Below are 57,322 nucleotides of genomic sequence, written 5' to 3' on the forward strand. Positions count from 1 at the left end.
TGCTCTACCAACTGAGCTATTCCCGCAAATGGCGTCCCCTAGGGGACTCGAACCCCTGTTACCGCCGTGAAAGGGCGGTGTCCTAGGCCACTAGACGAAGGGGACACACAACTGAAACACATGGTGTGTATTTCAGTGTCCAGAGGTTAGATCCGAAGATCATGCCCTGGTTTCACTCAGTGCCGCCCGAGAGCCACACTGCTTAAACTTGGAGCGGGAAACGAGACTCGAACTCGCGACCCCGACCTTGGCAAGGTCGTGCTCTACCAACTGAGCTATTCCCGCATATTGGCGTCCCCTAGGGGACTCGAACCCCTGTTACCGCCGTGAAAGGGCGGTGTCCTAGGCCACTAGACGAAGGGGACACACGTACAACATTCACTACTTAGCTGCGTTTCGCTGTGTGCTTTACGCGTTAAGTGGCGCGCATTCTATGGATGGATTGAAAGGTCGTCAACCCCCAAGGATAAATTTATTAAAATCAATGACTTCGACCTGCTTTCAGGGCCTGAAGGCGAATTGTGCGTGTCCGGGCTTTGACGCCTATATTCTGGCGCCCGACAAGACGCTATAGTTCGCTCCAGCAAATGATGGCAATGTGCATCCATGCAGGGAGCGCCTATCTATATATAGAAGCAAACTACCCGGGCAACTGGTCGATCAGTCCTATCCGCCGGATGGCCCAGTCACTACACTCCACTGTAAACCCTATAAAGAGGTCACACCGGTGACACCACTCATGATCACCCTGCTGGTAATAGCCGGGATCGTAATACTGATCGCCATTGGCTACATGAACCACGTGGTGGAAAACAACAAGCTGGAAAAGAAGCGCACCGAGATCGAGCTTAACGATCGCCTGCGTCGCTGCGGTGAAATCACCGAGACCTTCCCCGGCCAGTTGATGACCCCGGCGCTCAAACTGTTGATGACCCGCCTGGAACTCAACGTCAACCAGCGCCTGTTGAACCTCAACAAAGGCAGCGCACCGCTCAAGGCTCGCATCGCCGAGCTGAATACGCTGGTGGCCCAAGGCGAATCGATCCCGGTGAACAATCCGCCCGCGCCGATCCAGACCGAAGCCAAGGCAAAGGATGTGCGCTTCCTGCTCGAAGCCCTGCACGGCCAGGTCACACGCGCCGCCCAGGACGGTTTCCTGCCGGCCAACGAGGCCAAGCACTGGATCCGGGAAATCCGCCATATCCTGGTGTTGCTGCACATCGAGTTCTTCAACAACCTCGGCCAGCACGCCTTGCAACAAGGCCAGCCGGGCCAGGCACGCCTGGCGTTCGAGCGTGGCGTGCAATACCTGCGTAAACAGCCGGAGCCAGTGATCTACAGCGCACAGCTGCAACAACTGGAAGCCCAGCTTGCCCGCGCCAACTCCACGGTGCTGACCAACAGCAAGCCCGCCGAAGACGAGGTCAACGAACTGACCGAAGGCCTCAAAGTGGTGGATGCCGACGCCGAGTGGAAGAAGAAAGTCATCTACGACTGATTGCGCGGTAGTTGGGCGGGCCTGTGGTGAGCGGGCTTGCTCCGCGCTGGGCTGCGCAGCGGCCCTAAAACCTAACCCCCCGATCTGTCTGCCAGAACGAGGGGTTTTTATTGGGGCTGCTACGCAGCCCAGTGCGGGGCAAGCCCGCTCACTACAAGACCAGGTCTGTACAAACAACCTACCGCTTCACAAGATGCCATCACTTTGCATCTATCCCCCCGCCCCCGACTAGCGTAAAAAAGTGCCCCTTACTCCGTGAAGTCAGAGGCCTGTTATGCCTGTCGCCGTCATTGATGGACAACCGCTGCACTACTTGGACCAGGGCACCGGCCCGGTCGTACTGCTGGGCTCAAGCTACCTGTGGGACGCCGACATGTGGGCGCCGCAGATCGAAGCGCTGTCGCAACAATACCGTGTGATCGTGCCCGAGCTGTGGGGCCATGGTGAATCCGGTGCATTGCCCGCGCAAACCCATTCCCTGGACGACCTCGCGCGCCAAGCCCTGGCCCTGCTCGACCAGCTGGATATCCCAGCGATCAACCTGGTGGGGCTCTCGGTCGGCGGGATGTGGGGCGCACGCCTGGCACTGCTGGCGCCCGAGCGGATCAACAGCTTGGTGCTGATGGACACCTACCTGGGCGCCGAGCCCGAGGCCACGCGCCAGTATTACTTCTCGCTGTTCAAGATGATTGAAGACGCCGGTGCCATCCCCGAGCCGTTGCTGGATGTGGTCGCGCCGATCTTCTTCCGTCCGGGTATCGACCGCGAATCAGCGCTGTACCAGGATTTCCGCCGGCAACTGCAGGGTTACTCGAAAGAACGTCTGTTGCAGAGCATCGTGCCCTTGGGTCGATTGATCTTCAGTCGCGAAAACGTACTGAAGCAACTGCCGCGACTGGACGCCGACACCACGTTGCTGATGTGCGGCGAGCAGGACAAACCGCGCCCTCCCGCCGAGTCCAAGGAGATGGCGGGCCTGATCGGTTGCAGCCTGATCCTGATTCCCGAAGCCGGCCATATCAGCGCCAGGGAAAACCCGGACTTCGTCAACGAAGCCCTGCTGACCTTCCTCGCCAACAACGCCTGACCACCCTCCCCTGTGGTCGTTGCCAACGCGCGGCGATCACAGGCGGAAGTGCCCCACCATGCCCTTGAGTTCCGCGCCTAACTGCGCCAGTTGAATGCTCGACGCGGCGTTGCCTTGCATGCTCAGCGCCGACTGATCGGCACTGGCGCGGATGCTGGTGACGCTGCGATTGATCTCTTCGGCCACCGAACTTTGCTCCTCGGCCGCCGCGGCAATCTGCTGGTTCATCTGCTGGATCAGCGACACTGCCACTGCGATGCTGCCCAAGGCACTTTCGGTTTCCAGGGCATCGCTTACCGCCAGCTTCACCAACTCCCCGCTTTGCTGGATCTGCTGCACAGATGATTGCGCAGCGCTGCGCAAGGTGCTGACCAGTCGTTCGATCTCCTCGGTGGATTGCTGGGTACGCTTGGCCAAGGCCCGTACTTCATCGGCGACCACCGCAAAACCTCGGCCCTGCTCGCCGGCGCGGGCGGCTTCGATGGCGGCGTTAAGGGCCAGCAGGTTGGTCTGTTCGGCCACGCTTTTGATCACACTCAACACGGTGCCGATATTTTGAATTTCAGCGCTCAGGCTCTCGATGCTGGCGCTGGCAGAGGTGCTGGATGTGGCCAGCAATTCAATGCGCTGCAAACTCTGGCGCACCACCTGTTGGCCGCTGTCGACTTTATCATCTGCCGTCTGTGCGGCTTGCGCGGCCTCTTCGGCGTTGCGAGCCACGTCGTGCACGGTGGCAGTCATCTGGTTCATCGCCGTGGCGACCTGTTCGGTTTCTTCTTTCTGGCTGCTGACCTCGACGTTGGTCTGCTCGGTGACACTGGACAATGAATGCGCCGAACTGGCCAGTTGCTCGATACCGGCTTGCAGGCCTCTGACCATTTGGCTCAGGCCATTACCCATCTGTTGCATCGCCTGCATCAACTGGCCGATTTCATCACGACGGCTGACCTCCATGCGCCCGCTCAAATCGCCGGCGGCAATCTGCTGGGCCACGGCAATCACGCTGCGCAGCGGCGCGACGATCAAGCGGGTGATCACCCAGGCCGCAATCAAACCCACCAACAACGCCAAGGCCGAAGAGCCGATGATCAGCATTGCGCTTTTCTTCAACTGCGCCTGCATCGACTGGTCTTCGGCGTCGTAGGCCTGGTTGACCCGGCTGACGACCTGTTCCGCCCTATCATGCAGCTGCTTGTAGACCACCTTTTCCTGGGCCAGCAGCCCGGTGTACTCGCCGAGTTTTTCACTGAACGCGGCGATATGCCCGGAAACTTCATTGAGCACGGTCTGGTAGCCGGAGTCCTTGACTGAGGTCTTCAGTTGCTCGACCTGGGCAAGAGCCTGGTCAGCCTGCTCGATCTTGCCCTGCTCTGCGTCGTCTTGATCGGCCTTGCGGCTCTGGTCGAGCCGCACATGGGCTTCATTCATTGCTTGCAGCATCAGGCGCGACACCTGGCTGACCTGCCCCGCCTGCTCGATAAACTCAGCGCCTTCCTTGCCCTGGCTTTCCTTCAAGCCATAGGCACCGTCGTCCGCCAGCCCGGCCTGCAACACGTCGAGGTTATTGGCCACACTGGACACCGACCAACTGGCCATTTCCAACGCCAGGTCTTTGGTCTGGGTCAATTCGACAAACTCATCGAACGCCTTGCGGTAGGCCTCCAAGGCCTGTTCGACATCGGTCATCACCGGCACGTTGGCCGCCGACTGGGACTTGAGACTGGTCGCGAGAGCCGCCAGGGCATCGACGCTTTCGTGCAGGGCGTCAACGGCCTTGGGGTCGGCATGCAACGCGTAGTCCTGCTCGATCAGGCGCACCTTGAGCAAGCCGCTGTTAAGCGACGACATGGCCTTGAGCCCTTCGAAACGCTGGCCAACGGTTTGCAGGGACCACACACCGATCGCCGCGACCAAGGCCGTCAGCAGCAATACCAGGGTGAAACCCAAGCCCAGTTTTTTCGCCATACCGAGGTTGGCGAATTGTCGTTGCACGGCCGAAATCATTGCACTTGAATCCTCTTGCAATGGCGGTTGCCATCAAGCCCGGTTTACACAGGCGAGATTCGCAACCACAAGGCACTGAACACAAGTCGTTGGCGCCACAATAATGGCAAAAAGCTACACGCCCGTCGTTTTCAGAATGGTCGAGGTCGATCTGGCGGGCCCCATGGCGCGGAACAACGCCAAGGCCCGTTGATCATCGGCATAGGCCACGTTGATGCGCAACCACTCACTGGGCTCGCTGGTTGGACTGAATAGCGCTCCCGACGACAACAAAACCCCGAGCCTGCGGGCACATGCCTGCAACCGCGATGGATCGCCTGCCCTTGGTCGCGCCCACAAAAACATGCCGCCAGCAGGTGCGGCGAACACCTCCCACTCCTCGTCCTCCAGCACCTGCAGCGTAGCCGTCATTTGCGTATTCAGCCGCTTGCGCAAGCGCTGTACCCATTTGCGATAAGTGCCATTAGCCAGCAGCGTGGCCACCACCGATTCGGCGAAGCGTGAGGTGCCAAAACCGGTCAGGGTCTTGAGGCTGGCCAACTGCGCGATGATCGCGGCGCTGGCACTCAGGTAACCCACGCGCAAGGCACTGCTCAAGGTCTTGGAAAAGCTGGCGACGTAGATCACCCGATCATCATGGGGTAACGCCGAAAGGCGCGTACAACTGGGGTGCTGCAGGTCGCCGAGGACATCCTCTTCGATGATCAGGAAGTTGTCGCGCTGCGCCAGCGCCAGCAAACGCTCGCCCACGGTACGACTCAAGCTGGAGCCGGTGGGATTGTGATACAGGCTGTTGACGAATAGGCACTTGGGCCGATGCTGCTGCAGCAGCGCTTCCAGCGCCGGAATGTCAGGGCCACCAGGCGTTCGCGGCACTTGCAGCAATTGCACGCCGTGGAAGCCTAATTGCCAATAGAGGTTGCCGTACCCGGGTGTTTCGACCACCACGCAGTCGCCGGCCTTGAGCAACGTGCGTATCAGCAGGTCCTGGGCATGGCTCGCGCCCGCTGTGATGAGGATACGGTCCTGGTGGGCGGCAATGTGGATTCGACTCAGACGCTTGAACACTTGCTCGCGCAGCGCCGGCAACCCCAATGGCGTGCTGTAATTGAACAGGCCGGCGGTGTCGGTTCGAGTGACTTCACGAATCGCGTAACTGATGTCATCGCTTTCACGCCAGGCATCGGGCAACCAACCGCAGCCCAGCTTCAACTCGCCCAGCGGACTATCGACGAAGGCGCCCCACTCCCGCTCCGCGCCTTCATACCACTGGCCCTCATACAACGTTGACGGCTGGGCCACGCTGAAACCCGAACCGTGCTTGGAAACCAGCAATCCCTGGGCGACCATCCGCTCGAACGCCTCGATCACGCTGGATTGGCTGAGCAGGTTATCGAGGGCCACCTGTCGAACGGACGGTAAGCGTGTGCCGGGGCTCACCCCACTCATGCGAATCCATTGCGCCACAGCGCTGATAATTTGCTGCACCACCGGTACAAGGGCTTGTCGATCGATCCCTAAATCCATGCGCCACTCACTTCAACTGACTGATATTCAACCCAGAACAGTTAAGCACAGAAGCGCATTTCGACCGCGCGCCAAGTCTTATTAAAGTATTGATTTTATTGAATTATTTACCTATTGATACACATTCTGACAGGGCACGGTGCCAGCTATGGAAACGCCCCACACCCCCCCAAACCTTTTCGAATGAAGGGCGGCGTGAGGTCCTAGATAGCGGTCGCACCACCGTCCACCGCCAAAGCTTGGCCTGTGGTAAATGCGGCGCCATCACTGCACAGGTATAGGACCGCGCTGGCGATTTCCTCGACCTTGCCGATGCGCCCGACCGGGTGCATGGCGGCGGCAAATTCAGCCTTGCGTGGGTCGGCCTCATAGGCGCGCCGGAACATATCGGTATCGATCACCGCCGGGCAGACTGCGTTGACGCGGATTTTCTTCTTCGCATACTCGATGGCCGCCGATTTGGTCAGGCCGATCACCGCATGTTTGGAGGCCGCATAAATGCTCATCTTCGGCGCAGCCCCCAGGCCCGCGACCGAGGCGGTGTTGACAATGGCGCCGCCGCCCTGGGCCAACAACAGCGGCAACTGGTGCTTCATGCACAACCACACGCCTTTGACGTTAACGCCCATGATTGCGTCGAACTCATCCAGGCTGCCATCGGCCAGCTTGCCCTTTTCGATCTCGATCCCGGCGTTATTAAATGCATAGTCCAGGCGACCATAGGCGGCGATGGTCTGGGCCATCAATTGCTGCACTTGCGCCTCCAGCGTGACGTTGCAACGCACAAACAGCGCTTCGCCACCCGCCTGGTGGATCAGGGCGACGGTGCCTTCGCCGCCCACCGCGTCCAAGTCGGCAACCACGACCTTCAAGCCTTCGGCGGCGAACGCCAACGCGGTGGCGCGGCCAATACCGGCAGCGGCGCCGGTCACCAGGGCGACCTGGCCGGAAAACGTCATGCTCATAGAAGATGTCCTGTGGGAGAAAATAGCCGTGGGTCGAGTCTAGCCAACGTCGCCTTGGACGCGTCAGCACTATCAAACCGCCGGTTGGCGCTGCATGGATCGCAGTGATAAGAGACATAGGTCAACTATCAACACCACCTATCGACCGGCATTCGCGCTCTCGGTGAACCTTGCTCCCTACCCGTTGAAGGTCTATCACTTCAGGTTCATTTCCAGAAGAGTCGCTGCCATGACCGCCCAGACCAACCGCCAGTTCCTGCTCGCCAAGCGCCCGGTCGGCGCAGCCACCCGGGACACCTTCACTTATCAGGAAGTCCCGGTGGGCACGCCCCAGGAGGGCCAGGTGCTGGTGCGCAACGAATACCTGTCCCTCGACCCAGCCATGCGCGGCTGGATGAATGAAGGCAAGTCCTACATTCCGCCTGTCGGCATCGGTGAGGTAATGCGCGCACTGGGTGTGGGAGAGGTGATTGCGTCAAACAACCCGAAATTCTCTGTCGGCGACTACGTCAACGGCGCCCTTGGCGTGCAGGATTATTTCCTGGGCGAGCCACGTGGCTTCTACAAGGTTGATCCGAAACTGGCGCCTTTGCCGCGCTATCTGTCCGCGCTGGGCATGACCGGCATGACCGCCTACTTTGCGCTGCTGGAAACGGGTGCGCCCAAGGCCGGCGAAACCGTGGTGATCTCCGGCGCGGCGGGCGCCGTGGGCAGCATTGCCGGGCAGATCGCCAAGCTCAAGGGTTGCCGCGTGGTGGGCATTGCCGGCGGCGCCGACAAGTGCAAGTTCCTGATAGATGAATTGGGCTTCGACGCCGCCATCGACTACAAAAGCGAAGACGTGCCCGCTGCCCTCAAGCGCGAGTGCCCCAAGGGCGTGGACGTGTATTTCGATAACGTCGGCGGCGATATTCTCGACGCCGTCCTCAGCCGCCTGGCACTGAAGGCCCGCGTGGTCATCTGTGGCGCCATCAGCCAGTACAACAACAAGGAAGCCGTGAAAGGTCCGGCCAACTACTTGTCACTGCTGGTCAATCGCGCGCGCATGGAAGGGTTCGTAGTGATGGACCACGCCGCAGGCTTCGCCGCTGCCGGGCAGGAAATGGCCGGCTGGATGGCCCAAGGCAAACTCAAGAGCAAAGAAGATATCGTGGAGGGGCTGGAGACGTTCCCAGAGACGTTGATGAAGCTGTTCAACGGCGAGAATTTCGGCAAGTTGGTGCTGAAGGTCAACTGACCCCCAGCTTATGTAGGAGCCGGCTTGCCGGCGATGAGGCCCTTGAGCATTGATCTCAAGGCCGCTATCGCCGGCACGCCGGCTCCTACAGGGGGTGTTGTTCAGGCGATCTCGGCAACGACTGCCGCCAACGCTTTGGCCGGATCGGCCGCCTGGCTGATCGGACGGCCAATCACCAGGTAATCGGAACCCGCGTCCAGCGCCTGTCGCGGCGTCAGGATACGGCGCTGGTCATCCTGGGCACTGCCCGCCGGACGAATCCCCGGGGTCACCAGTTGCAGCGACGGGTGCGCGGTTTTCAAGGCCTGGGCTTCCAGCGCCGAGCACACCAGGCCGTCGAGACCGGCTTTCTGCGCCAGGGCCGCCAGTCGCAGCACCTGCTCCTGAGGCTCGATGTCCAAACCGATGCCGGCCAGGTCTTCACGTTCCATGCTGGTGAGCACAGTCACGCCGATCAACAAAGGCTTGGGACCGCTGCGCTGTTCCAGCACCTCACGGCACGCGCTCATCATGCGCAGGCCACCGGAGCAGTGCACGTTGACCATCCACACGCCCATTTCGGCAGCGGCCTTGACCGCCATGGCGGTGGTGTTCGGGATATCGTGGAATTTCAGGTCGAGGAACACCTCGAAACCTTTATCACGCAGGGTGCCGACGATTTCTGCGGCGCAACTGGTGAACAGTTCCTTGCCGACCTTGACCCGGCAAAGCTTCGGGTCCAACTGGTCAGCCAGCTTCAGTGCGGCGTCACGAGTGGGGTAATCCAGGGCGACGATGATAGGAGTCTGGCAGACGGACATTGGAATGGGCTCTCAGGCAAGTCGAAATCGGCGCGGATTGTAGCGCAAGCGGCGGCGTTGCGGGATCCGATGATCGGTAAATACTGACCAAGCGCTATCGGGCAGGCATTTACGGGCAATTATTTCAAAGCTGATACATTCACGACATGCCCCCAACACGCCCCACCGCTAGCCTCGCTCGCACGACCCACCGACCAGCACTTCCAGCCATGGGGCTGGACGCCTATGCTGACCGCAACGACCAGGCAGATGATCGCATTATGCAGACCCCTTCCGTCTCTGTGAACGACGAGCAAAAAGGCACAGTGATCGCCGATGACAAGCGCTGGAACACCCGCGCGCTGATCGTTGACGACGATGTACCGATCCGCGAACTGCTGATCGACTACCTCGCCCGTTTTGGCATCCTGGCGCATGGCGTCACCGACGGCACCGCCATGCGCCAGGCCATGCAGGCTGAAACCTTCGATGTGGTGGTGCTCGACCTGATGCTGCCCGGTGAAGACGGCCTTTCGCTGTGCCGCTGGCTGCGCGCGGAGTCGGACATTCCGATCCTGATGCTCACCGCCCGCTGCGAGCCGACGGACCGCATCATCGGCCTGGAACTGGGCGCCGACGACTATATGTCCAAGCCGTTCGAGCCGCGTGAGCTGGTAGCGCGGATCCAGACCATCCTGCGCCGTGTGCGCGATGACCGCACCGAACAGCGCGCCAACATCCGCTTCGACAATTGGCGTCTCAACAGCGTATTGCGCCAACTGGTGGCCGACGATGGCCTGGTGGTGCCGCTGTCCAACGCGGAATTCCGCCTACTGTGGGTCTTCATCGAGCGCCCGCGCCGGGTGTTGAGCCGCGAACAATTGTTGGATGCCGCCCGTGGCCGCTCCATTGAAGCCTTTGATCGCAGCATCGACTTGCTGGTGTCGCGCCTGCGGCAAAAACTCGGGGACGACCCCAAGGCCCCGCAACTGATCAAGACCGTGCGCGGCGAAGGCTACCTGTTCGATGCGCGGGATATCGGTTGATGCGCAACGCCTTCAACACGCTGTTCGGTCGACTGTTTGGCGTGTTGCTGGTGGCGATTGTGCTGGCCCACGTGCTGGCGATCTCCTGGTTTCGCTATTACGGCCCGCCCCCGCCGCCGCCACAGGAAACCTTTGTCGAACAGCCTGACGGCACGATGAAGCCCCTGCCCAAGCACAAGCGACCGTGGTTTGGCGGCCCGGTGGTGCCGCTGACGTTCCAGTTCATCTCGTTGATCATCGCCGCCTGGTACGGCGCCAAGCTGCTGAGCCGGCCGATTCAGCGCCTGAGCGAAGCCGCCGAGCGCTTGAGCCTGGACCTCGACAGCCCGCCCCTCGACGAGTCGGGACCGCGTGAAGCACAGCAAGCCGCGTCGACCTTCAACCTGATGCAACGGCGCATCCGCGAACAGGTCAGCCAACGCGCGCGCATGCTCGGCGCGGTCTCCCATGACCTGCGCACGCCGCTGTCACGCTTGAAACTGCGCCTGGAACAGATCGAAGACACCCGGTTGCAAAGCCAGATGCGCCAGGACCTGGACGACATGATCGGCATGCTCGACGCCACCCTGAGCTACCTGCACGAACAACGCACCAGCGAAACCCGACACTGGCTGGACGTGCAAGCGTTGGTCGAGTCCATGAGCGAAAACGCCCAGGACCAAGGCTCCGACGTACAATTCGCCGGCACCTGCGCGCCGCTGCAGGTGCAGCCGATGGCCTTACGTTCGTGCCTCAACAACCTGATCGACAATGCCCTGCGCTATGCCGGTACGGCGCGCATCGAGCTGACGGACAGCCGCGAGGCCTTGGTGATCCGCGTGATCGACCACGGCCCCGGCATCGCCGCCGACAAGCGTGAGGCGGTGTTCGAGCCGTTCTATCGGCTGGAAGGCTCACGCAATCGCAACTCTGGCGGGGTCGGCCTGGGCATGACGATTTCCAAGGAAGCGGCCGAACGCCTCGGGGGTCGGCTGCACCTGGAAGAAACCCCCGGCGGTGGCTTGACCGCCGTGATGTGGTTGCCCAGGGCTTAAAGCGGTTTGTCTTCCCGTCGCCCCTGGGCCTGGGTCGCGCTCCAATCCATCAACAGGCTGTAGGCCACCGCCAGCAGGGTCGGGCCGATAAACAGGCCGATGAACCCAAAGGCGATCAAGCCGCCAAACACCCCAAGCAGCACGATCACCAGCGGCAGGTTGCCGCCACGGCTGATCAGGTAGGGCTTGAGCACGTTGTCCACGCCGCTGATGATGAACGTGCCCCATACGCCGAGGAACACCGCGTAGGTGTAGTCGCCCTTCCAGGCCAGCCAGGCCGTGGCCGGGATCCACACCAGCGGCGGGCCCATAGGGATCAGGCTGAGCAGGAAGGTGACGATGCCCAGCACCAACGCACCCGGCACGCCGGCGATCCAGAAGCCGATCAACGCCAGCAGGGCTTGCGCGGCGGCGGTGCCGATCACGCCATTGACCACCCGTTGCACCGTGCCGGCCACCAGTTCGATGTAGTAGCCGGCGCGATCGCCGATCAAGCGTTCCAGCAGACGGTGCACGAACATCGCCAGGCGCGGCCCGTCCCGATAGAAAAAGAACACGAATACCAGGCTCAGGGTCAGTTCCAGAATCCCCCCACCGATTTGCGCACTGCGCGCCAGCAACCAATTGCCGACCTGCCCCAGGTACGGCTTGATGCTGACCATCAACGCTGCCCCCTGCTGATCAATGCTGTCCCACATGCCCACCAGCCGCTCGCCGACAAAGGGGATCGAGCCGAGCCAGGTAGGCGCTTCCGGCAAGCCGTCGACCTGGATATCCTTGATCAATGCGGTTGCATCGCGCACATGGTCCGCAAGGTTGAAGCCCAGCCACACCAGCGGCAGCGCCACCAGCAGCATCCAACCCAACGTCAGGATGCCGGCAGCCAAGGATTCCCGGCCACCCAGCCAGCGGGTCAGCAGGACCATCAGCGGCCAACTGGCAAACGCCAGCACCGCACCCCAGAACAGCGCCGACCAGAACGGCGCCATCACCCAGAAGCTGGCACCGAACAGCACCAGCAGCAGGATTTGCACCAGTAGGCGATCGTTATTGAGCATGTAGGATCTCGAAAGGAAGACTGTAGGAAGACAGCTTAGGCGAACGGCGCGGGTCCGTTCGCCCTGTTACGCCTAGCGTATCAGATGCAGGTGCAGGCCCTTGGCGTCACCCGTGCCGGTTTCCATGCGTGCGGCGCGCACGCCTTTGTCGACCAGCGCCTGGCGCCAGGCTTCGGCGGTCGGGCCGGTCAGGCTGACGCGCAACGTGGCATCCAGGTTCAGGCCACGAGAAATCAGGGTCAGCCAGGTGTCGTCAGGCTCGCCACCCAGGGCGGGAAAATCCAGTTCGCCGGTGCTTTTCAATTCACGCAGCAGGGTTGCCGAGGTGGGTAGCAGGTCGGCCAGCGGCGCGTTGGCATCCAATTGCTCCACATGCAAATAGGCGCGGCGGTTGCCACGGGTGATGCCGTACAGCGCCACCAGGGAGTTTTCCTGCGGCGCCGCGAGGCGCAGCAGCAGGTATTCCTGCTGGCCGTCGGCGCCGACCAGCTTGGCGTTGCCGAACACTTCATTGGCCCACAGGCTGCTTTCACCGCAATCCCGTGCCTGGCACCAGAACAACAACTGCGCGCCCTTCTCCTGCAAGGCTTCACGCGTGGCCTTGAACGCGGCGTTGGAGCTGTGTTCGGCGGGCAGTTCATAGGTGACGGCGGTGGTCTGGCCGCGGGCGATGGCCTGGCCTTCATAACGCAGTTGGCCGCTGATCTTGCGGATCGCACCCATGGGGTAGATACGTTCTTTTTCTTCGGCGGGACGGTAGTCGACGATTTGCGAGTCGACCTGACGGGCCACGGTGGGCAAGTCCTGGCTGCCCGGTACGTCGGCGGCGAATACCAGTGGGCTCAAAAGGCTCAAGCCCAGGATACGGATACATCCTTTACGCACGCTCATAAGATCAACGAGCCCTGGCCATCGGAGGTCGCAGCGGTGTTGAGTTTGTTCATGGTTGACTCCCTTTCAATCCGCCCAGCCTCGGCAGTTGACCGCCCCAAGTCAAGGCGCGGAGAAGAACCGATTGAAACAGTCTGCAACAAGGACCGCGCCGGACTCATCATTCAGGTGTAAATGGTGGCCGCCTGGCAGCGTGGTTACGGTAAAGGGTAACAGGGAAAGCAATTCGGAATGTTTCGCCAGCATGCCGTCGGCAGCGACCACCAACTGGGTAGGGCAACTCACGCGTCGCACGAAAGCCATCGCCTGTTCCTCAGTCAGGCGAACCGGTGAGGCCAGGGTCAAACGGCTGTCGCTACGCCAAGTGTAACCACCCGGCACCGGCATCAAACCGCGCTGCGCCAGCAGTTCGGCGGCTTCGCGACTGACAGCCACCACGCCTTTCATGCGTGCCTCGACCGCGCGATCCAGGGTGCTGTAGACCGGCTTGCGCTTGTCCTGCAGGTTCAATTGCGCCTGCAAGGCCATGCCCAGCCGCTCGGCGGCATTCTCACCGCTGGCGGTCGGCGGGATCACACCGTCGATCAATCCCAGGTGCGTCACACGCTCCGGCAACGCGCCGGCCAACACCAAGGACACGATGGCACCGAGGGAATGGCCAAGTAATGCAAAACGTTTCCAACCCAGTTGTTCAGCGACTTGCAGCACGTCAAAGACGTAATCCCACAAGGCATAACCGGCACCGGTAGGACGATGCGCCGAATGCCCGTGCCCAGCCATATCCAGCGCAACGATGCGCAACCCCTGAAGTTTTGGCGCCAGCCGCGCAAAGCTGTTGGCGTTGTCCAGCCAGCCATGAAGGGCGATCACCGGCAAACCGTCCTCGGGCCCGAATAAATGGGCCGCCAGTTCGATATGGGGCAGGCTCAGGCGCACCTCTTCAACCGGGGTGCTCATGCGCAGTTGCGCTCGCGGGCTTCCCAGCGGGAGAACAGGTTCTTGATCAGCGTCGCGGTGTCTTGGGGCCGTTCAAGAGGAAACATGTGGCCGCCGGGCATGGTGAGCATTTCGCCCATGGGCAGGCGCCCGACGCCGCTGGCGTGGTGACGCATCACCACCCTGCTCTGCCGGCCGCGCACCACCGCCAGTGGCACCTTCAACTGGCGCACTTGGCCGGGGCTGGTGTGGGGCACGCCACGGTAGATGCTGATTTCGGTGGCCGGATCGAAACGCAGCCGCAGGCGATCACCCACTTGCAGCAGGCCGTGTTGCAGGTAGGCGTCAAAGCATTCGGGGTCAAAGCCACGGAACAGGGTTTTGCCGGAGAAATAGCTGCGCGCGGCGTCCAGGTCGCTGAATTCTTCCCGACGGCCCAAGGTGCGCCCGGCCGGGGTCAGCCGGTCGATAAACCCGAAGCGTTTGGCCGCGCGAATCACCCAACGGTCGGCGCGGGTCAGCACTGGCGAGTCCAGCATGACCACGCCACGGTACAACTGCGGGCAGCGCATGGCCGCGTGCAGGTGCAACACGCCGCCGAGAGAATGGCCCACGCCCCACACCGGTTCCGGTTGCTGCTCCAGGTGGTGGATCAGCTCGTCCACCAGGTTCTGCCAGTTATCGTCCACCGGAAACCGGGGGTCGTGACCGTGCTGTGGCAGATGAGCCACCGCGTACTCCGGAGCCAGGGCGGCGAACAACTTGCCGTAGGTGGCCGAGGGGAAACCATTGGCGTGGGCAAAAAACACGTGCTGCGACATACCGGATCCATCTACAAAAACAGAGATTGATTGTCACCATGCCCGGCCGGCACAGCAATGACTGTAACTGCCAGGAATGATGACACTCACGCCACACCTATCGTGCCGGCGGGTTCTCGCCCAGCGGCACCACAGCCATGGTCAGGCGCGACACGCAACTGGCCTTGCCCTCATCGTTGGTCAGGCGGATGTCCCAGACCTGGGTAGTGCGGCCAATATGGACGGCCTTGGCCACCGCTGTCACCCGCCCGCTGCGCACACCGCGCAGGTGGTTGGCGTTGACCTCCAGGCCCACGCAATAAAACTTGCTCGGGTCGATACACAGATAGGCCGCCATGGAGCCGACGCTCTCGGCCAACACCACCGAAGCGCCGCCATGCAGCAAGCCGTAGGGCTGATGGGTGCGATGGTCGACCACCATGCTCGCGGTCAGGGATTCGTCGTCGAAGCTTTCAAAACGGATGTCCAGCAGTTCACCGATGGTGTTTTTCTGGATTGCGTTGAGTTGCTCGATATTCGGTTGGGTGCGCCACAGGCTCATGGAGAGTGTCCTTATTGGTTTTATTACGGCCCTAATCCTGCCACAGAACGGTTTCGGAACGCTCGCTCCATGTCTGGAAATATTCGCCGTAACTCGATTCGATCACGTTGCGCTTGATCTTCAAGGTCGGCGTCAGGAAGCCGTTCTCTACCGCCCAACTGTCTTTGACCACCACCAATTGGCGTAGGCGCTCATGCTTATCCAGCGCCCGGTTGACCTGTTCCAGCCAGCGCTCCAGGCTGGCACGCAGGGTTGGCAAGTCCTCACTCACTGCCGATAACACGCACAAGCCTATCGGCGCGATCAATCCATCACCCACCACGCACACCTGCTCGATACGCGGATGCTCGGCCAAGCGGTTTTCAATCGGCGCCGGCGCCACGTATTTGCCTTTGCTGGTCTTGAAGATTTCCTTGAGCCGTCCGGTCAGGCGCAAACGCCCCTCGGCGTCCTGCTCGCCTTTGTCGCCCGTGCGCAGGAAACCCTCGGCGGTGATGGTTTCGGCGGTTTTCTGCGGGTCCTTGTAGTAGCCGAGCATGGTCGCGCCGCTGCGGACCTGGACTTCGCCTGTCGGGTCGATACGCACTTCCACCCCGGGGCACGGCAAGCCGATCCAACCGAGGGTCTGCTGGCCGGGGCGGCAGACATGGGAGTAGCCGCAACTCTCGGTCATGCCATACACCTCAAGCACATCCAGGCCCAGGCGTTGATACCAGCGCAGCAACGCCTCAGGCACAGGCGCCGCTCCCGAAAGCGCGATACGCAACGCGTCCAGGCCCAAGCCGGCGAGTACCTTGTGGCCCACACGCTTACCGATGAAGGGCAGGCGCAACAAGGTGTCCAGGCGCTTTGCGGGAATCTTGGCGTAGACGCCCATCTGGAATTTGGTCCAGATACGCGGCACGCCAAACAGTGCGGTCGGACGTGCCCTACGCAGGTCCGTCAGAAACGTCTCCAGGCTTTCGGCGAAAAACACGGTTTGCCCGGTATAGATCGAGGCCATCTCGACAAACATCCGCTCCGCCACATGGCACAGCGGCAGGTAGGACAACAACCGGTCGCCCTCACCCAAGCCAAACAACTCCGTACCACGGGTGGCGGCAAACCCCAACGCGCCGAAGGTGTGCATCACGCCCTTCGGCAGGCCAGTAGTGCCGGAGGTATAAATGATGGTGGCCAGGTCCGAGGCCGCAGGTGCCGGCTCATCCTGGATCGGCGAGCAGGCTTGCAGATCGGCCCAACTGAAATCGAATTCGCCCGCTGGGCACAACGGCAGGCTGATGGTCGGCACATCCGCAGGCACGCCGGGCGCCATGGCTGGCCAATCATCAAGCTTGCCGATAATCACCAGCGCCGCCTCGGAATGGGTCAGCACATGGGCGACAGAATCAGCGGTGAGATTGGGATACAGCGGCACCGAGACATGCCCGGCCATCCAGATCGCCAGGTCGGCAATGATCCAGTGGGCGCAGTTTTTCGAAATCAGCGCAATGTGCGAGCGGGGAGGCAACTCCCGGGCGCGCAGCCAGTGCGCGGCGCAGCGGGCCTGGTGGCCGACGTCGTCCCAGGTGAGGCTTTGCACGTCGCCACCACCGACCGGCTGCACCAGAAAGGTTTGGCGCGGATGTCGCGCTTCACGTTCGAAGAAGACCTGCAACGGCAAACGAAAAGCGACGGGCATGGGACGCGCTCCTTTGTGGTCCGACGATAGCCAACCAAGCACTTGCTTGGTTGACTATATAGCACACACAAAGCCGCGATAAAGCCTACGGGTTCTTCACACTGACCAGGCTCATCAGCCCCGCCAGCGGGAAATCCCCTTCCAGTTCCGCCAGGCTGGCGGTGTGCATCGGCTGCGGCTGGCGCTGGTGGCCGTGCTGCAGAAAGCTGATCAGGCTGCCCACCAACGGTTGATGGCTGACCAGCAGCACATTGTCATCAGTGTCGAGCTTTTCCAGCACCTGCGACGGATTACCCTCGGGCGTCAGCCACGGCACTGTGCGAATCTCAGGCTCAAAGCCCAAGGCCTCACGCACCAGCTGCGCGGTCTGCTGCGCCCGCACATAGGGGCTGGCAATGATCGCGCTGAGGGGCTGGCCGATCAGTTGCGCAGCACTGCGCAACACTTCGGCGCGGCCATGCTCGGTGAGGTTGCGCTCGGCATCGGTGCGCGCATGCCCTTCGGCCTCACCGTGGCGCAGGATCCACAGCTTCACAGTTTCGGCTCTTCATCGCGCACCGGGTGTGGCGCCGGCGGCACGCTGTGGGCGGCTTCGCCCTCGGGTGCGCGCGGGGTCGGCCAGTCGGCGAACGGCCACGGCTTCTGGTCGGTGTGGAAGCTGCCGAAGCGGCCGATCTGCGCCAGGAACTGGCTGAGGCTGTCGCCAAAGTTCATCAGGCCCAGGTTCGGGGCGCCGTAGACCAGGCGGTAGATCAACTGCACCACCACCAGCGCGCCGAGCAGGAACTGCGCCACTTGCCACACCAGGGCAAACACCAGCATCCACAGAATGCGCAGGCCAATGGATTCGTACTTGGGAGCTGCTTTCGGATCGTTCATGACGCGTTCCTCAGTTGAAACCACTGGTGGAAATAAAGTCGACATCGGTTTTCGGCTCGGCACGCATCAGCAACTCGATGACCTGGTCCAAGGTGCGCCCTTCAAACAGGATCGCGTGCAACCCGGCGACCAGCGGCATATACACACCGACTTCCTGGGCCTTGGCCTTGAGCACCTTGAGCGTGTTGACCCCTTCGGCGACTTCGCCCAGGCGCGTGACCGCGTCTTCCAGGCTCAGGCCCTGGCCAAGGGCGAAACCCACCTGGTAGTTGCGGCTTTTCGGTGAGGAGCAGGTGACGATCAAGTCGCCCACGCCTGCCAGACCCAGGAAGGTCATTGGGTTGGCGCCCTGGTTCACCGCAAAGCGGGTCATCTCGGCCAGGGCGCGGGTGATCAACATGCTCTTGGTGTTTTCGCCCATGCCCAGCGCGACGGCCATGCCGGCGATGATCGCGTAGACGTTTTTCAGTGCACCGCCGAGCTCGACGCCAAAACGGTCGCTGCTGGCATAGACGCGGAAAGTGCGCCCATGCAACACGGCCTGGACACGTTCGCAGAGTTCTTCGTCTTCACTGGCGACTACGGTGGCGGTCAACGCGTGTTCGGCCACTTCCCGTGCCAGGTTCGGCCCGGACAGCACGCCAATGCGCGCTTGGGGAGCGATTTCCTCGAGGATTTCGCTCATCAACTTGAAGGTCTGTGCCTCGATGCCCTTGGTCAGGCTGACCAGCAACTTGCCGGCCAGACGCTCGGCGTGGGGCGCCAGCACCGAGCGCAAGGCGCTGGAGGGCAGCGCGACGAAGCACAGGTCGCACGCCGTGAGGGTTTCGAGCAGGTCGGTGACCGGCTCGACCGCCGGATGAATCTTGATGCCTTTGAGGTAACGCGGATTTTCCCGGTGCACCCGAATGGCCTCGGCCTGTTCGGGGTCGCGCATCCACTGGCGCACAGCGTGGCCGTTCTCGGCCAGCAGGTTTGCCACGGCGGTACCAAAACTTCCGCCTCCCAGGACCGCAATAGGGCGCTGTTCAGTCATATGCAATCCGTTAATCCATACCAGTGGCGATGGCGGCATTATACGGGCCGACCCGCTGGCGGCCAGCCCCCGTATCAATTCGCGCGTTTGTCGGAAAATGCCACATTTACATGGAGTAATTGCAAGTCCGGCGACTGGCAAAAGGCCCCACCTCAGTTAACATGGGCGGCTATCCGCAATTATCAAGGCCGTGCCGTGTATTTGGGCCCTCCTCCCCGTTCATCTCTGTGGCTGATGCTGTTGTGCTGCACGCCTGCCATGGCCGACGACCTGTTCCTCGACAGCCAGCCGCTGCCCCAGGTATTGACGGCCACGCGCCTCAAGCAATCGGCCGCCGCCGTGCCCGGCAGCATGACCGTGATCGACAGCGAGCTGATCAAAGCCAGTGGCGCGCGGGATATCAGTGAGTTGCTGCGCCTTGTGCCGGGGATGATGGTCGGCTACACCAGCGGCAATCAGGCGGCGGTGAACTACCACGGCACCAGTGCCAGCGATGCGCGGCGCATGCAGGTGTTGATCGACGGCCGCTCGGTGTACCGCGCGGGCCTGGCCACCGTGGACTGGAGCGACATTCCGGTGGCCATGGAGGATATCGAGCGCATCGAAGTATTCCGTGGCCCCAATACCGTCAGCTACGGCGCCAATGCCTTGATGGCGGTGGTGAACATTCTTACGCGCTCGCCGGCCAACAGCCACGGCACGCGGGTAAAAGTGGTGCGTGGCGAACGCGGCATCAATGATTTCTATGCCAGCCAGGGCGCAGGCTGGGAAACCGGTGACTTGCGCCTGTCCCTGTCCGGGCAGCAAGACGACGGTTTCGACAGCGATGCATCCGGGGCCGACCGTCGTGACAGCCGCCGCCTCAGCCGCTTCAGCCTGGCGATCAGCCAGACGCTGAACACGCAGCAAAGCATCGACTTGCAACTGGATGCGAAAGAAGGCACAAACCAGCGACCGTATACCTACAGCCCGGTCTTCGCCGGGATTACCGAGGGCGGTAACAATTCCGACGTCACCGCCAAGGATTATGCCGGCTCCCTGCGCTGGAACTTCGACTTCAACCCGGATCACAGTCTGTATATCCAGGGCTCCGCCCAGCAGTGGGACCGCCAGCAAATCTGGAAGGCGTGTGACGCCAAGGTCTCGTTCAGCCCCGAGCTGACCCAGTTGTGGCAGATGAATCCCAACTACGCCGAACTGCTGGCCCGGCACATGGACACCTACAGCCAGGGCAGCGCACCACCGGGCAGCGCAGCCGAGCAGGCGTTGGCCAACCAAGTGCTGCAACAGTGGCGCGACGGTGCCAGTCAAAGCGTGTGCGGCGACATCGACCAGAGCACCCGCGAAAGCCGCTACGACCTGGAGATTCAAGACACCCTCAGCCTGTCCGACAGCCTGCGCCTGGTCAGCGGCATGAACTACCGCTATGACCGCGCCGACTCCGACACTTACTTCAACGGCACGTTGGACGACACCACCTGGCGCCTGTTCGGCCAGTTGGAATGGCGCGCCAGCGAGCATTGGCTGCTGCAAGGCGGCGCCATGTATGAAGACACTCACCTGAGCGGCAACTCGCTGACGCCACGGGTGGCGGTCAACTACCTGATCAACCCGCGCCACGGCCTGCGTGCGGTGTACTCCGAGGCGATCCGCTCGCCGGACATGTTCGAGAACAACGTCAACTGGAGCTACCGCGTCACCAACCTCAGCTCCCCGGCCTACGGGCAGACCACCGGGCAATACTTCGTAAAGACCCGGGGCCCAGGTAACCTCGATAAAGAGATGATGAAGTCACGGGAACTGGGGTACAACGGCTTCTTTGCCGACATCGGGCTGAACATGGACGTGAAACTGTTCTACGACGAGATCACCGACATGATCAGCTCGCCGCTGCGCAATAACCAGTACATTGCCAGCAACGCCAACAGCGCCCGGTTTACCGGCGCAGAGTCCCAATTCGACTGGCGTGTGAGCAACGCCGACCGCCTGCGGCTCACCTATGCTTACGTCGACGCCAGCACCAGCAACCCGCTGGACAAAGCCCAGACCGCGCGCAACAGTGGCTCCGCCGGCTGGTTGCGTGAGTGGGGCCAGGGTTGGTCCAGCGCGCTGTTCTACTATGGCGATGACGCACTCAACCAATATCGCTTCGAACGGGTCGACCTGCGGGTCGCCAAGCGCATTGCCCTGGGCAAAGCCAACGTGGAGCTGGCCGGCATGTTGCAAGAACGCCTCGACAACCAGCCCACCACCTGGGCCGACAACAATTATGACCATCGCCACGTGCTCTACTTCAGTGCCGAGCTAGAGTTCTGACATGGGCGACTCGTCACGGATGACTGGCGTGTTGATCACTCGGCTTTGGCGGCGTGCCGTGCTGCTCGCCTGCCTGCTGCTGGCCGCGCCGGCGTGGAGTGCCGATATCCTGCTGACCGCCGCTGAAGACGGCGCCGGTGTGCAAGCCTTTGCCCAGGCCCTGGCACAGCAACGCCCCGAAGACCGTGTCACCTTTACAGCCCTCAAAGACTTGCCGGCACCCGGCCGCCTGCCGGCAACCACGCGCTTGATCCTGCTGGACCTGCCCGGCCTCGACTGGCGCCTGCAAGAGCCTCAGGGCCCACCGACCCTGGTGCTGCGCATCAGCCGCCTGCAAGCCCATCAGCGCCTGGGCAGCATGCCGCACCCACGCATTAGCCTGCTGTGGAGCGACCCGCCGCTGGATCGCCAATTGCGCCTGATCGCGGGCATCCTGCCGCAGGCGCGGCGTATCGGCGTGCTTTATGGCGCCGACAGCGAATTCCTGCTGCCCGAGCTGAAACAGCACTCCACCTCGCTAGGCCTGGAGATCGTGCCCCAGCTCTGGGACAACATTAATGACAGTCGACCGCTCCAAATCCTGTTCCGCAACAGTGATGTGCTGCTCGGCCTCGACGACCCGCAGTTGTACAACCCGAAAACCGCGAAGAACCTGTTGCTGAGCAGTTACGCCCAGCAATTGCCGCTGATAGGCCCGAACGCGGGCTTCGTACGAGCCGGCAGCCTGGCCAGCACCTACAGCGACCAGGCTGACTGGCTGGCCGTGCTTGACCGTCTACTCGACCATTCGCCGGCCAACTGGCCGCGCTCGCTGTACCCGGATCGCTTCAAAGTCGTGGGCAACCCGCAAGTCGCGCGCTCACTGGGGATCGAACAGGTGGACGAAGCCAGCGTCGCCACCCGATTGGCCGAAGGAGAAAAACGCCCATGACCTTGCGTCGTCGTTGGGACATCAACACCCGTACCCAGCTCATTACCCTGGGCCCGGCGCTGTTGCTGACGTTGCTGTTGATCAGCTTCTTCACCTTTGTGCGTATCCAGGATTTGCGCCAAGAACTGGACCACACCGGCCAACTGATCGCCAACCAACTGGCGCCGGCCACCGAATACGGGGTGATTTCCGGCAACAATGACGTGCTCGACAGCCTGTTGCGCGCGACGCTGGCCACGCCGCACGTGCGCTTCCTGGAGATCCAGGACAGCAGCGAGAATATCCTGGTGTATGTCGAGCAACCGTCGGAGAAGCACGACCGCTCACTGTCGGTGAAAGTGTTCCAGGCACCGATTCGTCTGCAACACATTCAACTGGGTAACGATTTCTTCCAGGACAACCTCAACGAATCCAAGGCACCGCGCGCCGATTACCTGGGCCGGGTGATCGTCGGCATGTCCAACGACGCGTTCAGCCAGCGCCAGCAGGAGATCCTGTTCAAGGCCGGCATCCTCGCGCTGTTTGCCCTGCTGTTTACCTTCCTGCTCGCGCGGCGCCTGGCCGCCAGCCTGTCCCAGCCGATCAGCGCCATGGGCCATGCGGTGAAGGCGATCCAGCAAGGCGACTACCAGACGCCGCTGCCGATTGTGGATGACTCGGAGCTGGGCGACCTGTCGCGGCATATCAACAACCTTGCCGAAGGCCTCAACCAGGCCAGTCGCGAACAACAGCAGGCCATGGCCCAGTTGATCCAGACCCGCGAAGAAGCTGAGCGCGCTAACAACGCCAAGTCGGAGTTCCTGGCGATGATGAGCCATGAACTGCGCACGCCCATGAATGGCGTGCTGGGCATGTTGCAGTTGCTGGAAACCACGGAGATGACCGAGGAGCAGACCGAGTACGCGGCACTGGCTTCGGAGTCCACCGAGCATTTGCTCAAGGTGATCAACGATATCCTCGACTTCTCGCGTATCGAACGCGCCGCCCTGGAACTGGAGCATATTCCGTTCAACCTGGCGGACCTGATCAACAGTTGCGCGCAGGCCTTCCAGCACAGCGCCCAGCAACGTGGGCTGGCGCTGAAACTGGCGATCCCGCTGGGGATGGACGCCTTGCAGGTGCAGGGAGACCCGACGCGGATCCGCCAGATCCTGGTGAACCTGATCGGCAACGCCTTGAAGTTCACCGAGCACGGCAGCGTCAGTGTCGAGCCCCACTGGCAGACCCTCGACCATGAACTGGTGTGGTTCACGTGCACCGTGCGTGACAGCGGCATAGGCATTTCCGCCGAACGCCTGGAGGCGATGTTCGACGCGTTCCAGCAGGCTGACAGTTCCATTTCAAGACGTTACGGCGGCACCGGCCTGGGCCTGCCCATCGCACGCACCCTGGCCGAACGCATGGGCGGCACCCTGCGTGCCCAAAGCGAAGAAGGCCGCGGCTCGGTGTTTACCCTGGAAATTCCCCTGGCCATCGACCAGCACAGCGTGCCGCCGATTGCCAGCGACGCCGACGGCAAAGCCGGCGCGGGTGATGGTCGTCACGTGCTGCTGGTGGAAGACAACCCGGTCAACCGCACGGTGGTTGAGGCCATGCTGCGCAGCCTGGGCTTCGAAGTGAGCCTGGCCACCGACGGCGCCGAAGCGATCCGCAGCGCCGAGAGCCTGATTTTCACCGCAATCCTGATGGATTGTCGGCTGCCGGTCATCGACGGCTATGAAGCCACCCGGCAAATCCGTCAGTTACCGGGCTGTGCCGATCTGCCGATCATCGCCCTGACCGCCAACGCTTTACAGGGCGACCGTGAAGCCTGCCTGGCAGCGGGAATGAACGATTACCTGGCCAAGCCGTTCAAACGCACGGATTTGCAGCAAATCCTGCAGCGTTGGGTGCAATAGCGCCGCGCCATCAGCCAACTCCGACTGGCGTGAAAGGCGAAAGTGCGGCAGTCTTAGGCACCCGAACGGGCCCATAAACAGGCCCGGTTTAAAATTTCAGTGAACAAGTGTACATTCAGTGCCTTGCCGCTGTGACTTTCACTACAACGCAATAGTCTATGTGTAGGCTGCCGACATGAGGCATGAACGCTTCATTCGGTTCGGGAAGATTTACCCTACCCTGCCGCATGGGATTATTGAGGAGCTCGCATGACCAAACAAAACGCCTTTACTCGGGAAGACCTGCTGCGCTGCAGTCGCGGTGAGCTGTTCGGCCCAGGTAACGCGCAACTGCCCGCCCCGAACATGCTGATGGTGGATCGCATCACCCATATCAGCGAAGAGGGTGGCAAGTACGGCAAAGGTGAATTGGTCGCCGAGCTGGATATCACCCCGGACCTGTGGTTCTTCGCCTGCCATTTCGAAGGCGACCCTGTGATGCCAGGCTGCCTGGGCCTTGACGCCATGTGGCAGCTGGTCGGTTTCTTCCTCGGCTGGCAAGGCCTGCCGGGCCGCGGTCGTGCCCTGGGTTCGGGCGAAGTGAAGTTCTTTGGCCAGGTCCTGCCGACCGCCAAGAAAGTCACCTACAACATTCAAATCAAGCGCGTCCTCAAGGGCAAGCTGAACCTGGCCATCGCCGATGGTTCGGTGAGCGTCGACGGTCGCGAGATCTATACTGCCGAAGGCCTTCGGGTCGGCGTATTCACATCCACTGACAACTTTTAAGGGTTATCCGCATGCGCCGCGTCGTTATCACTGGTCTGGGCATTGTTTCTTGCCTGGGCAATGACAAAGAGACCGTCACCGCTAACCTGCGTGCAAGTCGCCCTGGCATCCGCTTCAACCCGGAATATGCCGAAATGGGTCTGCGTAGCCAGGTTTCCGGCTCCATCGACCTGCCCCTCGAAGAGCTGATCGATCGCAAGATCTATCGCTTCGTCGGCCACGCTGCCGCCTACGCCTACCTGGCGATGAAAGACGCAATCGCCGACTCCGGCCTGAGCGAAGACCAGGTCTCGAACGTACGCACCGGCCTGATCGCCGGCTCCGGCGGCGCATCGACCCTGAACCAGATGGAAGCGCTGGACATCCTGCGCGAAAAAGGCGTGAAGCGTGTCGGCCCGTACCGTGTCACGCGGACCATGGGCAGCACTGTGTCGGCCTGCCTGGCCACGCCTTTCCAGATCAAGGGCGTGAACTACTCGATTTCCTCCGCCTGCGCCACCAGTGCACACTGCATCGGTACTGCGGTTGAGCAGATCCAGTTGGGCAAGCAGGACATCGTGTTCGCCGGCGGCGGTGAAGAAGAACATTGGAGCCAATCGTTCCTGTTCGACGCCATGGGCGCACTGTCCACCCAGTACAACGAAACCCCGGAAAAGGCCTCCCGCGCCTACGACGCCAAGCGTGACGGTTTCGTCATCGCCGGCGGTGGCGGCATGGTGGTGGTCGAGGAGCTGGAACACGCTCTGGCCCGTGGTGCCAAGATCTACGCGGAAATCGTCGGCTACGGCGCCACTTCCGACGGCTACGACATGGTTGCCCCAAGCGGTGAAGGCGCCATCCGTTGCATGCAGATGGCCATGTCCACTGTAGATACCCCAATCGACTACCTGAACACCCACGGCACCTCGACTCCGGTCGGCGACGCCAAGGAAATGGAAGGCGTGCGTGCGGTATTCGGCGACAAGGCTCCGGCCATCAGCTCTACCAAGAGCCTGTCCGGTCACTCCTTGGGCGCCGCTGGCGTTCACGAAGCGATCTACTGCCTGCTGATGATGGAAGGCAACTTCATGGCCGGTTCGGCCAACATCGACGAGATTGATCCGGTGGTGGCTGACATGCCGATCCTGACCAAGACCGTTGAGAATGCAAAAATCGACACCGTGATGAGCAACAGCTTCGGCTTTGGTGGCACTAACGCTACCCTGGTGCTGAAACGCTGGCAGGGTCAGTAAGACCTGTAGCTTGATTGCATGAAAAAGCCCCGACTGGTTCGGGGCTTTTTTGTGGGTAATGGATTTGAGACCGAGTCGGCTTCATCACAGGCAAGCCAGCTCCCACATTTGAAACGCATTCCCCTGTGGGAGCTGGCTTGCCTGCGATAGCGCCAACTCGGTACCCGGCCCTACACCGAAAATCGCGCCACCATCGTGTTCAGGTCCACCGCCAAGCGCGACAACTCCTGGCTCGCCGCACTGGTCTGATTCGCCCCGGTCGATGTCTGATGCGCCAGGTCGCGGATGTTGATCAAGTTGCGATCCACCTCCCGCGCCACCGCCGCCTGTTGCTCGGATGCGCTGGCGATCACCAGGTTGCGTTCATTGATCAAGGTGAACGCCGAGGCGATTTCCTCCAATGCCGTGCCCGCCGACTTGGCGATATCCAAGGTCGAGCGTGCTCGCGTATTGCTCTGCTGCATCGAGCTGACCGCCTGATCGGTGCCTTGCTGGATCCCGCTGATCATCTGCTCGATTTCCTGGGTCGACTGCTGGGTGCGATGAGCCAAAGCCCGCACTTCGTCGGCTACTACCGCAAACCCACGCCCAGCATCCCCGGCGCGCGCCGCTTCAATCGCCGCGTTCAACGCCAGCAAGTTGGTCTGCTCGGCAATCGAGCGGATTACGTCCAGCACCTTGCTGATGCCATAAACCTTCTGCGCCAGATCCTCGACCTGCGTCACGTTGTCGGTCACGTCAGTGGCCAGCGCCTCGATCGACACCACAGTCTGATGCACTTGCTCGCGCCCATGCTGGGCAATGCGGTCGGACTCGCGGGACGCCTGGGACGTGGCCACTGCGTTGCTTGCCACCTCCTCCACGGCTGCCGTCATCTGGTTCACCGCCGTGGCGGCCTGCTCGATTTCCTGATTCTGCTGGTGCAAACCACGGGTGGCGTCTTCAGTCACGCAGCTAAGCTCCTCCGAGGCGGACGCCAACTGGTTCGACGACTCGGAGATACGCCGGATGGTATCGCGTAGATTCTCCTGCATACCCTTGAGCGCCTGCTGCAGACGCGCCGGCTCATCATTGCCACTCACATGGATCTCGCCGGTCAGATCGCCACTGGCCACGCCCTGGGCGACTTTCAGAGACTGGGCCAGGGGCAACACGATGCTGCGTGTCAGCCACACTGCCAGGCCGATGGTAATCAGCGCCGTAAGCACGATCATGCCGACCACCCAGCTGCGCGACTGGCTGAACACGCTTTGCGCCAAGCTTGCAGCTTGATTGGCATTGGCTTTGTTGAGGTTGACCAGTTCGTGCAGGGTCGTGGCCATTTCATCGGCGATCTGGTTCATCTCGCCATTGACCACCCTGATCGCGTCTTCCAGCTGGTTGGCCTTCGAAAACCCCATGACCTGCTCCTGGCGTTGCAGGTATTGCTGCTCCTGGGCCTTGAAGCGATCAAACAGCGTGCGTTCCTCGGGCAGCACAATCAGCGCCTCGTAGAGGGTCTGCGCATGATGCAGGCCGCTTTTCAGCTCGCCCAGTTTCTGTTCGTTCTGCGCCAGCGCCTGGGAATCGCGGTTGACCAGCAGGCGCAAGGTCAGCGCCCGAACACGCAGCAAGTCCTGACTCATCTGCCCCACCGCCATCACGCTGGGCAGCCAGTTATTCTCCACCTGGTCCGATTGCTGGCGCATATTGGCCATCTGCAACAGGGCAAAGCCGCCCAGGGCAAATACCATCAACGCCAATAGGCCAAACCCCAAGCCCGCGCGCGGGGCGATATTCAGACTTCTGATACTCATGCCTTGGCTCCTTCCAATTTCGCTGCATCCATTTGCAGCTGGCTCTTGAAAGGTATCGGCCTATTGCTCGTTTTGCGTAAGACGAAAACGCGATATCAACGTGCTACACCATCGCGGGGCGCTTTAGGCAGGATCGCCAAAAAGTTGTCCCGTGCGACTTTGCGAGCGACGTCCTCCGGCAGGGCATCCAGGAACGGGTCGAAGCGGCGCATTTCCTTACCGAGCTTGTTGAACCGCCCTACAACGTCCGAGCCCAGCATAAACCGCTCCGGGAAACGCTCCACCAGCTTGACCCACTCCGGGCGCGGCTGCCCTGCGTCATCCAGCAAATACGGCGTGAGCATGCTCCAGGACAGGTCGATGTACAGGTTGGGGTAAGCCTCCAGCAGGCGGCTCAGGGTCGGCAGCAAAAAGTCCATCTGCACCTGATGGCGGTGGATTTCCTTGCTGGTGCCGGCGTGGGCCCAGATAAAGCGGGTGTGCGGATGGTTGCGCAGCGGCTCTTCCACTTCAGCCAGGTACAGCGGATTGCGCTCACGCTTGGAGGTGATGTTGGAGTGCAGCATCACCGGCAGGTCGTTTTCTGCCGCCAGGTGATAGATGCGGGTCATGGCTTCGTTATTGGCACGCGGGGTGTCGCCTGCGGTGATGGCGGTAAGGTCGTCATGGCGGGTGAAGACCTCACCGATGCCTTGCCACAGCCCTGGGTTGAGGTCGAGCATGCGCTGGATATGGGCGGCCGAGTTCTTGTCGTTGGGGTTGAAGCCGGACAGGAACGGATGAAAATACTGGCGTTGCTCTGGGCTCAGTTTATTGACCGCTGCGGCCACAATCACATCGGTGGCGCTGTACCAGTAGGCATCGGCATCGTCACCGGCGTAGTAGCGCGGCCGCTTGGGTTCATCTTCGTGCCATTTCTTGGCGACCGGGATGCCGGAAATCATCACATGCTCGATGCGGCTGTCAGCCATGGCATTGAGCAGCTTGTCCATGCCCGCGGTTTCCTGGAAGAAATCCACGTAATGCAGGTGCGCGTCGCTGTAGGCATAGTCGCGGGCCTGCGCAGCAAGGCTGCTGGTGGTGAGCAACAGGGCAAGCGTCAGGCGGGTCAACGGCACGATAAAACCTCGATAAGGGCTGATACGGGTAGACCTTGCTCAGGCTGCCAGGGTTCATCCGGCAAAAAACACGGAACACCGAAGTGCCAGCATGCTCTATAACTGCATGACCTTCATCCTGCCACCCTGTGAGGTTTACCATGCCTGTTACCGTGAATACCCTGAACCAGGACAACTTCCGTCATAGCGTCAATATCAATAACCATGAGTTGTTTACCGACCTGCCTAAAAGCCTGGGCGGCGACGATTCGGCGCCCTCCCCCCATGACTACTTCGATGCCGCGCTGGCGTCGTGCAAAGCGCTGACGGTCAAGCTCTACGCGCAGAAGAAAGACATTCCGCTGACCGGCGTGACTGTGGAAGTCACCCACGACGCCACCGAAGAGCAAAAGGGCAAATACAAGCTCAACGTCAAGCTGACGCTCAAGGGCGTGCTCACCGACGAGCAACGCGACGAACTGCACCGTGTGGCAGATCGCTGCCCGGTGCACAAGCTGATGACCACCGCCGACGTCACCATCGAGACAAAGCTGTCGGAAGGCGCCTTCAGCCAATAGCGGCAACATCCTTCCGAGCGGGTTATGCTCAGCAGCATCTAACCCGCTCAGACTGGGACGCACCATGACCACCCTCACCGTGATCCGCCCTCGCCCCGAAGATGTCGAAGGCCAACCGATCCTGCGCCCGCTGCCGTCGCGGGAATGCCGCAGCGTCGGGCCTTTTGTGTTCTTCGACCATATGCTGCTCACTCGTTACGCACCGGGCGATGGCATGAATATCCGCCAGCATCCGCATATCGGGCTGTCGACCCTCACCTATTTGTTTGAAGGTGCGCTGCAGCACAAGGACAGCCTGGGTTCGGATCAGGTGGTGCAGGCCGGTGATGTGAGCTGGATGACGGCCGGCAGCGCGATTGCCCATGTCGAACGCACCCCTGAGCCGCTCAAGGCCAGCGGTTTTAGCCTGCATGGGTTGCAAGTGTGGCTGGCCTCACCCAAGGACCACGAGACCGGGCCGGGACATTACAGCCATCACCCGGCAGCCAGCCTGCCGGTGAGTGACAATCTGGGCGTGCAGATACGCCTGATCGCGGGCGATGGGTTCTGCCTCAAATCGCCGGTGCCGGTGCTGTCGCCCACGCTGTATGCCGAGGTGCAGATGCAAACGGCCACAACCCTGCTGATTCCGGATGAGCATGAGGAACGCGCGGTGTATGTGCTGGAGGGGGAAGCGCAGTTGGACGGCGAGACGCTTGAAGTGCACAGCCTGGTGGTGCTGCCGGCTGGTAAGGAGATGACACTGTTTGCCGAAAGCGATTGCCACCTGGTGGTGTTTGGCGGCGCGCCGCTGGATGGGCCTCGGCGGATCAATTGGAATTTTGTCGCGAGTGATCCAGCGGTGATCGAACAGGCCAGGCAGCGGTGGGCGGCTGGGGATTGGCCGACGGTGCCGGGTGAGTCTGAAAGAATTGAGTTGCCGGTGAGGTAGCATTCGCGAGCAAGCCCGCTCCCACATTTTGACTTGTGAACAGCGTCAAATGCGGGAGCGGGCTTGCTCGCGAAGAGGCCAAAACAGGCGCTGAAAAATCAGCCCTTGAACACTTCTTCCAGCAAGTTATGCATCGACTGGAAAGCCCGTTTGGCCGTCTTCGCGTCGTACATCATCTTGCCCGGCACATTCGCATGCGGGTCGGTGAACGAATGCACCGCGCCGCCGTAGCTCAGCAGTTGCCAATCCACACCGGCCGCGTTCATTTCATCTTCGAACGCCGGCAGTTGCTCTTTAGGGACCAATGGGTCAGAAGCGCCATGCAGCACCAGCACTGAGCCCTTGATGTTCTTCGCATCCGCCGGGTTCGGCGTGTCGAGGGTGCCGTGGAACGAGATGGCAGCCTTGACCGGCGCACCGGTACGCGCCAGCTCCAGGGAGCAGCACCCGCCGAAGCAGAAACCAAAGGTCGCCAGTTTCGAGGTATCAACCGCTGCCTCAGTCTGGCCCTGCAACTGCTCGAAGGCCGCCTGCATACGCTTGTTCAACAACGCACGGTCGTTCTTCAACGGCATCATCGCCGCACCGGCTTCATCGCCATTCGACGGACGCACGGTCTGCCCGTACAAATCGGCAATCAGCACCACATAGCCCTTGCTGGCGACGCTCTTGGCGATCTCTTCGGCACCCGCACTCACTCCCATCCAGTTCGGCGCCATCAGCAGGCCCGGCAGCGGGCCCTTGTGGCTGGCATCGAACGCGAGACGGCTTTCGTAAGATTGGCCATCAATCTGATAGACCACGGAACGTACTGTGACTTGGCTCATCATTTACTCCAGTTGAGGTGCACTAGAACGAAAAAACCCGCCGAAGCGGGTTTTTCTACGTCAGGGTCAAACCGACAGTTCAACCAACAGCTTGTTCAGGCGGCGCACATAGGCGGCCGGGTCTTTCAAGCTGTCGCCAGCGGCCAGGGCCGCTTGGTCGAAGAGGATGTGCGACAGGTCGCCAAACCGCTCTTCGCTTTGCTCGCCGTCGAGTTTCTCGATCAGCGGGTGAGCCGGGTTGAATTCGAAGATCGGCTTGGAATCCGGCACTTTCTGGCCGCTGGCCTCGAGGATCTGGCGCATTTGCATGCCCAAGTCCGCTTCGCCGATGGCCAGGATCGCCGGGGAGTCGGTCAGACGGTGGGAAACCCGCACTTCGCTGACCGCATCGCCCAGGGACGCCTTGATACGCTCAACCAAGCCTTCTTTGGCCTTGGCGACTTCTTCGGCTTCTTTCTTCTCTTCTTCGGAATCCAGGTTACCCAGGTCCAGGTCACCGCGGGCCACGTCGACGAAGGATTTGCCGTCGAACTCGTTGAGGTAGCTCATCAGCCACTCATCGATACGGTCGGTCAGCAGCAGCACTTCGATGCCTTTCTTGCGGAAGACTTCCAGGTGCGGGCTGTTTTTGACCTGAGCGTAGGTTTCGCCGGTCAGGTAGTAGATCTTGTCCTGACCTTCCTTGGCGCGTGCCAGGTATTCGGCCAGGGACACCACTTGCTCGCCGCCTTCTTCGTGAGTCGAAGCAAAACGCAGCAAGCCAGCGATTTTTTCTTTGTTGGCAAAATCTTCCGCCGGGCCTTCTTTCATGACCTGGCCGAAGTTTTTCCAGAAGCCTTTGTATTGCTCAGGCTCGTTCTTCGCCAGTTTTTCCAGCATGTCGAGTACACGCTTGGTCAGCGCCGACTTCATGGAGTCGATGATCGGGTCTTTCTGCAGGATTTCCCGCGACACGTTCAGAGACAAATCGTTGGAGTCGACCACACCTTTGATGAAGCGCAGGTACAACGGCAGGAAGGACTCCGCCTGGTCCATCACGAAGACGCGCTGTACGTACAGCTTCAGGCCTTTCGGCGCTTCACGCTGGTACAGGTCGAACGGGGCACGGGCCGGTACGTAGAGCAGCGAGCTGTATTCCAGCTTGCCTTCGACCTTGTTGTGGCTCCAGCTCAGCGGGTTTTCGTAGTCGTGACCGATGTGCTTGTAGAACTCCTGGTATTCCTCGTCCTTGATCTCGGTACGCGGACGGGTCCACAGCGCGCTGGCGCGGTTGACCACTTCCCATTCCTGGGCAGGTGCCTCTTCGCCTTCGGCGGCCGCTTGTTCTTTCGGCAGCTCGATCGGCAAAGCGATGTGGTCGGAGTACTTCTTGACGATGTTGCGCAGGCGCCAGCCATCGGCGAATTCGTCTTCACCGGATTTCAGGTGCAGGACGATGCGGGTACCACGGTCGGCCTTGTCGATAGTGGCGATTTCGAACTCGCCCTCGCCTTTGGACGACCAATGCACGCCTTCGCTGGCGTCGAGGCCGGCACGGCGGCTGAACACTTCCACTTGGTCGGCGACGATGAAGGCCGAGTAGAAGCCCACGCCGAACTGGCCGATCAGGTGCGAATCCTTCTTCTGGTCGCCCGACAGGTTCTTCATGAAGTCGGCAGTACCGGATTTGGCGATGGTCCCCAGGTGGGTGATCGCATCTTCGCGGCTCATGCCGATACCGTTGTCTTCGATCGTGACGGTCTTGGCGTCCTTGTCGAAGCTCACACGGATTTTCAGTTCGGCGCCACCTTCCAGCAACTCAGGCTTGGACAGGGCTTCGAAACGTAATTTGTCGACAGCGTCAGAGGCGTTCGAGATCAATTCGCGAAGGAAAATTTCCTTGTTGGAATACAGCGAATGGATCATGAGGTGCAGCAGTTGCTTCACCTCGGTCTGGAAGCCCAGGGTTTCCTTTTGAGTTTCCACACTCATGGTCATCAAACTCCAATTGGATGGCAGTGGCCGCGCCCTTGAGGGTTGGCGGCGGGTTGTCATCAAAGTTGGGGGCTAAGACCAGGATTTCAAGGGCGGCTCTGTTCCTCGATCTTGAAATGCGCGCGGGCGGTGGCGATAGGTTCTGCGGCCGTGCTCTGCCAGGCGGTGATAGCCACGTTCGCCACCCGTCGACCCTGGCGCCACACCTGGCATTTGGCATAGGTGTCGCGAAACTGCCCGGCGCGCAGGTAATCCAGGGAAAAGTCGATGATTTTCGGGATGCCCGGCGCGCCCGTGAACACCAGCAGGTACAGCGCCGCCGACAGCTCCATGAAGCCCGCAATCACGCCGCCGTGCAGCGCCGGCAATATGGGGTTACCAATATTGTCCTTGTTGGCCGGCAGGCGGAACAGCAATTCATCCCCCAGTCGCGTGCATTCAATGCCGATGAGCTTGGCGTAAGGAATGAGGTTGAGCAGCGCCTCGTAATCACCGCGCTCATGGGCCTGTTCCAGGCGGGTCTTGAATCGGTGCGTCATGCCTGTTCTCCCTTTATCGCGCTGCCCAATCCTTGTGTGCCCCTGAGGCGTTTGCCCATGCGCATGAACGTGCCCACCACATGGGCGATGGGTTGCTGGGGGTCATCCTGGAAGGCAAAGCCGCGGGTGAAGATGACGTCGGTGGTCACCCGGTAGCATTGGGCGAAGCCATACACGGGTTTGTGGGGCGCAGCGGGATGCATGTAGTCAACGCGCAAGTCGAGGGTCGGGCACACTTCGAATTCCGGCAGCACACACAGGGTGGCCATGCCGCAGGCGGTGTCCATCAGAGAAGTCAGCGCGCCGCCATGGATCACCCCCGACTGGGGATCACCCACTAAATGCGTGGCGTAGGGCATGATCAAGGTGATGCCCTCCTCGCTGGCCTGATGAGCGGTAATGCCCAGCACCTGACAATGGCGCAAGGCCGAAACAAAGCGCGTCGCGCGCTCTAACAGGGGATTTTCGGTCATTCGTTCCAGACTCTTATTAGTGTTGATTCGCGGAAGGGGTGGGTGGGCAAAAGTTCCGGTTAGTCAGCGATTTATATATCTATGGAATAAAAGGAACTAATGCCGAACCGCCATGCTCGAAAGGCCAGTAGATATCTTCAATAAGGAGAAACACCCATGCGCAAGACTTTAGCTATTTCCATGATGCTCGCCGCTGCCCTCGGTCTCGCTGCCTGCGACAAGAAATCCGAAGACAAAGCCCAAGACGCCGCCGCGCACTCTGAGCAAGCTCAGAAAGATATGGCGAAGGCTCAGGATAAAGTGAACGACGCTGCGAAAGAAAACGCCGATGCTGCCAAAGCTCAGGCTGAATCGAACGCAGCCGCCGCAAAAGAAGCAGCACCTGCTACCCCAGCCACCGGTTCTTGAGACCGCGGCTTGAAATAGCCTGGCTGCAAAAAGAAAGCCCGCTTAGATAGCGGGCTTTACTTTGTCTGGGTTTCTATTTGTAGGCCGTAGTTAGCCCACTTCTTTAGCCGGTTCCGGCGGCGGCGCGTCCGTTTGCGTATACACCATCACTTGCAGCACGTCGGAATGAAACTCCCGACGGTACAGCACCAACACCACCCCGCTGCTCATCAACATGAACAACCAGGGGCTGACAAACCACGCCAGCATCGTCATGCCGAAGTAATAAGCGCGCAGGCCGAAGTTGAACTGGTTAGCGGCCATGGAGATCACCCGCGCCGCGCGCAGGGCAAACGCATTGCGCTCCTGTTCCGACACATGCCGCTCACCGATCATCGGCGCCGAACCCACCAGCACCGCCGCGAAGTTGTACTGGCGCATGCACCAGCTGAATGTGAAGAACGCGTAGACGAACACCAGCGCCAGGCACAACAACTTGATCTCCGACATGCCCTGGGACGCCTGCTGCACCATGGGGATATCCGCCAGCAACGACACCGCGCGCTCCGAGGCCCCGAGCACGGTGAGAATACCGGCGAGGATGATCAGGGTACTGGAGGCAAAGAACGAGGCGTTGCGCTCGAGGTTGCCGATCACACTGGCGTCGGCGATGCGGTTGTCGCGCAGCAGCATGCGGCGCATCCAGTCCTCGCGATACAGATGCAGCACGCTGGCCAGGCAGGCCGTGTCGCGGGCTTTCCAGGTGGCATAGCGGGTGTAGCCGCCCCAGCACAGGACGAACCAGAGGGCGGCAAGCAGGTGGATTTGATTGGTTTCGATAAACGACATGCGGGTCCTATTAAGCGGCGATTTGGCAAACACGAGCGATCGTAGGAGCTGGCTTGCCGGCGATGGCAGCATATCAATCACAGAATACGTTGGCTGACACACCGCTATCGCTGGCAAGCCAGCTCCTACAGGATCGTGTTCTATAAGCATAAAAAATGCCCCGTATCGATTGATACGAGGCATTTCCTTGTAACGTAAACCCGCTTGTTTAAGCGATAGCTTCGCTACGCTTGCCGAGCATACGATCAACCACAAACGCCACAGCCAGTGTCATCACCGACGGCACCAGCCACGCCAGGCCCTGCTCGCTCAGCGGCAGGTTGGCCAATTGCGCAGGCATCCAATCCGCGAGGCCAGCGCCCTTGAGCGCATCAATGCAACCAAAGATGAACGACACCAGCATCACCGGACCGACGATGCGCCCCTGCTCCAGCCAGAAGTCTTTGCAGAAGCTCAACGCCACCAGCACGATGCACGGCGGGTAGATCGCCGTGAGTACCGGGATCGAGAACGCGATCAGCTTGGTCAGGCCCAGGTTGGACACGAACAGCGAGAACAGCGCCAGGATCACCACCAGCGTCTTGTAGGACAGCGGCAGGATACGGCTGAAGTACTCGGCGCAGGCGCAGGTCAGGCCTACGGCGGTGACCAGGCATGCCAGGGAGATCAGCACGGCCAGGAAGCCGCTGCCCAGGGAACCGAAGGTGTGTTGCACATAAGCGTGCAGCACCGCCGCGCCGTTGCTTGCACCGGCGGCAACCGCGTGGCTGCCCGAGCCGAGGCGGAACAGGCTGATGTACACCAGGGCCAAGCCCACACCGGCGATCAGGCCGGCAATGATCGCGTAGCGGGTGATCAGCTTCGGCGACTCAACACCACGGGACCGGATCGCATTGACGATCACGATGCCAAACACCAGTGCCCCCAGAGTATCCATGGTCAGGTAACCATTGATGAAACCTTGGGAGAACGGCGCAGCCACGTATTCCGGGGTGGCGACACCCACTTCACCGGCCGGCAGGGCAAAGGCGGCGATACCGAGGATGGCCAGCGCAATGATCTTCAGCGGTGCGAGGAAGCGCCCCACAGTGTCCAGCAGTCGTCCTGGGTACAGGGAGACAAAGAACACCACCAGGAAATACACCGAACTGTAGAGGAACAACGCCAGCGGGCTTTCGCCGGTCAACGGCGCCAGGCCCACTTCAAAGGACACGGTGGCGGTACGCGGGGTGGCGAACAGCGGCCCTACCGCCAGATACGCCGCCGCCGCCAGCAGGCCACCGGCGATCTTGCCGATCGGGCTGCTCAACGCGTCCATACCGCCGCCGACCTTGGCCAGGGCGATCACGGTGACCACCGGCAGGCCGACGGCCGTGATCAGAAAGCCCAGCGCTGCCATCCAGACGTGAGGTCCGGACTGCAAACCAACGATAGGCGGGAAGATGATGTTGCCGGCGCCCACGAACAGGGCAAACGTCATAAAGCCCAACGCCAGGATATCCTGGCTTTTCAACACTTTCATTTCGGGAAATACCACACTACTGAATCGGAATTTAGAGAGGGATTCCCTATGGATGAGGGAAATACTGCCGGCCCTTATGGGAGCCGACCGGTCTAGCGCGGGGCTTCCTTTTGGGATGCGCACGCATAAAGAGGCGGCTAGGGTACAGAAATTGGCTGACGAACGCACTGTTGCGGGGCGGACTGTCCGATAAGCGACATCTCTATGTCGCGTTTTCATACTTAATCTGGCAATGCAGATAAGTTACACAGCCATGCCATACAAAAAACTGTAGGAGCCTGCTTGCCGGCTCCTACAGAAAATGTGGTTACTTAGAAAGCACAAAGGCCACCCGAAGGTGGCCTTTGTGTTGGTGAAGCGTCAGTTAAGCGCGAGGCTTACTTGACAGCCCAACCGGTCAGCTCGGACAAAGCCTTGCCGATGTCTGCCAGCGAACGCACGGTTTTAACGCCTGCGTCTTCCAGGGCAGCAAACTTCTCGTCTGCAGTGCCCTTGCCGCCAGAGATGATTGCGCCAGCATGGCCCATGCGCTTGCCAGCAGGGGCAGTCACACCAGCGATGTAGGAAACAACCGGCTTGGTCACGTGTGCCTTGATGTAGGCAGCCGCTTCTTCTTCAGCCGAACCGCCGATCTCACCGATCATTACGATCGCTTCGGTCTTCGGGTCTTCCTGGAACAGTTTCAGGATGTCGATGAAGTTCGAGCCTGGGATCGGGTCACCGCCGATGCCGACGCAAGTCGACTGACCGAAACCGGCGTCAGTGGTCTGCTTCACAGCTTCGTAGGTCAGGGTGCCGGAACGGGAAACGATACCGACCTTGCCTGGCAAGTGAATGTGACCTGGCATGATGCCGATCTTGCATTCGCCTGGAGTGATCACGCCTGGGCAGTTAGGGCCGATCAGGACTACGCCCAGCTCGTCGCACTTAACTTTAGCGTCCAGCATGTCCAGGGTAGGAATGCCTTCGGTGATGCAGACGATCAGCTTGATGCCGCCGAATGCTGCTTCCAGGATCGAGTCCTTGCAGAAAGGAGCTGGAACGTAGATCACGCTGGCGGTGGCGCCAGTGGCAGCTACAGCGTCTTTCACGGTGTTGAACACTGGCAGACCCAGGTGCTCGGTGCCGCCCTTACCAGGTGTTACGCCGCCAACCATCTTGGTGCCGTATTCGATGGCTTGCTGGGTGTGGAAACTACCTTGCGAACCGGTAATACCCTGGCAGATAACTTTGGTGTCTTTATTGATCAGGACGCTCATTATTTGCCCTCCGCAGCTTTGACAACTTGTTGAGCAGCGTCGGTCAGGCTGGTAGCCGCGATGATGTTCAAACCGCTTTCTGCCAGTACTTTAGCGCCCAGTTCAGCGTTGTTACCTTCAAGGCGAACAACAACCGGGATTTTAACGCCGACTTCTTTCACTGCACCGATGATGCCTTCGGCAATCATGTCGCAACGAACGATGCCGCCGAAGATGTTGACCAGTACTGCAGCGACGTTGGAGTCGGACAGGATGATCTTGAAAGCTTCGGTTACGCGTTCTTTGGTAGCACCACCGCCCACGTCGAGGAAGTTGGCTGGTTTGCCGCCATGCAGGTTGACGATGTCCATGGTACCCATGGCCAGGCCAGCACCGTTGACCATGCAGCCGATGTTACCTTCCAGGGCTACGTAGTTCAGTTCGAACTTGGCAGCGTGCGCTTCGCGCGGATCGTCTTGCGACGGATCGTGGAAAGTCTTCAGCTTAGGCTGACGGTACATGGCGTTGGCGTCGATGTTGATCTTGGCGTCCAGGCAGTGCAGATCGCCGTCAGCCTTGATCACCAGCGGGTTCACTTCCAGCAGGGCCAGATCGTGATCCTGGAACAGCTTGGCCAGACCGACGAAGATCTTGGCGAACTGGGCAACTTGCTTGCCTTCCAGGCCCAGCTGGAAAGCCAGCTCGCGACCCTGGAATGGCTGAGCGCCAACCAGTGGATCGATAGTAGCTTTCAGAATTTTTTCTGGGGTTTCTTCGGCGATCTTCTCAATGTCCACGCCACCTTCGGTGGAAGCCATGAACACGATGCGACGGCTCGAACGGTCAACGACAGCGCCCAGGTACAGCTCTTTAGCGATATCAGTGCACGATTCAACCAGGATCTTGGTGACTGGCTGGCCATTGGCATCAGTCTGGTAAGTCACCAGACGCTTGCCCAGCCACTGCTGTGCGAAGGCCTTGGCGTCTTCTTTGCTGCGAACCAGCTTAACGCCGCCCGCTTTACCGCGACCACCGGCGTGGACCTGGGCTTTGACAACCCACTCGCTGCCGCCGATTTTGTCGCAAGCTTCTGCTGCTGCTTCCGGGGTGTCTACTGCGTAGCCCTTGGAAACTGGCAGGCCGTATTCAGCGAACAGCTGCTTACCCTGATACTCGTGAAGATTCATGCTTTTTACCGTCTTCGTTAGGTACTGCGCATTCGGCGCTGCGCTCATTATGAGTGCCGCGCCACCTGTGACTGCTGCTTGCGCAACTTGCGGGGCTCAAGGCCCGTAAAGCTGCGCAAGACTGCGTCCAGCGGATATTCCGCGGTGAGTCTTGCGCGCAAGGCTCACGACGGGCAACTCCGCCGTGGTTTCTTATTATCTCGCTTAGCGCTTCTTCTTGTTGGCGATGTGGATGGCGCCGCCATTCACTGCCAACGCGGCTTCATGCAGCGCTTCGGACAGGGTCGGATGGGAGAAGACCATCATGCCCAGATCCTCGGCACTGGTGCCGAATTCCATACCGATCGCGCCTTGCTGAACCAGTTCTGCAGCGCTTGGGCCAATCACGTGGACGCCCAATACGCGGTCAGTCTTGGCATCAGCGATGACCTTGACAAAACCACCGGTGTCGTTGGCTGCCATGGCACGGCCAGAAGCGGCGAACGGGAAGGTGCCGACGTTAACTTCAACGCCTTCAGCTTTCAACTGCTGTTCGTTCTTGCCGACCCATGCAATTTCCGGGTGGGTGTAGATAACCGATGGGATCAGGTCGTAGTTCATCTGGGTCTTGTGGCCCTTGATGCGCTCGACAACCATGATGCCTTCTTCGGAAGCCTTGTGCGCCAGCATCATGCCACGCACCACGTCGCCGATGGCGTAGACGCCAGGCACGGTGGTCGCGCAGTGATCGTCAACGTGCACATAACCGCGCTCGTCGAGGGTCACGCCGCTGTCAGCTGCCAGCAGGTCGGTGGTCACTGGACGGCGACCCACGGCTACGATCAGCTTGTCGAAAGTGATGGTTTTTTCACCATCCTTGTCGGTGTAGTTGACGACAACTTCTTCACCGTTGACTTTCGAGCCGGTCACGCGAGCGCCCAGCTTGATGTCCAGACCTTGTTTGGTCAGGGTTTTCAGCGCTTCTTTGGACACAGCGGTGTCGGCAGCCAGCAGGAACGTGTCCAGGGCTTCCAGCACGGTGACTTCGGAACCCAGGCGGGACCATACCGAACCCAGCTCCAGGCCGATTACGCCAGCGCCGATCACGCCCAGGCGCTTAGGCACTGCTTGGAATTCCAGGGCGCCAGTCGAATCAACGATCACGTTCTGGTCAACTGGAGCAGGCGGGATGTCGATTGGACGCGAACCAGGGGCCAGGATCACGTTCTCGGCTTCGATGATTTCGGTCGAGCCGTCTGGCTTGGTGATTTCAACTTTCTTGCCAGCCAGCAGCTTGCCGTGGCCTTGCAGGGAAGTCACGCCGTTGGCCTTGAACAAGGTGGCAACGCCGGAAGTCAGGCCTTTAACGATGTTGGCTTTACGGCCGACCATTGCTGGCACGTCCATGGTCACGCCAGCATGGTTGATGCCGTGGATCGCGAAGCCGTCTTGGGCTTCGTGGAATTTCCAGGAGCTGTCCAGCAGCGCCTTGGAAGGAATGCAACCGACGTTCAGGCAAGTACCGCCCAGTGCCAGTTTGCCTTCCTTGTCGGTGTATTTTTCGATGCAAGCAGTCGAGAGGCCCAGTTGTGCGGCCTTGATGGCAGCAACGTAGCCGCCAGGACCTGCACCAATCACTACGACGTCAAATTTCTGTGTCATGAAAATAGATCCTCTATTAGCTTCAAGCTTCAAGCTCGGAGCTTCAAGCTGCAAGCCAAACTGCGTTTACTTGCAGCTTGTAGCTCGCAACTTGAAGCTGCTTCAATCAAATATCCAGAAGAAGACGAGCCGGGTCTTCCAGCAGGTTCTTGATGGTCACCAGGAAAGTCACGGCTTCTTTACCATCGATCAGGCGGTGATCGTACGACAGCGCCAGGTACATCATTGGGCGGATCACGACTTGGCCGTTGATGGCCATCGGACGCTGGATGATGTTGTGCATGCCCAGGATTGCCGCTTGTGGTGGGTTGACAATCGGCGTCGACATCATCGAACCGAAGGTACCACCGTTGGTGATGGTGAAGGTACCGCCGGTCATCTCGTCGATGGTCAGCTTGCCGTCACGGGCTTTCTTGCCGAAGGTGGCGATGCCGCCTTCGATTTCAGCCAGGCTCATCAGTTCGGCGTTACGCAGTACTGGAACCACCAGGCCACGGTCGCTGGACACGGCAACGCCGACGTCGGCGTAGCCATGGTAAACGATGTCGTTGCCGTCGATGGAAGCGTTGACTGCCGGGAAGCGTTTCAGCGCTTCGGTGGCCGCTTTCACGAAGAAGGACATGAAGCCCAGGCGCACGCCGTTGTGGGACTTCTCGAACAGATCCTTGTACTTCGAACGCAGGGCCATGACTTCGGTCATGTCGACTTCGTTGAAGGTGGTCAGCATCGCCATGTTCGACTGGGCTTCAACCAGACGCTTGGCCACGGTGGCACGTACGCGAGTCATCGGAACGCGCTTCTCGGTGCGGTCGCCAGCGGCGAACACAGGAGCAGCGGCGGCCGGGGCAGCAGCCTTGGCAGGTGCGGCAGCTGGAGCGTTTTTCTTGGCTTCAACAGCAGCAACCACGTCTTCCTTGGTGATGCGACCGTCTTTGCCGGTGCCTTTGACGGACGCCAGGTTGATGCCGTTCTCTTCAGCCAGCTGACGGGCAGCTGGTGCAGCGATCGGGTCTTCAGCGCCAGCAGCCGGAGCGGCGGCAGGAGCAGCGGCGGCTGCCGGTGCAGCGGCAGCAGGAGCAGCGGCAGCAGCGCTGCCCTCTTCGATCGAGCCCAGTACCTGGTTCGACAGAACGGTAGCGCCTTCTTCGGCAACGATTGCGCCCAGCACGCCGTCAGCTTCGGCCAATACTTCCAGCACGACTTTGTCGGTCTCGATGTCAACGATCAGGTCGTCACGCTTTACAGCGTCGCCTGGTTTCTTGTGCCAAGTGGCAACGGTGCCATCGGCAACCGATTCCGGGAATGACGGGGCTTTGATTTCGATAGCCATTATCTGTGTGTCCTTAAAATTCGGTTTCAGTCAGCGCGAAGGCGTTAAACAGTAAAAGCATCTTGCAGCAGTTTTTCCTGCTGCTCGGCGTGCATCGACGCATAACCACATGCAGGTGCAGCAGAAGCATCGCGACCGGCGTACTCCAGGTTCAGCGCCTTGTTGTGGTTACCCATGCTGCGACGCAGGTGATGCTGGCTGCTGTACCACGCGCCCTGGTTCATCGGTTCTTCCTGGCACCACACCACGTTGGTGAGGTTGGTGTAAGGCGCGATGGCCTCCATCAGGTCGTCTTCCGGGAACGGGTAAAGCTGCTCGATACGCACGATGGCGATGTCTTCGCGGCCTTCGGCACGACGTTTTTCCAGCAGGTCGTAGTAGACCTTGCCGCTGCACAGGACCAGGCGAGTCACCTTGGCTGCGTCCAGCGTGTCGATTTCTGGAATAACAGTCTGGAACGAACCATCAGCCAGATCTTCCAGGGTCGAGATGGCCAATTTATGACGCAATAGCGACTTCGGTGTCAGCACTACCAGCGGCTTGCGCAGCGGGCGGATCACCTGGCGACGCAGCAAGTGGTAGATCTGGGCCGGGGTAGTCGGCACGCACACCTGGATGTTGTGCTCGGCGCACAGCTGCAGGTAACGCTCCAGACGGGCCGAGGAGTGCTCAGGACCCTGACCTTCATAACCGTGTGGCAGCAACATGGTCAGACCGCACAGGCGACCCCACTTGTGCTCGCCGCTGGTGATGAACTGGTCGATTACCACTTGGGCGCCGTTGGCGAAGTCGCCGAACTGGGCTTCCCAGATCACCAGCGCGTTTGGCGTGGTGGTCGAGTAACCGTATTCGAACGCCAGAACCGCTTCTTCGGACAGGAACGAATCGTACAGATCGAAACGTGGCTGGCCTTCGTACAGGTTCTGCAACGGGATGTAGGTGCCCGCGTCTTTCTGGTTGTGCAATACCGCGTGACGGTGCGAGAACGTACCACGACCGATGTCCTGGCCGGTCATGCGGATCGGGTGACCTTCGAACGCCAGGGTCGCGTACGCCATGGTTTCGGCGTAACCCCAGTTGATCGGCAGGCCGCCGGCTTGCATCTTCTGACGGTCTTCGTAAATCTTCGCCACTTGGCGCTGAACCACGAAGCCTTCTGGAATTTCCAACAGCTTGGCGGACAATTCCTGCAGGGTTTTCAGATCGAACGAGGTGTCGTGACGCGCAGTCCAGGCGTGGCCCAGGTACGGACGCCAGTCCACGAACAGCTCTTTGTTCGGCTCTTTAACCAGGCTTTTCACTACGTGCAGACCATTGTCCAGCGCGTTGCGGTATTCATCGACCTTGGCCTGAACACGCGCATCGTCAACCACACCGGCCTTGGTCAGGCTTTCGGCGTAAAGCTCACGGGTGGTGCGCTGCTTGGTGATTTGCTGGTACATCAACGGCTGGGTGCCGCTTGGTTCGTCAGCTTCGTTGTGACCGCGACGGCGGTAGCAGACCAGGTCGATCACGACGTCACGCTTGAACTGCATGCGGTAGTCAATGGCCAACTGGGTCACGAACAACACAGCTTCCGGATCATCACCATTCACATGGAGGATCGGCGCCTGGATCATCTTGGCAACGTCGGTCGCGTACTCGGTGGAGCGCGCGTCCAGCGGATTGCTGATGGTGAAACCTACCTGGTTGTTGATGACGATGTGAACCGTACCGCCCGTCTTGAAGCCGCGTGTCTGCGACATCTGGAACGTTTCCAGGACCACGCCTTGACCGGCAAATGCCGCGTCACCGTGGATGGAAATTGGCAGAACTTTTTCACCGGTGGTGTCGTTACGACGATCCTGGCGAGCACGGACCGAACCCTCGACCACTGGAGAAACGATTTCCAGGTGGGATGGGTTGAAGGCCATGGCCAGGTGAACTTCACCGCCGGTAGTCATCACGTTGGACGAGAAGCCCTGGTGGTATTTAACGTCACCGGAACCCAACTCGACCTTCTTCTTGCCTTCGAACTCGTCGAACAGCTCACGCGGGTTCTTGCCGAAGGTGTTGACCAACACGTTCAGGCGACCACGGTGGGCCATGCCGATCACGATTTCCTTGGTGCCGTAGGAACCGGAACGCTGGATCAGCTCGTCGAGCATCGGGATCAGGCTTTCGCCGCCTTCCAGGCCGAAACGCTTGGTGCCCGGGTATTTGGTACCCAGGTATTTTTCCAGGCCTTCGGCAGCGGTTACGCGCTCAAGCAGGTGGCTGCGTACGTCAGCGGACAATACCGGACGACCACGCACACCTTCCAGGCGATGCTGGAACCAGTGGCGTTGCTCGGAATCGGTGATGTGCGTGAACTCAGCGCCGATGGTGCGGCAATATGTCTGCTGCAACGCTTCGTGAATTTCGCGTAGGCTCGCTTCCTCTTTGCCGATGAACAGGTCGCCGGCACGGAAGGTCGTATCAAGATCGGCATTGGTCAAGCCGTAATGATTGATCGACAGGTCAGCAGGTGCAGGACGCTTCCAGAGCCCCAGCGGGTCAAGCTGGGCCGCCTGGTGGCCGCGCATCCGGTAGGCCTGGATCAGTCGCAATACTTCAACTTGCTTCTTCTCGTGCTCACTGCTCACGCTCCCGGCAGAAACCGGTTGGGCGCGGCGCTGGTTCTTTGCCAGCAGCACAAATTGATCGCGAATCGTTGCGTGCGATACATCGGTGGCAGCGTTGCCGTCTGAAGACAACGTCTGAAATTTGGTGCGCCATTCTTCTGGCACAGCGTTAGGGTCGTGCAGGTAGAGCTCATAAAGCTCTTCCACATAGGCAGCGTTACCACCTGAAAGATAGCCGCTGTTCCACATGCGCTGCATCACGCTTTCTTGCATGCTTGGTCACCCTCGATTTGGGGACACCACCGGCGAAAACACCGAGTTTGCTTGCAAACGGCCAAGTGCAGCGACCAAAACAAGCCACTTAGGATCACGCTGATAGTTCGGGTACCAACCCGAATGCCCCTGCTTGTCTCATTTCTTCAAAATAAGAGCCGCGGCTTTGTAAGTCGCTGCTCAAGTTAAAACTACGGCGCCGGTTGAAGCCTGCGCCGTAGCATTTACGGGCACAACGGTCCTGCTTTTACTACAACGTCAGTTACACGCCGCTCTGCAGCAGCATGTTACGGATGTGACCAATGGCCTTAGTCGGGTTCAGGCCTTTGGGACATACGTTGACGCAGTTCATGATCCCGCGGCAGCGGAATACGCTGAACGGGTCATCCAGCGAAGCCAAACGCTCGGACGTCTTGGTATCACGGCTGTCTGCCAGGAAGCGGTACGCTTGCAGCAGGGCAGCTGGACCCAGGAACTTGTCCGGATTCCACCAGAAGGACGGGCACGAAGTCGAGCAGCAAGCGCACAGAATGCACTCGTACAGACCGTCGAGCTTCTCGCGCTCTTCCGGGGACTGCAGACGCTCGATGGCCGGAGCCGGCGTGTCGTTCTGCAGGAACGGCTTAACTTTCTCGTATTGCTTGTAGAAGATGCTCATATCGACGACCAGGTCACGGATAACCGGCAAACCTGGCAGTGGACGAACGATCAGCTTGTTGCCTTTGACCACGGCGGACAGCGGCGTGATGCACGCCAGGCCGTTTTTGCCGTTGATGTTCATGCCGTCGGAACCGCACACACCTTCACGGCAAGAGCGACGATAGGAGAAACCTTCGTCCTGCTCTTTGATCAGTGCCAATACATCCAGCACCATCAGGTCTTTACCACCGGTATCGACCTGGAATTCCTGCATGAACGGCGCGGCGTCCTGATCAGGGTTGTAGCGGTAAACACTGACTTTCAACATGGCAGCCACCCTTAGTAAGTCCGAATTTTCGGTTCAAACGTCGGAACCGTCTTCGGCGAGAAGTTCACGGCACGCTTGGTCACGCGCTTGTCACCCGGGAAGTACAGGGTGTGGCACAACCAGTTTTCGTCGTCGCGATCTTCAAAGTCTTCACGGGCGTGGGCACCACGGGATTCCTTACGAACCTCGGCGGCGATTGCAGTCGCTTCGGCCACTTCCAGCAGGTTTTGCAGTTCAAGGGCTTCGATACGAGCGGTGTTGAACGCCTGGCTCTTATCGTTGATCTTGACGTTGGCGATGCGCTTGCGCAGGTCAGCCAGCTGGGCGATACCCTTCTGCATGTATTCGCCGGTACGGAATACACCGAAGTAGTTCTGCATGCAGCTTTGCAGTTCGCGACGCAGGGTAGCCACGTCTTCGCCATCAGTGCGCTCGTTCAGAGCGTTCAGGCGCGCCAGGGCGGCCTCGATGTTGGCGTCGGTAGCGTCGTCGTATTCGATGCCGTCGGTCAGCGCCTTTTCCAGGTGCAGGCCGGCAGCACGGCCGAAGACCACCAGGTCGAGCAGCGAGTTGCCGCCCAGGCGGTTGGCGCCGTGAACCGATACGCACGCCACTTCGCCTACAGCGAACAGACCGTGGATGATCTCGTCCTCGCCTTCGGCGTTCTGGGTGATCGCCTGGCCATGAATGTTGGTCGGCACGCCGCCCATCATATAGTGGCAAGTCGGAACAACCGGCACCGGAGCAACCACCGGGTCAACGTGAGCAAAGGTCTTGGACAGCTCACAGATACCTGGCAGACGGCTGTGCAGTACTTCTTCGCCCAGGTGATCGAGCTTCAGCAGTACGTGGTCGCCATTCGGGCCACAGCCGTTGCCGGCAATGATCTCTTTAACCATCGAACGAGCCACAACGTCACGACCCGCCAGGTCTTTCGCGTTCGGAGCATAACGCTCCATGAAACGCTCGCCGTGCTTGTTGATCAGGTAACCGCCTTCACCACGGCAACCTTCTGTAACCAGTACACCAGCGCCAGCGATACCGGTCGGGTGGAACTGCCACATTTCGATGTCTTGCACCGGTACGCCAGCACGCAGTGCCATGCCGACGCCGTCACCGGTGTTGATCAGGGCATTGGTGGTCGACGCGTAGATACGGCCTGCACCGCCGGTCGCCAGCACGGTAGCCTTGGCGCGGATGTAGGTGGTTTCACCGGTTTCGATGCAGATGGCGATTACACCGACGAATTCGCCCTGGGCGTTTTTCACCAAGTCGACCGCGTAGTACTCGTTCAGGAACGTGGTACCGGCTTTCAGGTTGCCCTGATAAAGGGTGTGCAACAGCGCGTGACCGGTACGGTCGGACGCGGCGCAGGTACGGGCAGCCTGCCCGCCTTTACCGTAATCCTTCGACTGGCCGCCGAATGGACGCTGGTAGATACGGCCTTGCTCGGTACGGGAGAACGGCAGACCCATGTGGTCCAGCTCGAACACCGCGGCCGGGCCTTCCTGACACATGTATTCGATCGCGTCCTGGTCACCGATGTAGTCGGAACCCTTGACGGTATCGTACATGTGCCAGCGCCAGTCATCGTTCGGGTCGGCGGAGGCGATGGCGCAGGTGATGCCACCCTGGGCCGATACGGTGTGGGAACGGGTCGGGAACACCTTGGTGATCACGGCAGTCTTGTGACCGCCCTGGGCCAGCTGCAGCGCAGCGCGCATGCCAGCACCGCCGCCACCAATAATGATGGCGTCGAATGAAATAGTTGGAATGTTAGCCATGAATCAGATACCCCAAAGAATCTGCACACCCCAGACGAAGTAAGCGAACATCGCGACGCCGCATACTGCCTGGAAGAGGAAACGTACTGCAGTCGCGGACTTGCCCAGCGCCATCGGCGTCAGGTAGTCGGTCGCGATGGTCCACATGCCTACCCAGGCGTGTGCGCCCAGGGCAACAAGGGCCAGCAGACTGAAGATTCGCATCGCATTGTGGGAAAACAGGCCGTGCCATTGCTCATAGCCGATGCCCGGGTTTGCGACGAGGTATCCGATCAGGAAAATGAAATAAGCCGCGAGAACGACCGCAGACACACGCTGTGCCATCCAGTCATAGAGGCCCGAACGCGAAAGGTTCGTAACGCTGGTTACCATATCCAAACTCCTGCCAGAACGATCAGCACCACGGAAATGGCGATGATGATTTTCGAGCCCAGGCGGCCGCCTTCCAGCGTCTCACCGATGCCCATGTCCATGATCAAGTGGCGCACACCGGCTACCAGGTGATACAGAAGAGAAGACAGGAGGCCCCATGCTACGAACTTGGCCAGCGGGCTGGTCAAGCATGCCTTCACCTCGGCGTATCCTTCCTCGGAACCCAGGGATTTGCTCAATGCATAAAGCATGATGCCCAAGCCCAGGAACAGGATGATGCCGGAAACACGGTGCAGGAACGACGTAACGCCGGTGATGGGGAGTTTGATGGTCCTTAGGTCTAGGTTTACAGGTCGTTGGCTATTCACGGCTTTTTTTCACACTGAAGAGCCCCTAACAATCAGGGCAAAGTTGTTGGGGAGTGCACTGGTCAGGTAAGCACCACCCAGGGAGTGCGACCCCCAATGAAAGCAAGCCCAAAAGCCCTTGGCGGTCGGTGGCCGAGTATAGACAGTTAGGTTACTAATGACAACGCGCACTCCTCACCCTAATAGCGGATTGCGCTGGGGGAATAAAAGGCGTAAATGGCAGGCAATTTCGAGGAAAAAGTACGGTTAAAGCCTTCTGCTGCAAGACTTTAGGCAAATTGACATCTGGATTTATATCAATATAGTGGTGCGGGCCCTGCGTGGGGGGTCTGTCTGATGATTTGAAGCATAAATAGGAGGCCACATGGCTGACAAAAAAGCGCAGTTGATCATCGAGGGCGCAGCCCCCGTCGAGCTGCCCATTTTAACCGGCACCGTTGGTCCCGATGTTATCGACGTACGGGGCCTGACGGCCACGGGCCGTTTCACATTCGACCCAGGCTTCATGTCGACCGCCTCTTGCGAGTCGAAGATCACCTATATCGACGGTGATAATGGCATTCTGCTTCATCGCGGCTACCCGATCGAGCAACTGGCTGAGAAATCGGACTACCTGGAAACCTGCTACCTGCTGCTAAATGGCGAGCTGCCAACAGCCGAGCAAAAAGCCCAGTTCGTCAGCACCGTGAAGAACCACACCATGGTTCACGAGCAGTTGAAGACCTTCTTCAACGGCTTCCGTCGCGACGCCCACCCGATGGCCGTTATGTGCGGCGTGGTCGGCGCCCTGTCGGCCTTCTATCACGACTCCCTCGACATCAATAACCCGCAGCATCGCGAAATCTCCGCGATCCGCCTGGTTGCCAAGATGCCGACCCTGGCCGCAATGGTTTACAAGTACTCCATGGGTCAACCCATGATGTACCCGCGCAACGACCTGACGTACGCGGAAAACTTCCTGCACATGATGTTCAACACGCCGTGCGAGATCAAACCGATCAGCCCGACGCTTGCCAAGGCCATGGACCGGATCTTCATCCTCCACGCCGACCACGAGCAGAACGCCTCCACCTCCACCGTCCGCCTGGCAGGTTCTTCGGGTGCCAACCCGTTCGCCTGTATCGCCGCCGGTATCGCCGCACTCTGGGGCCCTGCCCACGGCGGTGCGAACGAAGCCGTATTGACCATGCTCGATGAAATCGGCGATGTCTCGAACATCGACAAGTTCATCGCCAAGGCCAAAGACAAGAACGATCCGTTCAAGTTGATGGGCTTCGGTCACCGCGTCTACAAGAACCGCGACCCACGCGCCACCGTGATGAAGCAGACCTGCGACGAAGTGTTGAAGGAACTGGGCATCAAGAACGATCCGCAACTCGAACTGGCCATGCGCCTGGAAGAGATCGCCTTGACCGACCCGTACTTCATCGAACGCTCGCTGTACCCGAACGTCGACTTCTACTCGGGGATCATCCTCAAGGCAATCGGCATTCCAACCAGCATGTTCACCGTGATCTTCGCCCTGGCGCGGACCGTGGGCTGGATCTCCCACTGGAAAGAAATGCTCTCCAGCCCGTACAAGATTGGCCGCCCGCGCCAGCTGTACACCGGCTACGAGTCGCGTGACATCACCCAGCTGGAAGATCGCAAGTAAGCATCGCTTAGTTGCACTGAAAACGGCCTCCCTTAGTGGAGGCCGTTTTTATTTGTGCAGGATTTGAGAAACAGTTTTGTCAGATCAATCCCTAATTTATAGACAAAAAAATACCCCGGCCTTTCGACCGGGGTATTTTCCTATCCAGCTACAACCTTAGTGAGAAACCGCCCCACTCGACCCCAGGCCAGTTTGCGAACGCACAAACTGCGGGAAGTACAGCGCACGCTCTTTCTCTGCCGCCGCCGACTTGTCGGTAATGGAGAAGAACCAGATGCCGACGAACGCAATGATCATCGAGAACAGCGCCGGGTACTCATAAGGGAAGATGGCTTTTTCATGGTGCAGGATCGAGACCCAGATGGTCGGGCCCAGCACCATCAGGCCAACGGCACTGATCAAGCCCAGCCAGCCGCCAATCATTGCGCCACGAGTGGTGAGGTTTTTCCAGTACATGGAAAGCAGCAGCACCGGGAAGTTACAGCTGGCGGCAATGGAGAACGCCAGGCCAACCATGAACGCGATGTTCTGGCTTTCGAACAGGATACCCAGGCCAATCGCCAGGACGCCCAAGGCAACGGTGGTGATTTTCGAAACGCGAATCTCATCCTTGTCGTTGGCCTTGCCTTTCTTGATCACGCTGGCGTACAGGTCATGGGACACCGCCGACGCACCGGCCAGGGTCAAGCCGGCAACCACCGCGAGGATGGTGGCGAAGGCCACGGCCGAGATGAAGCCCAGGAAGATACTGCCACCCACCGCGTTGGCCAGGTGCACCGCCGCCATGTTGTTGCCGCCCAGCAAGGCGCCTGCCGCATCCTTGAACGCCGGGTTGGTGCTGACCAGCAGGATCGCGCCAAAGCCGATGATGAAGGTCAGGATGTAGAAGTAACCGATGAAACCGGTGGCGTAGAACACGCTCTTACGCGCTTCTTTAGCGTCGCTGACGGTAAAGAAGCGCATCAGGATGTGTGGCAGGCCAGCCGTACCGAACATCAGCGCAAGCCCGAGGGAGAACGCGGAAATCGGGTCTTTCACCAAGCCGCCGGGGCTCATGATCGCCTCACCTTTAGGGTGAACCTTGATCGCCTCGGAGAACAGGGCATTGAAGTCGAAGTTGACGTGCTTCATCACCATCAGTGCCATGAACGATGCACCGGACAGCAGCAATACAGCCTTGATGATCTGTACCCAGGTGGTCGCCAGCATGCCGCCGAACAGTACATACATCACCATCAAGATACCGACCAGGATCACCGCAACATGGTAGTCCAGGCCGAACAGCAGCTGAATCAGCTTGCCCGCACCGACCATCTGCGCGATCAGGTAGAACGCCACCACCACCAGCGAGCCACAGGCCGAGAGGCTGCGAATCTGGGTCTGGCCCAAGCGATAGGACGCCACGTCGGCAAAGGTGTACTTGCCCAGGTTACGCAGGCGCTCGGCGATCAGGAACAGAATGATCGGCCAGCCCACCAGGAAGCCGATCGAGTAGATCAGGCCGTCATAACCAGAGGTGTAGACCAGCGCGGAAATCCCCAGGAAGGACGCCGCCGACATGTAGTCACCGGCAATCGCCAGGCCGTTCTGGAAACCGGTGATCTTGCCGCCGGCCGCATAGTAGTCGGCCGCCGATTTGTTGCGCTTGGAGGCCCAGTAGGTGATGCACAGGGTGGCGCCGACAAACGCGACGAACATCACGATGGCCGAAACGTTCAGGGGTTGCTTGTGCACTTCACCGGTCAATGCATCCGCCGCCCAAACGGCCGGGGCAAAGAGCGAAGCGCCGAATATTGCCAGTAGACGCCGGATCATTGCGCAGCCTCCTTGAGAATCGCATTGTTCAGGTCGTCAAACTCGCCATTGGCCCGGCGCACGTAGATGCCGGTCAGGATGAAGGCGGACACAATCAGCCCGACGCCCAGGGGAATGCCCCAGGTAATCGACGAGCCGGGGCTGATCTTGGCCCCCAGTACTTGTGGCCCGTAGGCGATCAACAGGATGAAAGCGGAGTAAAGCCCTAGCATGATCGCCGAGAGAATCCAGGCGAACCTTTCCCTTTTTCTCACCAGCTCCTTGAAACGCGGGCTGTTTTGAATCGAGAGGTAAATGCTGTCGTTCATTGTTTTTATCCTCGCAGCACAGCTTTTTTATTATTGGAACGTATCCACTGTATGCGGCTGCACAAAGGGTTCCAGACGACCTTAGTATTAGAACGACATAGGCGTTGTCGCCAGTTTTGAACTGATCGAATTGACAGCCTTTGGCACAAAAACGACAAAGCCCGCCTGACGAAAACGCCAGGCGGGCTTGCAAGGTGCTGTCTAGACGCTTCGGGTGTTATTTACCGGTCCACTCGGCGACACGCTCAGGGTGCTTGGCGACCCAATCCTTGGCGGCGGCATCAGGCTTGGCGCCTTCTTGAATCGCCAGCATGACTTCGCCGATTTCATCCTTGGAGGCCCATTGGAATTTCTTCAAGAAGGCCGCGACTTCCGGCGCTTTCTTCTCCAGGCCCTTGCTGCCGATGCTGTTGACGGTTTCAGCAGCACCATAAATCCCTTTTGGATCGTCCAGGAAACGCAGTTTCCACTTGGCGAACATCCAGTGTGGCACCCAACCGGTGACCGCAATGGATTCCTGTTTGTCTTCGGCACGGGTCAGCTCGGCGATCATCGCCGCGCCCGAGCTGGCTTGCAGCTTGTAATCGAGGCCGTATTGCTTGATCGCTTCATCGGTCTTGAGCATCACGCCAGAACCTGCGTCGATGCCGACGATCTTGTTCTTGAAGGTGGTGTCGGTCTTGAGGTCTTCGATGGACTTGGCCTTGACGTACTCCGGTACGATCAGGCCGATCTTCGCGTCCTTGAAGTTGGGGCCGTAGTCGACCACCTTGTCCTTGTTCTTGGCCCAGTACTCACCGTGGGTGACCGGCAGCCAGGCGGAGAGCATGGCGTCGAGCTTGCCGGTGGCAACGCCCTGCCACATGATCCCGGTGGCGACGGCTTGCAGTTTCACGTCATAACCGAGCTTGGCCTTGATCACTTCTGCCGCCACGTGGGTGGTAGCCACGCTGTCGGACCAGCCGTCCACATAGCCGATGCTCAGGGTCTTGCTGTCGGCGCTGGCCAGTGTGGAGCTCATCGCAACTACCAGAGTGGCAGCTGCGCCCAAGAGTCGTCGCATCTTCATAGTACTTCCCCGAAAGTGCTGCGCCCGGCGGATGCCGAGCGACGTCAACCTGTTGTTATGTGGTGCACCGCGCCCCCTTCACGCGCATCGATCACGGTAGTGCGCCGTCAGCGGAGTACTGACACTTCGATCATCAACCTGCTCGGGTGTTGGACCTGCTCTGTCAGCGACATCCTACAAGCAAGGAACGACATCACATCGCCAGTAGGATGTTTTGTAGGACTTGACGCCAAAATCCCGCCCGAACTTTGCATGTCAAAATTATGCAGCCCCACTGAGTCGGGCCAAATCCGGGTAAGATGCGCGCCTTTGCTCTTCCAGATAAGCCGACCATGCCCGCGACTGCCCGCTTCCCTGCCCTGCCCTATTGCTTCGCCTTGATCCTCGGCCTGCTGGCCCTGTTCGCTTACTGGTATGGCCTCGGCCGGCCCGTGGTGCTGCCCGACGTCGCCAGCGCCACGCACAAGATGCATTGCGCGTCCTATACACCGTTCGATAAAGACCAATCGCCGTTCGACCAGCCATTCACGCTGCGTCCGGAGCGCATGGACGCTGATCTCGCCCTGCTGGCCACTCGCTTCGAGTGCATTCGCACTTACTCTATGACCGGCCTGGAAGCCTTGCCGGACATGGCGCGCAAGCACGGGCTGAAGGTAATGGCCGGGGCCTGGGTCAGCAGTGACCCGGTGGCGACCGCAAAAGAAATCAACGAATTGATCGCATCGGCCAACGCCCACCCGGATGTCGTAACCTCGGTGATCGTCGGCAACGAAGCATTGCTACGCAAGGAAGTGACCGCCAAGCAGCTGGTGGCGCTGATCCAGACGGTCAAGAGCCAGATCAAGCAGCCTGTGACCTACGCGGATGTGTGGGAGTTCTGGCTGCAGCACCCGGAAATCGCCCCGGCGGTGGATTTCCTGACCATCCACCTGTTGCCTTACTGGGAAGATGACCCGTCGGGCATCGACCAGGCCCTCAAGCACGTGGGCGATGTGCGCCAGACCTTCGGCAACAAGTTTGCGCCCAAGGACATACTCATCGGTGAAACCGGCTGGCCAAGCGAAGGCCGCCAGCGCGAAACGGCCGTGCCGAGCCGGGTTAATGAAGCCAAGTTCATGCGCGGCTTCGTGGCCATGGCCGAGGCCAATGGCTGGCGTTACAACCTGATCGAAGCCTTTGACCAGCCGTGGAAGCGTGCCAGTGAAGGCGCCGTGGGTGGTTACTGGGGCCTGTTTGATGCCGATCGCCAGGACAAGGGCATCCTCGCCGGGCCGGTGACCAATGTGCCGTACTGGCCGCTGTGGTTGGGCGTCGGCGGGATTATCCTGCTGGGCACCCTCGCATTGGGTGGTCGAGTACGCAGCGCGCGTGCCGCGCTTGCCCTGCCGTTGTTGGGCGCCGTTGCGGCCTGCTCCATTGGCACCTGGGCCGAGCTGACCCGCGTGACGGCGCGCTTCAATGATGAATGGATGTGGGCTGGGTTGCTGCTGGTGTTGAACCTGCTGGTGCTGGCCCATGCGGCCTTGGCCTTGAGTGCACAGGAAGGTTGGCGTGAGCGGGCGTTCAACTGGCTGGAGCAACGCGCAGGCTGGCTGGTGGCGATTGCCGGGTTTGCCGGAGCGGTAATGATGCTGGCATTGGTCTTCGACCCGCGCTACCGCAGCTTTCCGAGCGCGGCGCTGGTGTTGCCGGCCCTGGTGTACGTGATACGTCCGGTGACGGGACCGCGTCGGGAGATTGCGTTGCTGGCCTTTATCATCGGTGCGGGCATTGCGCCGCAGTTGTACCGTGAGGGGTTATTGAACCAGCAGGCTTGGGGCTGGGCGGTAGTGAGCCTGCTCATGACGGCAGCCTTGTGGCGCTGCTTGCGGGCACGCAAGACTTAAGACCGCTTTCGCGAGCAAGCCCGCTCCCACATTCGACCGCATTCCAAGGATGTACTCGGTCAAATGTGGGAGCGGGCTTGCTCGCGAAGAGGCCCTATCAGGCGCCGCGGGGCTTCCTGACCAACCGCAACCCCGCAATCACCACGGCAAACACCGCAAACGTGGTGTTGTACAACGCCAGTGCCGGCAACCCGAACACCATCCCCAGCACCGCCAACCCCCACCCCGCCCGACCCGGCACGAAAAACGCCAGCACCGACGTGATCAACGCCGTCCAGCCCAGCACCTTGAAGTGGATCATCAACCCTAGGTTCGAACGCAGCTGGCATTCCCAGCGGCTCGCCTCGTCCGCGCAGAGGCCCACCCACTGGCCATCTTCCATAAAGCCATAGCGCGCACCGTAACTGGCGGCCAGCCACAGCGGCAGTGCAATAAGCAGCAAAATCAGCGGCAAACGACGGGACATGGGGTACTCCGATAGGCAAAAACGGCGCTCAGCTTAATGCCCCGGCAGCCGTTAGCAAGGCGCATACACACAATTAGTGTTCACCAAAGCGTGGCAAAGTGTATCGTCTGGCTACTATTACCCCGATTCCGACGTTTTTTTTCCGACATTTCGTGCCGCGTGATGGCACTTCGGCGACTGGACGGCGGTCATAGCCTGCGAACTTCATTAAGTACGTTTCCTCCTAGGGATTAAGTCATGCTCCGTTCCTTGCGCTGTGCTGCCTTGCTGGGCAGCCTTTTTCTGAGTGCGTCAGCACTGGCCGTCGACATTGACCAAGCCAGCTATGGCTACCCTTTGACCAACCCGTTTGAAGCCACCATCGCCACCACGCCGCCTGACCTTCGGCCGAAATTGCCGAGCGATGACGAGATCAATCAGTCCGACTACACCCTGAACATGCGCCCCGAGCGCGAATTCAGCCTGCCGGACAACTTTTGGGCGGTGAAGAAACTCACCTACCGCATCGCCAAGCAGGACCGCGCCGCGCCGCTGATCTTCCTGATCGCGGGCACCGGTGCGCGCTTCGACAGCAGCATCAACGAATACCTGAAAAAGCTGTATTACCAGGCCGGCTACCACGTGGTGCAACTGTCGTCGCCCACCAGCTTCGACTTCATCAGTGCCGCCTCGCGCTTCGCCACGCCGGGCATCACCCAGGAAGACGCCGAAGACATGTACCGCGTGATGCAAGCCGTGCGCGCGCAGAACGCTTCGTTGCCAGTGACTGACTTCTACCTCACCGGCTACAGCCTCGGTGCCCTGGATGCAGCGTTCGTCAGCAAGCTCGACGAGACGCGCCGCAGTTTCAACTTCAAGAAAGTCTTGTTGCTGAACCCGCCGGTCAACCTCTACACCTCGATCACCAACCTCGACAAGCTGGTGCAGACCGAGGTGAAAGGCATCAACAACACCACCACCTTCTATGAGCTGGTGCTGAACAAGCTGACCCGCTACTTCCAGCAAAAGGGCTACATCGACCTGAACGACGCCCTGCTCTACGACTTCCAGCAATCCAAGCAGCACCTGACCAACGAACAGATGGCCATGCTGATCGGCACCTCGTTCCGCTTCTCGGCAGCCGACATCGCCTTTACCTCGGACCTGATCAACCGCCGCGGACTGATCATCCCGCCGAAGTACCCGATCACCGAAGGCACCAGCCTCACGCCATTCCTCAAGCGTGC

At 60.2% G+C, this 57,322-nt stretch carries 50 protein-coding genes, 3 tRNA genes and 2 pseudogenes (1 of these 55 cut by a window edge); 16 read left to right on the forward strand and 39 right to left on the reverse strand.

The window, feature by feature from the left end:
• Positions 1-29: 29 nt before the first annotated feature.
• From U367_RS0122310 to U367_RS0122320, 3 genes are all read right to left on the reverse strand, one after another.
• A tRNA-Glu gene (locus U367_RS0122310) sits at positions 30-105 on the reverse strand.
• Between the two features lie 104 nt (positions 106-209).
• A tRNA-Gly gene (locus U367_RS0122315) sits at positions 210-285 on the reverse strand.
• A 4-nt stretch (positions 286-289) separates the two neighbouring features.
• A tRNA-Glu gene (locus U367_RS0122320) sits at positions 290-365 on the reverse strand.
• Between the two features lie 362 nt (positions 366-727).
• Between U367_RS0122320 and U367_RS0122325 the strand changes: the two genes are divergently transcribed.
• Together U367_RS0122325 and U367_RS0122330 are read left to right on the forward strand one after the other, a co-directional pair.
• Positions 728-1,498, forward strand: a complete 771-nt coding sequence (locus tag U367_RS0122325; RefSeq protein WP_028615743.1) for a hypothetical protein — start codon at positions 728-730, stop codon at positions 1,496-1,498.
• Positions 1,499-1,772: 274 nt separating this feature from the next.
• On the forward strand, positions 1,773-2,585 hold the full coding sequence (locus U367_RS0122330; protein WP_028615742.1) for an alpha/beta fold hydrolase: 813 nt from the start codon (positions 1,773-1,775) through the stop codon (positions 2,583-2,585).
• A gap of 36 nt (positions 2,586-2,621) precedes the next feature.
• On the opposite strand, the gene U367_RS1000000132780 is transcribed toward U367_RS0122330, so the two are convergent.
• From U367_RS1000000132780 to U367_RS0122345, 4 genes and pseudogenes are all read right to left on the reverse strand, one after another.
• Entirely contained in the window at positions 2,622-3,503 is an 882-nt protein-coding gene (locus U367_RS1000000132780) for a methyl-accepting chemotaxis protein (RefSeq protein WP_394365184.1), read from the reverse strand.
• A pseudogene (locus tag U367_RS1000000132785) lies at positions 3,480-4,589 on the reverse strand (HAMP domain-containing protein); the annotation flags it as partial. The pseudogene U367_RS1000000132785 and the gene U367_RS1000000132780, both read right to left, overlap by 24 nt.
• Before the next feature lie 114 nt (positions 4,590-4,703).
• A complete protein-coding gene (locus tag U367_RS0122340) occupies positions 4,704-6,116 on the reverse strand; it encodes an aminotransferase-like domain-containing protein (protein WP_028615740.1) in 1,413 nt (470 codons plus the stop codon).
• A 203-nt stretch (positions 6,117-6,319) separates the two neighbouring features.
• A complete protein-coding gene (locus U367_RS0122345) occupies positions 6,320-7,081 on the reverse strand; it encodes an SDR family oxidoreductase (protein ID WP_028615739.1) in 762 nt (253 codons plus the stop codon).
• A 229-nt stretch (positions 7,082-7,310) separates the two neighbouring features.
• Here U367_RS0122345 and U367_RS0122350 point away from each other — a divergent pair, with 229 nt between their 5' ends.
• The gene (locus tag U367_RS0122350) at positions 7,311-8,318 is read left to right on the forward strand and encodes an NADP-dependent oxidoreductase (protein WP_028615738.1); all 1,008 of its coding nucleotides are present in this window, start codon (positions 7,311-7,313) and stop codon (positions 8,316-8,318) included.
• Between the two features lie 101 nt (positions 8,319-8,419).
• Here the strand turns inward: U367_RS0122350 and pyrF are convergent, their stop codons facing one another.
• The gene (pyrF, locus tag U367_RS0122355) at positions 8,420-9,118 is read right to left on the reverse strand and encodes an orotidine-5'-phosphate decarboxylase (protein ID WP_010211681.1); all 699 of its coding nucleotides are present in this window, start codon (positions 9,116-9,118) and stop codon (positions 8,420-8,422) included.
• 260 nt (positions 9,119-9,378) lie between these two features.
• Here pyrF and U367_RS0122360 point away from each other — a divergent pair, with 260 nt between their 5' ends.
• Both U367_RS0122360 and U367_RS0122365 read left to right on the forward strand, forming a co-directional pair.
• On the forward strand, positions 9,379-10,143 hold the full coding sequence (locus U367_RS0122360; RefSeq protein ID WP_032864128.1) for a response regulator: 765 nt from the start codon (positions 9,379-9,381) through the stop codon (positions 10,141-10,143).
• Complete coding sequence (locus U367_RS0122365; protein ID WP_028615736.1) at positions 10,143-11,177, forward strand: sensor histidine kinase; 1,035 nt, start codon at positions 10,143-10,145, stop codon at positions 11,175-11,177. The genes U367_RS0122360 and U367_RS0122365 overlap by 1 nt, the downstream gene beginning before the upstream one ends.
• On the opposite strand, the gene U367_RS0122370 is transcribed toward U367_RS0122365, so the two are convergent.
• The 9 genes from U367_RS0122370 to U367_RS0122410 all read right to left on the reverse strand — a co-directional run bounded on the left by U367_RS0122370 (position 11,174) and on the right by U367_RS0122410 (position 19,020).
• Positions 11,174-12,235 (reverse strand): AI-2E family transporter, encoded by a 1,062-nt coding sequence (locus U367_RS0122370; RefSeq protein WP_016979537.1) that lies wholly within the window; start codon positions 12,233-12,235, stop codon positions 11,174-11,176. The two genes, U367_RS0122365 and U367_RS0122370, sit on opposite strands and share 4 nt — an antisense overlap.
• A gap of 72 nt (positions 12,236-12,307) precedes the next feature.
• Positions 12,308-13,126 carry a DUF4892 domain-containing protein gene (locus U367_RS0122375; protein WP_028615735.1) on the reverse strand — a complete coding sequence of 273 codons (819 nt, stop codon included), beginning with the start codon at positions 13,124-13,126 and terminating at the stop codon, positions 12,308-12,310.
• Between the two features lie 102 nt (positions 13,127-13,228).
• Positions 13,229-14,083 (reverse strand): alpha/beta hydrolase, encoded by an 855-nt coding sequence (locus U367_RS0122380; RefSeq protein WP_028615734.1) that lies wholly within the window; start codon positions 14,081-14,083, stop codon positions 13,229-13,231.
• Positions 14,080-14,883 (reverse strand): alpha/beta fold hydrolase, encoded by an 804-nt coding sequence (locus U367_RS0122385; RefSeq protein ID WP_028615733.1) that lies wholly within the window; start codon positions 14,881-14,883, stop codon positions 14,080-14,082. Before U367_RS0122385 ends, U367_RS0122380 begins: the two co-directional genes overlap by 4 nt.
• Positions 14,884-14,980: 97 nt before the next feature.
• Complete coding sequence (locus tag U367_RS0122390) at positions 14,981-15,424, reverse strand: hotdog fold thioesterase (RefSeq protein WP_028615732.1); 444 nt, start codon at positions 15,422-15,424, stop codon at positions 14,981-14,983.
• Between the two features lie 31 nt (positions 15,425-15,455).
• On the reverse strand, positions 15,456-17,105 hold the full coding sequence (locus U367_RS0122395) for an AMP-binding protein (protein WP_028615731.1): 1,650 nt from the start codon (positions 17,103-17,105) through the stop codon (positions 15,456-15,458).
• Between the two features lie 85 nt (positions 17,106-17,190).
• Positions 17,191-17,640, reverse strand: a complete 450-nt coding sequence (sixA, locus tag U367_RS0122400) for a phosphohistidine phosphatase SixA (protein ID WP_028615730.1) — start codon at positions 17,638-17,640, stop codon at positions 17,191-17,193.
• The gene (locus U367_RS0122405) at positions 17,637-17,984 is read right to left on the reverse strand and encodes a DUF4389 domain-containing protein (RefSeq protein WP_028615729.1); all 348 of its coding nucleotides are present in this window, start codon (positions 17,982-17,984) and stop codon (positions 17,637-17,639) included. Before U367_RS0122405 ends, sixA begins: the two co-directional genes overlap by 4 nt.
• A 10-nt stretch (positions 17,985-17,994) precedes the next feature.
• Positions 17,995-19,020, reverse strand: a complete 1,026-nt coding sequence (locus U367_RS0122410; RefSeq protein WP_028615728.1) for an NAD(P)H-dependent glycerol-3-phosphate dehydrogenase — start codon at positions 19,018-19,020, stop codon at positions 17,995-17,997.
• Between the two features lie 195 nt (positions 19,021-19,215).
• Here U367_RS0122410 and U367_RS0122415 point away from each other — a divergent pair, with 195 nt between their 5' ends.
• From U367_RS0122415 to fabB, 5 genes are all read left to right on the forward strand, one after another.
• Positions 19,216-21,336: a TonB-dependent receptor plug domain-containing protein gene (locus U367_RS0122415; RefSeq protein WP_317135396.1), complete on the forward strand. Its 2,121-nt coding sequence runs from the start codon at positions 19,216-19,218 to the stop codon at positions 21,334-21,336.
• A 1-nt stretch (position 21,337) separates the two neighbouring features.
• Positions 21,338-22,267 (forward strand): ABC transporter substrate-binding protein, encoded by a 930-nt coding sequence (locus U367_RS0122420; protein ID WP_028615726.1) that lies wholly within the window; start codon positions 21,338-21,340, stop codon positions 22,265-22,267.
• A complete protein-coding gene (locus tag U367_RS0122425) occupies positions 22,264-24,165 on the forward strand; it encodes an ATP-binding protein (RefSeq protein WP_028615725.1) in 1,902 nt (633 codons plus the stop codon). The genes U367_RS0122420 and U367_RS0122425 overlap by 4 nt, the downstream gene beginning before the upstream one ends.
• Before the next feature lie 249 nt (positions 24,166-24,414).
• Complete coding sequence (gene fabA, locus U367_RS0122430) at positions 24,415-24,930, forward strand: 3-hydroxyacyl-[acyl-carrier-protein] dehydratase FabA (RefSeq protein WP_010211704.1); 516 nt, start codon at positions 24,415-24,417, stop codon at positions 24,928-24,930.
• An 11-nt stretch (positions 24,931-24,941) separates the two neighbouring features.
• Positions 24,942-26,162 carry a beta-ketoacyl-ACP synthase I gene (gene fabB, locus U367_RS0122435; RefSeq protein ID WP_016979549.1) on the forward strand — a complete coding sequence of 407 codons (1,221 nt, stop codon included), beginning with the start codon at positions 24,942-24,944 and terminating at the stop codon, positions 26,160-26,162.
• 170 nt (positions 26,163-26,332) lie between these two features.
• On the opposite strand, the gene U367_RS1000000132790 is transcribed toward fabB, so the two are convergent.
• The 3 genes and pseudogenes from U367_RS1000000132790 to U367_RS0122445 all read right to left on the reverse strand — a co-directional run bounded on the left by U367_RS1000000132790 (position 26,333) and on the right by U367_RS0122445 (position 29,076).
• A complete protein-coding gene (locus U367_RS1000000132790; protein ID WP_371923951.1) occupies positions 26,333-27,196 on the reverse strand; it encodes a methyl-accepting chemotaxis protein in 864 nt (287 codons plus the stop codon).
• Positions 27,188-27,958: pseudogene (locus U367_RS1000000132795) on the reverse strand (MCP four helix bundle domain-containing protein); the annotation flags it as partial. The pseudogene U367_RS1000000132795 and the gene U367_RS1000000132790, both read right to left, overlap by 9 nt.
• A 95-nt stretch (positions 27,959-28,053) precedes the next feature.
• The gene (locus U367_RS0122445) at positions 28,054-29,076 is read right to left on the reverse strand and encodes an amidohydrolase family protein (protein ID WP_028615723.1); all 1,023 of its coding nucleotides are present in this window, start codon (positions 29,074-29,076) and stop codon (positions 28,054-28,056) included.
• Positions 29,077-29,216: 140 nt separating this feature from the next.
• Between U367_RS0122445 and U367_RS0122450 the strand changes: the two genes are divergently transcribed.
• Entirely contained in the window at positions 29,217-29,633 is a 417-nt protein-coding gene (locus tag U367_RS0122450) for an OsmC family protein (RefSeq protein WP_028615722.1), read from the forward strand.
• Between the two features lie 64 nt (positions 29,634-29,697).
• Positions 29,698-30,564, forward strand: coding sequence for a pirin family protein (locus tag U367_RS0122455; protein ID WP_028615721.1), 867 nt, complete (start codon positions 29,698-29,700; stop codon positions 30,562-30,564).
• Between the two features lie 98 nt (positions 30,565-30,662).
• On the opposite strand, the gene U367_RS0122460 is transcribed toward U367_RS0122455, so the two are convergent.
• From U367_RS0122460 to U367_RS0122475, 4 genes are all read right to left on the reverse strand, one after another.
• The gene (locus U367_RS0122460; protein WP_028615720.1) at positions 30,663-31,391 is read right to left on the reverse strand and encodes a dienelactone hydrolase family protein; all 729 of its coding nucleotides are present in this window, start codon (positions 31,389-31,391) and stop codon (positions 30,663-30,665) included.
• 66 nt (positions 31,392-31,457) lie between these two features.
• On the reverse strand, positions 31,458-33,362 hold the full coding sequence (htpG, locus tag U367_RS0122465; RefSeq protein WP_028615719.1) for a molecular chaperone HtpG: 1,905 nt from the start codon (positions 33,360-33,362) through the stop codon (positions 31,458-31,460).
• A gap of 89 nt (positions 33,363-33,451) precedes the next feature.
• Positions 33,452-33,904, reverse strand: coding sequence for a PaaI family thioesterase (locus U367_RS0122470; protein ID WP_028615718.1), 453 nt, complete (start codon positions 33,902-33,904; stop codon positions 33,452-33,454).
• On the reverse strand, positions 33,901-34,377 hold the full coding sequence (locus U367_RS0122475) for a PaaI family thioesterase (RefSeq protein ID WP_028615717.1): 477 nt from the start codon (positions 34,375-34,377) through the stop codon (positions 33,901-33,903). The genes U367_RS0122470 and U367_RS0122475 overlap by 4 nt, the downstream gene beginning before the upstream one ends.
• Positions 34,378-34,533: 156 nt before the next feature.
• Here U367_RS0122475 and U367_RS0122480 point away from each other — a divergent pair, with 156 nt between their 5' ends.
• Complete coding sequence (locus tag U367_RS0122480; protein ID WP_012723095.1) at positions 34,534-34,785, forward strand: hypothetical protein; 252 nt, start codon at positions 34,534-34,536, stop codon at positions 34,783-34,785.
• A gap of 90 nt (positions 34,786-34,875) precedes the next feature.
• Here U367_RS0122480 and U367_RS0122485 read toward each other — a convergent pair whose 3' ends face one another.
• From U367_RS0122485 to sdhC, 11 genes are all read right to left on the reverse strand, one after another.
• Positions 34,876-35,613, reverse strand: a complete 738-nt coding sequence (locus U367_RS0122485; protein WP_028615716.1) for a DUF599 domain-containing protein — start codon at positions 35,611-35,613, stop codon at positions 34,876-34,878.
• A gap of 208 nt (positions 35,614-35,821) precedes the next feature.
• The gene (brnQ, locus tag U367_RS0122490; protein WP_028615715.1) at positions 35,822-37,135 is read right to left on the reverse strand and encodes a branched-chain amino acid transport system II carrier protein; all 1,314 of its coding nucleotides are present in this window, start codon (positions 37,133-37,135) and stop codon (positions 35,822-35,824) included.
• A gap of 377 nt (positions 37,136-37,512) precedes the next feature.
• Positions 37,513-38,394 carry a succinate--CoA ligase subunit alpha gene (sucD, locus tag U367_RS0122495; RefSeq protein ID WP_003210566.1) on the reverse strand — a complete coding sequence of 294 codons (882 nt, stop codon included), beginning with the start codon at positions 38,392-38,394 and terminating at the stop codon, positions 37,513-37,515.
• On the reverse strand, positions 38,394-39,560 hold the full coding sequence (gene sucC, locus U367_RS0122500) for an ADP-forming succinate--CoA ligase subunit beta (RefSeq protein WP_016979559.1): 1,167 nt from the start codon (positions 39,558-39,560) through the stop codon (positions 38,394-38,396). Before sucC ends, sucD begins: the two co-directional genes overlap by 1 nt.
• Positions 39,561-39,764: 204 nt before the next feature.
• Positions 39,765-41,201 (reverse strand): dihydrolipoyl dehydrogenase, encoded by a 1,437-nt coding sequence (gene lpdA, locus U367_RS0122505; RefSeq protein WP_028615714.1) that lies wholly within the window; start codon positions 41,199-41,201, stop codon positions 39,765-39,767.
• A gap of 106 nt (positions 41,202-41,307) precedes the next feature.
• The gene (odhB, locus tag U367_RS0122510) at positions 41,308-42,531 is read right to left on the reverse strand and encodes a 2-oxoglutarate dehydrogenase complex dihydrolipoyllysine-residue succinyltransferase (protein WP_028615713.1); all 1,224 of its coding nucleotides are present in this window, start codon (positions 42,529-42,531) and stop codon (positions 41,308-41,310) included.
• A gap of 44 nt (positions 42,532-42,575) precedes the next feature.
• Positions 42,576-45,407, reverse strand: a complete 2,832-nt coding sequence (locus U367_RS0122515) for a 2-oxoglutarate dehydrogenase E1 component (RefSeq protein WP_016979562.1) — start codon at positions 45,405-45,407, stop codon at positions 42,576-42,578.
• A gap of 262 nt (positions 45,408-45,669) precedes the next feature.
• The gene (locus U367_RS0122520) at positions 45,670-46,374 is read right to left on the reverse strand and encodes a succinate dehydrogenase iron-sulfur subunit (RefSeq protein WP_003172807.1); all 705 of its coding nucleotides are present in this window, start codon (positions 46,372-46,374) and stop codon (positions 45,670-45,672) included.
• Between the two features lie 11 nt (positions 46,375-46,385).
• A complete protein-coding gene (gene sdhA, locus U367_RS0122525) occupies positions 46,386-48,158 on the reverse strand; it encodes a succinate dehydrogenase flavoprotein subunit (protein WP_010211741.1) in 1,773 nt (590 codons plus the stop codon).
• A gap of 3 nt (positions 48,159-48,161) precedes the next feature.
• Positions 48,162-48,530 carry a succinate dehydrogenase, hydrophobic membrane anchor protein gene (gene sdhD, locus U367_RS0122530; RefSeq protein ID WP_003172805.1) on the reverse strand — a complete coding sequence of 123 codons (369 nt, stop codon included), beginning with the start codon at positions 48,528-48,530 and terminating at the stop codon, positions 48,162-48,164.
• On the reverse strand, positions 48,524-48,898 hold the full coding sequence (sdhC, locus tag U367_RS0122535) for a succinate dehydrogenase, cytochrome b556 subunit (RefSeq protein ID WP_003190005.1): 375 nt from the start codon (positions 48,896-48,898) through the stop codon (positions 48,524-48,526). Before sdhC ends, sdhD begins: the two co-directional genes overlap by 7 nt.
• A 364-nt stretch (positions 48,899-49,262) precedes the next feature.
• Between sdhC and gltA the strand changes: the two genes are divergently transcribed.
• A complete protein-coding gene (gene gltA / locus U367_RS0122540) occupies positions 49,263-50,552 on the forward strand; it encodes a citrate synthase (protein WP_028615712.1) in 1,290 nt (429 codons plus the stop codon).
• A 156-nt stretch (positions 50,553-50,708) separates the two neighbouring features.
• Here the strand turns inward: gltA and U367_RS0122545 are convergent, their stop codons facing one another.
• The 3 genes from U367_RS0122545 to U367_RS0122555 form a co-directional block, all read right to left on the reverse strand.
• A complete protein-coding gene (locus U367_RS0122545) occupies positions 50,709-52,367 on the reverse strand; it encodes a cation acetate symporter (protein ID WP_028615711.1) in 1,659 nt (552 codons plus the stop codon).
• Positions 52,364-52,675 carry a DUF485 domain-containing protein gene (locus U367_RS0122550; protein ID WP_003190001.1) on the reverse strand — a complete coding sequence of 104 codons (312 nt, stop codon included), beginning with the start codon at positions 52,673-52,675 and terminating at the stop codon, positions 52,364-52,366. The genes U367_RS0122545 and U367_RS0122550 overlap by 4 nt, the downstream gene beginning before the upstream one ends.
• A 217-nt stretch (positions 52,676-52,892) precedes the next feature.
• The gene (locus U367_RS0122555; RefSeq protein ID WP_025857941.1) at positions 52,893-53,744 is read right to left on the reverse strand and encodes a glycine betaine ABC transporter substrate-binding protein; all 852 of its coding nucleotides are present in this window, start codon (positions 53,742-53,744) and stop codon (positions 52,893-52,895) included.
• A gap of 332 nt (positions 53,745-54,076) precedes the next feature.
• Between U367_RS0122555 and U367_RS0122560 the strand changes: the two genes are divergently transcribed.
• Entirely contained in the window at positions 54,077-55,630 is a 1,554-nt protein-coding gene (locus U367_RS0122560; RefSeq protein ID WP_028615710.1) for a glycoside hydrolase family 17 protein, read from the forward strand.
• A gap of 97 nt (positions 55,631-55,727) precedes the next feature.
• Here the strand turns inward: U367_RS0122560 and U367_RS0122565 are convergent, their stop codons facing one another.
• Positions 55,728-56,096 carry a hypothetical protein gene (locus U367_RS0122565; protein WP_028615709.1) on the reverse strand — a complete coding sequence of 123 codons (369 nt, stop codon included), beginning with the start codon at positions 56,094-56,096 and terminating at the stop codon, positions 55,728-55,730.
• Positions 56,097-56,333: 237 nt separating this feature from the next.
• On the opposite strand from U367_RS0122565, the gene U367_RS0122570 reads away from it, so the two are divergent.
• Positions 56,334-57,322 carry the 5' portion of a serine/threonine protein kinase gene (locus U367_RS0122570; RefSeq protein ID WP_028615708.1) on the forward strand. The gene runs 310 nt beyond the window's last position, so only the first 989 of its 1,299 coding nucleotides appear in the window; it begins with the start codon at positions 56,334-56,336; the stop codon falls past the right edge of the window.

The sequence above is a fragment of the Pseudomonas canadensis genome (genome assembly GCF_000503215.1).
Taxonomy (GTDB): domain Bacteria; phylum Pseudomonadota; class Gammaproteobacteria; order Pseudomonadales; family Pseudomonadaceae; genus Aquipseudomonas; species Aquipseudomonas canadensis.

Bases quoted from the DNA above. Each gene is read 5' to 3' on its own strand.
- U367_RS0122555 (WP_025857941.1), bottom strand. From the start codon at position 53,744: ATGAAGATGCGACGACTCTTGGGCGCAGCTGCCACTCTGGTAGTTGCG.
- sucD (WP_003210566.1), bottom strand. From the start codon at position 38,394: ATGAGCGTCCTGATCAATAAAGACACCAAAGTTATCTGCCAGGGTATT.
- U367_RS0122360 (WP_032864128.1), top strand. From the start codon at position 9,379: ATGCAGACCCCTTCCGTCTCTGTGAACGACGAGCAAAAAGGCACAGTG.
- gltA (WP_028615712.1), top strand. From the start codon at position 49,263: ATGGCTGACAAAAAAGCGCAGTTGATCATCGAGGGCGCAGCCCCCGTC.
- U367_RS0122425 (WP_028615725.1), top strand. From the start codon at position 22,264: ATGACCTTGCGTCGTCGTTGGGACATCAACACCCGTACCCAGCTCATT.
- U367_RS0122480 (WP_012723095.1), top strand. From the start codon at position 34,534: ATGCGCAAGACTTTAGCTATTTCCATGATGCTCGCCGCTGCCCTCGGT.
- fabB (WP_016979549.1), top strand. From the start codon at position 24,942: ATGCGCCGCGTCGTTATCACTGGTCTGGGCATTGTTTCTTGCCTGGGC.
- U367_RS0122545 (WP_028615711.1), bottom strand. From the start codon at position 52,367: ATGATCCGGCGTCTACTGGCAATATTCGGCGCTTCGCTCTTTGCCCCG.
- lpdA (WP_028615714.1), bottom strand. From the start codon at position 41,201: ATGACACAGAAATTTGACGTCGTAGTGATTGGTGCAGGTCCTGGCGGC.
- U367_RS0122385 (WP_028615733.1), bottom strand. From the start codon at position 14,883: ATGTCGCAGCACGTGTTTTTTGCCCACGCCAATGGTTTCCCCTCGGCC.
- fabA (WP_010211704.1), top strand. From the start codon at position 24,415: ATGACCAAACAAAACGCCTTTACTCGGGAAGACCTGCTGCGCTGCAGT.
- U367_RS0122380 (WP_028615734.1), bottom strand. From the start codon at position 14,083: ATGAGCACCCCGGTTGAAGAGGTGCGCCTGAGCCTGCCCCATATCGAA.
- U367_RS0122455 (WP_028615721.1), top strand. From the start codon at position 29,698: ATGACCACCCTCACCGTGATCCGCCCTCGCCCCGAAGATGTCGAAGGC.
- U367_RS0122475 (WP_028615717.1), bottom strand. From the start codon at position 34,377: ATGACCGAAAATCCCCTGTTAGAGCGCGCGACGCGCTTTGTTTCGGCC.
- sdhD (WP_003172805.1), bottom strand. From the start codon at position 48,530: ATGGTAACCAGCGTTACGAACCTTTCGCGTTCGGGCCTCTATGACTGG.
- U367_RS0122390 (WP_028615732.1), bottom strand. From the start codon at position 15,424: ATGAGCCTGTGGCGCACCCAACCGAATATCGAGCAACTCAACGCAATC.
- U367_RS0122345 (WP_028615739.1), bottom strand. From the start codon at position 7,081: ATGAGCATGACGTTTTCCGGCCAGGTCGCCCTGGTGACCGGCGCCGCT.
- U367_RS0122420 (WP_028615726.1), top strand. From the start codon at position 21,338: ATGGGCGACTCGTCACGGATGACTGGCGTGTTGATCACTCGGCTTTGG.
- sucC (WP_016979559.1), bottom strand. From the start codon at position 39,560: ATGAATCTTCACGAGTATCAGGGTAAGCAGCTGTTCGCTGAATACGGC.
- U367_RS0122470 (WP_028615718.1), bottom strand. From the start codon at position 33,904: ATGACGCACCGATTCAAGACCCGCCTGGAACAGGCCCATGAGCGCGGT.
- U367_RS0122410 (WP_028615728.1), bottom strand. From the start codon at position 19,020: ATGACTGAACAGCGCCCTATTGCGGTCCTGGGAGGCGGAAGTTTTGGT.
- U367_RS0122450 (WP_028615722.1), top strand. From the start codon at position 29,217: ATGCCTGTTACCGTGAATACCCTGAACCAGGACAACTTCCGTCATAGC.
- U367_RS0122520 (WP_003172807.1), bottom strand. From the start codon at position 46,374: ATGTTGAAAGTCAGTGTTTACCGCTACAACCCTGATCAGGACGCCGCG.
- U367_RS1000000132780 (WP_394365184.1), bottom strand. From the start codon at position 3,503: ATGCAGGCGATGCAACAGATGGGTAATGGCCTGAGCCAAATGGTCAGA.
- sdhA (WP_010211741.1), bottom strand. From the start codon at position 48,158: ATGGCTAACATTCCAACTATTTCATTCGACGCCATCATTATTGGTGGC.
- U367_RS0122395 (WP_028615731.1), bottom strand. From the start codon at position 17,105: ATGCCCGTCGCTTTTCGTTTGCCGTTGCAGGTCTTCTTCGAACGTGAA.
- brnQ (WP_028615715.1), bottom strand. From the start codon at position 37,135: ATGAAAGTGTTGAAAAGCCAGGATATCCTGGCGTTGGGCTTTATGACG.
- U367_RS1000000132790 (WP_371923951.1), bottom strand. From the start codon at position 27,196: ATGCAGGAGAATCTACGCGATACCATCCGGCGTATCTCCGAGTCGTCG.
- U367_RS0122370 (WP_016979537.1), bottom strand. From the start codon at position 12,235: ATGCTCAATAACGATCGCCTACTGGTGCAAATCCTGCTGCTGGTGCTG.
- U367_RS0122485 (WP_028615716.1), bottom strand. From the start codon at position 35,613: ATGTCGTTTATCGAAACCAATCAAATCCACCTGCTTGCCGCCCTCTGG.
- U367_RS0122550 (WP_003190001.1), bottom strand. From the start codon at position 52,675: ATGAACGACAGCATTTACCTCTCGATTCAAAACAGCCCGCGTTTCAAG.
- U367_RS0122405 (WP_028615729.1), bottom strand. From the start codon at position 17,984: ATGAACGATCCGAAAGCAGCTCCCAAGTACGAATCCATTGGCCTGCGC.
- htpG (WP_028615719.1), bottom strand. From the start codon at position 33,362: ATGAGTGTGGAAACTCAAAAGGAAACCCTGGGCTTCCAGACCGAGGTG.
- U367_RS0122350 (WP_028615738.1), top strand. From the start codon at position 7,311: ATGACCGCCCAGACCAACCGCCAGTTCCTGCTCGCCAAGCGCCCGGTC.
- U367_RS0122560 (WP_028615710.1), top strand. From the start codon at position 54,077: ATGCCCGCGACTGCCCGCTTCCCTGCCCTGCCCTATTGCTTCGCCTTG.
- U367_RS0122375 (WP_028615735.1), bottom strand. From the start codon at position 13,126: ATGAGCGTGCGTAAAGGATGTATCCGTATCCTGGGCTTGAGCCTTTTG.
- U367_RS0122565 (WP_028615709.1), bottom strand. From the start codon at position 56,096: ATGTCCCGTCGTTTGCCGCTGATTTTGCTGCTTATTGCACTGCCGCTG.
- U367_RS0122330 (WP_028615742.1), top strand. From the start codon at position 1,773: ATGCCTGTCGCCGTCATTGATGGACAACCGCTGCACTACTTGGACCAG.
- U367_RS0122340 (WP_028615740.1), bottom strand. From the start codon at position 6,116: ATGGATTTAGGGATCGATCGACAAGCCCTTGTACCGGTGGTGCAGCAA.
- U367_RS0122460 (WP_028615720.1), bottom strand. From the start codon at position 31,391: ATGAGCCAAGTCACAGTACGTTCCGTGGTCTATCAGATTGATGGCCAA.
- pyrF (WP_010211681.1), bottom strand. From the start codon at position 9,118: ATGTCCGTCTGCCAGACTCCTATCATCGTCGCCCTGGATTACCCCACT.
- U367_RS0122515 (WP_016979562.1), bottom strand. From the start codon at position 45,407: ATGCAAGAAAGCGTGATGCAGCGCATGTGGAACAGCGGCTATCTTTCA.
- U367_RS0122365 (WP_028615736.1), top strand. From the start codon at position 10,143: ATGCGCAACGCCTTCAACACGCTGTTCGGTCGACTGTTTGGCGTGTTG.
- odhB (WP_028615713.1), bottom strand. From the start codon at position 42,531: ATGGCTATCGAAATCAAAGCCCCGTCATTCCCGGAATCGGTTGCCGAT.